Annotated in this window: 49 protein-coding genes, 2 tRNA genes and 1 pseudogene (2 of these 52 running past the window's edge); 18 read left to right on the top strand and 34 right to left on the bottom strand. The window is 71.3% G+C overall.

Features of this window, described 5'->3' with window-relative positions; genetic code table 11:
- The 6 genes in view from DDW44_RS15290 to DDW44_RS15270 are tightly spaced (at most 56 nt apart) and all read right to left on the bottom strand, a layout consistent with a single transcriptional unit that may run on beyond the window.
- A protein-coding gene (locus DDW44_RS15290; protein ID WP_108906781.1) for a class E sortase crosses the window boundary here: on the bottom strand, window positions 1-18 show its beginning. Its footprint begins 663 nt before the window's first position; only the first 18 of its 681 coding nucleotides appear in the window; it begins with the start codon at window positions 16-18; its stop codon lies off the left edge, out of view.
- A gap of 55 nt (window positions 19-73) precedes the next feature.
- Entirely contained in the window at window positions 74-1264 is a 1191-nt protein-coding gene (locus DDW44_RS15285) for a class E sortase (RefSeq protein WP_108906780.1), read from the bottom strand.
- Window positions 1261-1899, bottom strand: coding sequence for an aminodeoxychorismate/anthranilate synthase component II (locus DDW44_RS15280; RefSeq protein WP_018890708.1), 639 nt, complete (start codon window positions 1897-1899; stop codon window positions 1261-1263). Before DDW44_RS15280 ends, DDW44_RS15285 begins: the two co-directional genes overlap by 4 nt.
- Complete coding sequence (locus tag DDW44_RS32080) at window positions 1896-2057, bottom strand: hypothetical protein (protein WP_017948206.1); 162 nt, start codon at window positions 2055-2057, stop codon at window positions 1896-1898. The genes DDW44_RS15280 and DDW44_RS32080 overlap by 4 nt, the downstream gene beginning before the upstream one ends.
- Window positions 2058-2113: 56 nt before the next feature.
- Window positions 2114-2839: a class E sortase gene (locus DDW44_RS15275; protein ID WP_108906779.1), complete on the bottom strand. Its 726-nt coding sequence runs from the start codon at window positions 2837-2839 to the stop codon at window positions 2114-2116.
- Between the two features lie 18 nt (window positions 2840-2857).
- The gene (locus tag DDW44_RS15270; protein ID WP_026165338.1) at window positions 2858-3625 is read right to left on the bottom strand and encodes a DUF881 domain-containing protein; all 768 of its coding nucleotides are present in this window, start codon (window positions 3623-3625) and stop codon (window positions 2858-2860) included.
- A 139-nt stretch (window positions 3626-3764) separates the two neighbouring features.
- On the opposite strand from DDW44_RS15270, the gene crgA reads away from it, so the two are divergent.
- Window positions 3765-4022, top strand: a complete 258-nt coding sequence (gene crgA / locus DDW44_RS15265; protein WP_017948209.1) for a cell division protein CrgA — start codon at window positions 3765-3767, stop codon at window positions 4020-4022.
- 295 nt (window positions 4023-4317) lie between these two features.
- Here crgA and DDW44_RS15260 read toward each other — a convergent pair whose 3' ends face one another.
- Both DDW44_RS15260 and DDW44_RS15255 read right to left on the bottom strand, forming a co-directional pair.
- Window positions 4318-5217 (bottom strand): rhomboid family intramembrane serine protease, encoded by a 900-nt coding sequence (locus DDW44_RS15260; protein ID WP_108906778.1) that lies wholly within the window; start codon window positions 5215-5217, stop codon window positions 4318-4320.
- Window positions 5218-5346: 129 nt separating this feature from the next.
- Window positions 5347-5880: a peptidylprolyl isomerase gene (locus DDW44_RS15255; protein ID WP_018890705.1), complete on the bottom strand. Its 534-nt coding sequence runs from the start codon at window positions 5878-5880 to the stop codon at window positions 5347-5349.
- Window positions 5881-6097: 217 nt separating this feature from the next.
- Here DDW44_RS15255 and DDW44_RS15250 point away from each other — a divergent pair, with 217 nt between their 5' ends.
- Entirely contained in the window at window positions 6098-6790 is a 693-nt protein-coding gene (locus DDW44_RS15250; protein ID WP_108906777.1) for a DUF5324 family protein, read from the top strand.
- Between the two features lie 372 nt (window positions 6791-7162).
- On the opposite strand, the gene DDW44_RS15245 is transcribed toward DDW44_RS15250, so the two are convergent.
- Complete coding sequence (locus tag DDW44_RS15245; protein WP_108906776.1) at window positions 7163-7624, bottom strand: DUF6344 domain-containing protein; 462 nt, start codon at window positions 7622-7624, stop codon at window positions 7163-7165.
- Window positions 7625-8075: 451 nt separating this feature from the next.
- Here DDW44_RS15245 and DDW44_RS15240 point away from each other — a divergent pair, with 451 nt between their 5' ends.
- A complete protein-coding gene (locus tag DDW44_RS15240; RefSeq protein ID WP_244224044.1) occupies window positions 8076-9065 on the top strand; it encodes an NAD(P)/FAD-dependent oxidoreductase in 990 nt (329 codons plus the stop codon).
- Window positions 9066-9108: 43 nt separating this feature from the next.
- Here DDW44_RS15240 and DDW44_RS15235 read toward each other — a convergent pair whose 3' ends face one another.
- From DDW44_RS15235 to DDW44_RS15215, 5 genes are all read right to left on the bottom strand, one after another.
- Window positions 9109-9711 carry a helix-turn-helix domain-containing protein gene (locus DDW44_RS15235; protein ID WP_027734047.1) on the bottom strand — a complete coding sequence of 201 codons (603 nt, stop codon included), beginning with the start codon at window positions 9709-9711 and terminating at the stop codon, window positions 9109-9111.
- A 169-nt stretch (window positions 9712-9880) separates the two neighbouring features.
- Complete coding sequence (locus DDW44_RS15230) at window positions 9881-11023, bottom strand: acyl-CoA dehydrogenase family protein (protein WP_018890701.1); 1143 nt, start codon at window positions 11021-11023, stop codon at window positions 9881-9883.
- A 4-nt stretch (window positions 11024-11027) separates the two neighbouring features.
- Complete coding sequence (locus DDW44_RS15225) at window positions 11028-11777, bottom strand: thioesterase II family protein (protein WP_244224043.1); 750 nt, start codon at window positions 11775-11777, stop codon at window positions 11028-11030.
- Between the two features lie 2 nt (window positions 11778-11779).
- Complete coding sequence (locus DDW44_RS15220) at window positions 11780-13426, bottom strand: GMC family oxidoreductase (RefSeq protein ID WP_108906773.1); 1647 nt, start codon at window positions 13424-13426, stop codon at window positions 11780-11782.
- Window positions 13423-16701: a non-ribosomal peptide synthetase gene (locus DDW44_RS15215; RefSeq protein WP_276323274.1), complete on the bottom strand. Its 3279-nt coding sequence runs from the start codon at window positions 16699-16701 to the stop codon at window positions 13423-13425. The genes DDW44_RS15220 and DDW44_RS15215 overlap by 4 nt, the downstream gene beginning before the upstream one ends.
- Window positions 16702-16937: 236 nt before the next feature.
- Between DDW44_RS15215 and DDW44_RS15210 the strand changes: the two genes are divergently transcribed.
- Window positions 16938-17522 (top strand): flavoprotein, encoded by a 585-nt coding sequence (locus tag DDW44_RS15210; RefSeq protein ID WP_026281788.1) that lies wholly within the window; start codon window positions 16938-16940, stop codon window positions 17520-17522.
- Between the two features lie 63 nt (window positions 17523-17585).
- Here the strand turns inward: DDW44_RS15210 and DDW44_RS15205 are convergent, their stop codons facing one another.
- From DDW44_RS15205 to DDW44_RS15170, 8 genes are all read right to left on the bottom strand, one after another.
- Entirely contained in the window at window positions 17586-17993 is a 408-nt protein-coding gene (locus DDW44_RS15205) for a RidA family protein (protein ID WP_018890696.1), read from the bottom strand.
- A 90-nt stretch (window positions 17994-18083) separates the two neighbouring features.
- Window positions 18084-19541: an NAD(P)/FAD-dependent oxidoreductase gene (locus DDW44_RS15200; protein ID WP_027734051.1), complete on the bottom strand. Its 1458-nt coding sequence runs from the start codon at window positions 19539-19541 to the stop codon at window positions 18084-18086.
- Between the two features lie 70 nt (window positions 19542-19611).
- Window positions 19612-20361, bottom strand: coding sequence for a methyltransferase domain-containing protein (locus DDW44_RS15195; protein ID WP_018890694.1), 750 nt, complete (start codon window positions 20359-20361; stop codon window positions 19612-19614).
- 104 nt (window positions 20362-20465) lie between these two features.
- A complete protein-coding gene (locus DDW44_RS15190) occupies window positions 20466-21692 on the bottom strand; it encodes a Cmx/CmrA family chloramphenicol efflux MFS transporter (RefSeq protein WP_027734052.1) in 1227 nt (408 codons plus the stop codon).
- A gap of 299 nt (window positions 21693-21991) precedes the next feature.
- The gene (locus tag DDW44_RS15185) at window positions 21992-22456 is read right to left on the bottom strand and encodes a group II truncated hemoglobin (RefSeq protein WP_018890692.1); all 465 of its coding nucleotides are present in this window, start codon (window positions 22454-22456) and stop codon (window positions 21992-21994) included.
- A gap of 46 nt (window positions 22457-22502) precedes the next feature.
- The gene (locus DDW44_RS15180) at window positions 22503-23330 is read right to left on the bottom strand and encodes an AfsR/SARP family transcriptional regulator (RefSeq protein WP_108906771.1); all 828 of its coding nucleotides are present in this window, start codon (window positions 23328-23330) and stop codon (window positions 22503-22505) included.
- A gap of 402 nt (window positions 23331-23732) precedes the next feature.
- Entirely contained in the window at window positions 23733-24656 is a 924-nt protein-coding gene (locus DDW44_RS15175) for a class I SAM-dependent methyltransferase (protein ID WP_108906770.1), read from the bottom strand.
- Between the two features lie 264 nt (window positions 24657-24920).
- Window positions 24921-25667, bottom strand: a complete 747-nt coding sequence (locus DDW44_RS15170; protein ID WP_018890689.1) for a thioesterase II family protein — start codon at window positions 25665-25667, stop codon at window positions 24921-24923.
- A gap of 615 nt (window positions 25668-26282) precedes the next feature.
- Here DDW44_RS15170 and DDW44_RS15165 point away from each other — a divergent pair.
- The 3 genes and pseudogenes from DDW44_RS15165 (at window position 26283) to DDW44_RS15155 (ending at window position 32353) form a co-directional block, all read left to right on the top strand.
- Window positions 26283-29138, top strand: a complete 2856-nt coding sequence (locus DDW44_RS15165) for a BREX system ATP-binding domain-containing protein (protein WP_108908845.1) — start codon at window positions 26283-26285, stop codon at window positions 29136-29138.
- A 239-nt stretch (window positions 29139-29377) separates the two neighbouring features.
- Window positions 29378-29899: pseudogene (locus DDW44_RS15160) on the top strand (DEAD/DEAH box helicase); the annotation flags it as partial.
- A 78-nt stretch (window positions 29900-29977) separates the two neighbouring features.
- Complete coding sequence (locus DDW44_RS15155) at window positions 29978-32353, top strand: 2OG-Fe(II) oxygenase (RefSeq protein ID WP_244224042.1); 2376 nt, start codon at window positions 29978-29980, stop codon at window positions 32351-32353.
- Between the two features lie 244 nt (window positions 32354-32597).
- On the opposite strand, the gene DDW44_RS15150 is transcribed toward DDW44_RS15155, so the two are convergent.
- Window positions 32598-32670 (bottom strand) — tRNA-Ala (locus DDW44_RS15150).
- A gap of 141 nt (window positions 32671-32811) precedes the next feature.
- On the opposite strand from DDW44_RS15150, the gene DDW44_RS15145 reads away from it, so the two are divergent.
- Window positions 32812-33360 (top strand): helix-turn-helix domain-containing protein, encoded by a 549-nt coding sequence (locus tag DDW44_RS15145; RefSeq protein WP_018890686.1) that lies wholly within the window; start codon window positions 32812-32814, stop codon window positions 33358-33360.
- Window positions 33361-33462: 102 nt separating this feature from the next.
- A complete protein-coding gene (locus DDW44_RS15140; protein ID WP_108906768.1) occupies window positions 33463-35103 on the top strand; it encodes a protein kinase domain-containing protein in 1641 nt (546 codons plus the stop codon).
- 132 nt (window positions 35104-35235) lie between these two features.
- On the opposite strand, the gene DDW44_RS15135 is transcribed toward DDW44_RS15140, so the two are convergent.
- The 11 genes from DDW44_RS15135 to dnaA all read right to left on the bottom strand — a co-directional run bounded on the left by DDW44_RS15135 (window position 35236) and on the right by dnaA (window position 50746).
- Entirely contained in the window at window positions 35236-36657 is a 1422-nt protein-coding gene (locus DDW44_RS15135; RefSeq protein ID WP_240800393.1) for a hypothetical protein, read from the bottom strand.
- Between the two features lie 402 nt (window positions 36658-37059).
- Complete coding sequence (locus tag DDW44_RS32790; protein WP_003958712.1) at window positions 37060-37194, bottom strand: DLW-39 family protein; 135 nt, start codon at window positions 37192-37194, stop codon at window positions 37060-37062.
- Window positions 37195-37475: 281 nt separating this feature from the next.
- Window positions 37476-37552, bottom strand: a tRNA-Ile gene (locus tag DDW44_RS15125).
- 83 nt (window positions 37553-37635) lie between these two features.
- Entirely contained in the window at window positions 37636-38211 is a 576-nt protein-coding gene (locus DDW44_RS15120) for a DUF3566 domain-containing protein (RefSeq protein WP_026165040.1), read from the bottom strand.
- 126 nt (window positions 38212-38337) lie between these two features.
- Complete coding sequence (gene gyrA, locus DDW44_RS15115; protein WP_108906766.1) at window positions 38338-40983, bottom strand: DNA gyrase subunit A; 2646 nt, start codon at window positions 40981-40983, stop codon at window positions 38338-38340.
- A 41-nt stretch (window positions 40984-41024) separates the two neighbouring features.
- Window positions 41025-43100: a DNA topoisomerase (ATP-hydrolyzing) subunit B gene (gene gyrB / locus DDW44_RS15110; protein WP_018890683.1), complete on the bottom strand. Its 2076-nt coding sequence runs from the start codon at window positions 43098-43100 to the stop codon at window positions 41025-41027.
- 739 nt (window positions 43101-43839) lie between these two features.
- Entirely contained in the window at window positions 43840-44430 is a 591-nt protein-coding gene (locus DDW44_RS15105) for a DciA family protein (RefSeq protein WP_018890682.1), read from the bottom strand.
- Window positions 44427-45551 carry a DNA replication/repair protein RecF gene (recF, locus tag DDW44_RS15100; protein WP_108906765.1) on the bottom strand — a complete coding sequence of 375 codons (1125 nt, stop codon included), beginning with the start codon at window positions 45549-45551 and terminating at the stop codon, window positions 44427-44429. Before recF ends, DDW44_RS15105 begins: the two co-directional genes overlap by 4 nt.
- A gap of 70 nt (window positions 45552-45621) precedes the next feature.
- Window positions 45622-46500 (bottom strand): phosphogluconate dehydrogenase (NAD(+)-dependent, decarboxylating), encoded by an 879-nt coding sequence (gene gnd, locus DDW44_RS15095; protein WP_017946342.1) that lies wholly within the window; start codon window positions 46498-46500, stop codon window positions 45622-45624.
- 135 nt (window positions 46501-46635) lie between these two features.
- The gene (dnaN, locus tag DDW44_RS15090; RefSeq protein ID WP_017946341.1) at window positions 46636-47766 is read right to left on the bottom strand and encodes a DNA polymerase III subunit beta; all 1131 of its coding nucleotides are present in this window, start codon (window positions 47764-47766) and stop codon (window positions 46636-46638) included.
- A 1204-nt stretch (window positions 47767-48970) separates the two neighbouring features.
- Window positions 48971-50746 carry a chromosomal replication initiator protein DnaA gene (gene dnaA / locus DDW44_RS15080; RefSeq protein WP_108906764.1) on the bottom strand — a complete coding sequence of 592 codons (1776 nt, stop codon included), beginning with the start codon at window positions 50744-50746 and terminating at the stop codon, window positions 48971-48973.
- Between the two features lie 382 nt (window positions 50747-51128).
- On the opposite strand from dnaA, the gene rpmH reads away from it, so the two are divergent.
- From rpmH to DDW44_RS15030, 9 genes are all read left to right on the top strand, one after another.
- On the top strand, window positions 51129-51266 hold the full coding sequence (gene rpmH, locus DDW44_RS15070; RefSeq protein ID WP_003956500.1) for a 50S ribosomal protein L34: 138 nt from the start codon (window positions 51129-51131) through the stop codon (window positions 51264-51266).
- A 20-nt stretch (window positions 51267-51286) separates the two neighbouring features.
- On the top strand, window positions 51287-51658 hold the full coding sequence (gene rnpA / locus DDW44_RS15065; RefSeq protein WP_108908844.1) for a ribonuclease P protein component: 372 nt from the start codon (window positions 51287-51289) through the stop codon (window positions 51656-51658).
- A complete protein-coding gene (gene yidD, locus DDW44_RS15060; RefSeq protein ID WP_017946339.1) occupies window positions 51655-51981 on the top strand; it encodes a membrane protein insertion efficiency factor YidD in 327 nt (108 codons plus the stop codon). The genes rnpA and yidD overlap by 4 nt, the downstream gene beginning before the upstream one ends.
- 3 nt (window positions 51982-51984) lie before the next feature.
- Window positions 51985-53223, top strand: coding sequence for a membrane protein insertase YidC (gene yidC / locus DDW44_RS15055; RefSeq protein WP_018890678.1), 1239 nt, complete (start codon window positions 51985-51987; stop codon window positions 53221-53223).
- A gap of 14 nt (window positions 53224-53237) precedes the next feature.
- The gene (locus DDW44_RS15050) at window positions 53238-53750 is read left to right on the top strand and encodes a Jag family protein (protein WP_018890677.1); all 513 of its coding nucleotides are present in this window, start codon (window positions 53238-53240) and stop codon (window positions 53748-53750) included.
- Window positions 53751-53853: 103 nt separating this feature from the next.
- Complete coding sequence (rsmG, locus tag DDW44_RS15045; RefSeq protein WP_017946336.1) at window positions 53854-54570, top strand: 16S rRNA (guanine(527)-N(7))-methyltransferase RsmG; 717 nt, start codon at window positions 53854-53856, stop codon at window positions 54568-54570.
- 260 nt (window positions 54571-54830) lie between these two features.
- Window positions 54831-55907: a ParA family protein gene (locus DDW44_RS15040; RefSeq protein WP_108906763.1), complete on the top strand. Its 1077-nt coding sequence runs from the start codon at window positions 54831-54833 to the stop codon at window positions 55905-55907.
- Window positions 55904-56980 (top strand): ParB/RepB/Spo0J family partition protein, encoded by a 1077-nt coding sequence (locus DDW44_RS15035; protein ID WP_208647964.1) that lies wholly within the window; start codon window positions 55904-55906, stop codon window positions 56978-56980. Before DDW44_RS15040 ends, DDW44_RS15035 begins: the two co-directional genes overlap by 4 nt.
- A 298-nt stretch (window positions 56981-57278) precedes the next feature.
- Window positions 57279-57671 carry the 5' portion of a GNAT family N-acetyltransferase gene (locus tag DDW44_RS15030; protein ID WP_017946333.1) on the top strand. It continues 225 nt past the right edge of the window, so only the first 393 of its 618 coding nucleotides appear in the window; it begins with the start codon at window positions 57279-57281; the stop codon falls past the right edge of the window.

Raw genomic sequence — 57671 nt, 5'->3', positions numbered from 1 at the left:
GCTGCGCGCACGTGCCACTGCACCTGTCCCTGTTTCGGTCCCTGGTTTCCGTCGTCCGGACCGCGCCCGTCCGTCAGCCGACGAGCGCGTCCGGCTTGCCCTTGCTGCGCGGACGTTCGTCCACCATCTTGCCCCACACGATCATGCGGTACGTACTCGTGAACTCGGGTGTGCACGTGGTCAGCGTGATGTACCGGCCGGGCCCGGTGAAGCCGGAGCCGGCCGGCACGGGGGCGATCACCCCGATGTTCGACGGCGCGGTCTGCGGCAGGATGCTCCGCATCTCGTACGTGTAGTACGTGTCCTGGGTCTCGACGACGATCGGGTCGCCCTGCGTGAGCCGGTTGATGTACCGGAACGGTTCGCCGTGGGTGTTGCGGTGCCCGGCGACCGCGAAGTTGCCCTGCCGGTCCTCGGGCATCGCCGTCTTGAGCCTGCCCTCGGCGTAGTGGCCGACCATCCCGCGGTCCAGCACCCGGTGCTTGTCGATGCCCTCGGCGATCGGCACGACGACGTCGAGCTTGGGGATGTGCATGATGGCGAACCCCTGGCCCGGCTCGAACGCGCCGGGGGCCCGGCCCTTCGCCCACTCGTCCTGGATCTTGCTCGCCGCGGCGTTGGCCTGCTGGCCGGCCAGGATGTTGGTCCACCACAGCTGGTACGTGACGAACAGCAGCATCAGCACGCCGATGGTGATGAACAGCTCACCGAACGCGCGGCTGGCGATCACGGCCGGGCTGTCCTTGGCCGCCCGGGCAGCCCGTCGCGCCTCCACGCGGGAGAGCGGAGCGCCCGTCTCCGAGGGCCTCGGCGTCGGGGGCGGGGCGCTCGGTGCCCGGCGCCTGCGGCCCCGTCCCCGCGCCTTGGCCGCCTTGCGGCGCTCGGCGCGGCCCCCGGTGGGCAGCCCTGGTTCCGACGGGCCGGTGCCGGGCGTCCGTGGTCCCGCACCCGGGTCGTCATCGGGCGGGAAGAACTCCCCGGAAGGGAAGAACGGCGAGGGCACGGCCGCGGTGGGATGGTCCGCTCCCCGGTCCGGTCGAGCCGGGTACCCGGAGTCCGCCACGGTCCCGGTCGGGTGGCGGGCCCGGTCCTGGGACCGCTCCCCCGCCTCGGGGTACGCCTGCTGTCCGTACCAGTCCTCCTGGTACGCCGCTGCGGGGTACTGGCCGTCGCCGGGCCACTCCTGCGGCGCGGACTGCTGGGGCTCGCGCTGTCCGGGAACCTCCGGAGCGCGGTACCACGGCGGTCCCCCCTCGCCGCTCACGCCAGGGCCTTGCCCACCACCGGCGCGAGCCCCGCCGATCGGCCCACCGCGCCCGTGTCGCCGCATTCGGCCAGCCAGTTGGCCAGCATCAGATGGCCGTGCTCCGTGAGCACGGACTCGGGGTGGAACTGCACACCCTCCACCGGCTGCCGCCGATGGCGCAGGCCCATGATGATGCCGTCCTGCGTACGGGCCGTGACCTCGAGCTCGTCCGGCACGGTCGCCGGCTCCGCCGCCAGCGAGTGGTAGCGGGTGGCCGTGAAGGGAGAGGGCAGCCCGGCGAACACGCCCTTCCCCTCGTGCCGTACGAGCGAGGTCTTGCCGTGGAGCAGCTCGGGCGCCCGGTCGACCACCCCTCCGTAGGCCACGGCCATCGCCTGCATGCCGAGGCAGACTCCGAAGACGGGCACGCCGGTGGCGGCGCAGTGACGGACCATGTCGATGCACACCCCGGCCTGTTCGGGCGCGCCCGGTCCCGGCGACAGCAGCACCCCGTCGAAGCCGTCCTGGGCATGGGCCGTGGACACCTGGTCGTTGCGCACGACCTCGCACTGCGCGCCCAGCTGGTACAGGTACTGGACGAGGTTGAAGACGAAGCTGTCGTAGTTGTCGACGACGAGAATCCGCGCGCTCACTGGCCGTCCACCGTCACATCGTTGAACGGAAGCAGGGGCTCCGCCCAGGGGAACACGTACTGGAAGAGCCCGTACACGACCGCGAGGACCAGCACGAGCGAGATGACCGCCCGCACCCACGCGTTGCCCGGCAGATGCCGCCAGATCCAGCCGTACATGCCGTCCCTTTCCCTTCGGTACGTGACCAGATTAAAGGGCGCGGGGGACCTGTGGGTCAGCTGTGGAAAGCTTCCGGTTCGCCGCGGGTCACCGGCTGAGTGGCGTCGAGGTGCGCCCACACGACCAGCCGGTGGCTGCTGCCCCACTCCGGATCGCAGGTGGTGAGGGTCAGATAGCGGCCCGGCCCGTCGAACCCTGACTTCACCGGTACCGGGGCGACGACCCCCACGTCGCCGGGCACGGTCCGGTACGGCTTGTTCCGTATCCGGTAGGTGAACCATCTCGTCCCGTCGTTGAGGACGACGGCGTCCCCGGGGCGCAGCCGCGGGAAGTCCTTGAACGGATCCCCGTGGGTGCGGCGGTGTCCGGCCACCGAGAAGTTCCCCGTCGCGCCGAGCCGGGCGCTGCCCGCGTAGTGCCCGAGCCCCTTCCTCAGCGTCGCCGCCCCGGTGCCCTCCAGCACCGGCCAGGCCCAGCCCGTGCCGAAGCGCGGGACGTACATGACCGCGAAGGGCCTGCCGCTCGCATACGGCTTCGCCGTCCGCGGAGCCGGGTCCGGTGGGGGCGCGGGCGGGGCTCCGGGACCGGTCTGCTCCGGTCCGGGCGAGGTCGCCACCGGCTGCCGGGCCCACTCCTCCTGGAGGCGGACGATCTCGCCGTCCGTCGCGCCCTCGGCCGTCACGCCGGTCCAGAACAGCACGTACGCCACGAACAGGACGATCACGGCGCCGATGGTGATGCAGATCTCACTGAGTGTCCGGACGATCAGTCGCACCGACACGGGCCGGCCTCCCGGGGACTACTGGGCGGGCTTGGCGTAGTGGAGATCCACTGTGCCCGAGTAGCCCGGGAGAGTCACCGCCTCGCGCTCGTCGACTTTCCAGCCCAGCCCGTACGCCTTCACGTACAGCTGGTAGTTCTGGATCGCGGGGGAGGCGGTCAGCGCCTGCCTGAGCCGGTCCGGGTCGCCGACGGCCGTCACCTTGTACGGCGGCGAGTAGACCCGTCCCTGCAGGATCAGCGTGTTGCCCACGCAGCGGACGGCACTGGTGGAGATCAGCCGCTGGTCCATGACCTGGATGCCCCGGGCGCCGCCCTGCCAGAGGGCGTTGACCACGGCCTGCAGATCCTGCTGGTGGATGACGAGGTCGTTGGCCTGGGGTTCCGGGTAGCCGGGTGCCGCCTGGGCGTTCGGAGGGGCATCATTGAGAGTGACGGAGACCGCCCGGCCGCCGAGCTTCTCGGTTCCCGCGGCCACCTCCAGCGCCCTGAGCTTCTCGTCCTCGGCCTCGGTGGAGCCGTCGTCGCGTCTGGCGAGTGCGTCGACGTCCCTGCGGAGCGCCGAGGTGGACCGGTCGAGTTCGGCGTTCTCGTGGCTGCGCTGCTCGATCAGGTCGGAGAGCTTCAGCAGCGAGTCGTCGGTCCGGAGGTTGGTGCCCTTGGCCGTGTTGAAACTGGTGACGAAGATCATTCCGGCGAGCGCGAACACGGCAGCGCTCAGCAGGCGGACCGGTCGCCACCACGGGCGACGGACCGGCCCACCGGGGGAGTCGGCGGAATTGCTCAACGTACCCTTACCCTTCAGGCGCCGCGGAAGGACTACGCTAACGGACGCCCGGGGGAGGAACAGGTCCCCCCATCCCCCCGCCGGCGCCAGCCACAGTTCCCCTGCGCGGTCACGCAGCGCATCGACAGGAGAGTCCCTCGTGCCGAAGTCACGTATCCGCAAGAAGGCCGACTTCACGCCTCCGCCGTCCTCGAAGCAGGCGACCAGCATCAAGCTGACCAACCGCAGCTGGGTGGCTCCCGTGATGCTGGCGCTGTTCCTGATCGGACTGGCGTGGATCGTCGTCTTCTACGTCACCGACGGAACGCTTCCCGTGAAGTCGCTCGGGAACTGGAACATCGTGGTCGGCTTCGGCTTCATCGCCGGCGGCTTCGCCGTCTCCACCCAGTGGAAGTAGCGGCGGCCGGCGGCGGAGCCGGCGGACCGGTCGCTGTCAAGCTCTGCCCCTAAGTTATCCACAGCGTCGTCCACAGATGAGGAAAAGGTCTGACGATCTGTGGATAACTCTCCGGCTGTTGACGCCGATGTGACCACGGGGGGCCGTTCCAGCGACGATCGCACATTCGGCACTCCCCCTGCCCCTTCTGAGAAAACCCAGGTCTACCCAGGTCAGGGACAGGGGGCACAGCTGTTCCCCACAGGCTGCACACCATCCGCCACGTGCTGTGGACAACTTTGGGGAAAGCTCACGCTCAGGTGAGCAGCGACTGGGTCCTCAGGACGATGGCCGCCACGGAGACGAGCAGGACGACGGCACAGACCCCGGCCTGCACCAGGGTCCGCCTCCCGCGAGGGGCGTGCACCATTCCGAACGCGATCACCGTGCCGCCCACCAGGCCGCCGACGTGGGCCTCCCAGGAGATGCCGGGCATGGTGAAGGTGAAGAGGAGATTCAGCGCCAGCAGCGCGATCACCGGACGCAGGTCGTACTCGAGCCGCCGCAGCAGCACCGCCGTGGCGCCGAGCAGCCCCCAGATCGCCCCGGAGGCACCGAGCGCACCCTGGTTCGGCTCCGCCAGGAGGTAGACCAGCGCGCTGCCCGCGAGTCCGGACAGCAGATACAGCGCCAGATAGCGCACCCGGCCGAGTGCCGCCTCGAGCGGGCCGCCGAGCCACCACAGCCCCAGCATGTTGAACGCGATGTGCCAGACCTGCTGGTGCAGGAACACCGAGGTCAGCAGGCGGTACCACTCGCCGTCGGCGACTCCCACGACCTCCCGGATCCGGGGGTCGAACGCGAGCCCGATCAGATTGAGCCGGTCCGCGAGGGTCTGGTCGGCGAGCACCGCGAGGAACACCGCGGCGTTGACGCCCAGCAGGATCTTGGTGACGAGCCTCGGATCACCTGAGGTGAGTTCGGCTCCCGCGATCGTGCGGGGACGGCTCGCGGACGGGGCGTGCCCGGTCCCCGACCCCGTACGCACACACTCCGGGCACTGGAAACCGACGGACGCGCTGACCATGCACTCGGGACAGATCGGCCGCTCGCAGCGGGTGCAGCTGATGCCGGTCTCCCGGCCCGGATGCCGGTAGCAGCCCGGCAGCCCGTGCGCCGCCTGGGGCCGGTCCGGGCTTCCTGGCGCCTGATCCATGAGGTCCCCTCGTCTCCGCGCGTACTCCCGCGCAATGCTTCGCCCCGCTCGTCTTACGGACGAGCGGGGCGCAAAGGTTCCCGTACGGAACCCGGACTCCGCGGACGATCTCCCGCGGCCCCCGCGGGATCAGCCCTGACGGGTCTCGATCACGACGGACTCGATCACCACGTCGTTCAGCGGGCGGTCGGTGCGCGGGTTCGTCGGAGCCCCCGCGATGGCGTCCACGACCTTCCTGCCGGCCTCGTCCGTGACCTCGCCGAAGATCGTGTGCTTGCGGGTCAGCCAGGCGGTGGGGGCCACGGTGATGAAGAACTGCGAGCCGTTGGTGCCCGGTCCCGCGTTCGCCATGGCCAGCAGGTACGGCCGGTCGAAGGCCAGGTCCGGGTGGAACTCGTCGGCGAACTCGTAGCCCGGGCCGCCGGTGCCGTTGCCCAGCGGGTCGCCGCCCTGGATCATGAATCCGCTGATCACCCGGTGGAAGACGGTGCCGTCGTACAGCTTGTCCGTGGACTTCTTCCCGGTCGCCGGGTTGGTCCACTCCCGCCCACCCGTGGCGAGCTCGACGAAGTTCTTGACCGTCTTCGGCGCGTGGTTCGGCAGAAGCCGGATGTCGATGTCGCCGCGGTTGGTCTTCAGGGTGGCGTGGAGCTGCTCGGCCACGATCTGCCTTCCGTAAGTCTTCTCTGGTCTTCTCTGAGGTCCTCAGATCCTCCCACGGCAGGAGCGTGGAGGTGGAAAATGACCCGGATGCCCGCCCCGCATGCCGAGGCGGCCTCAGGCAGGCATGATTTCGAAACGGGCGGAAAGGCGGATGGTGCCTTCGCTGGGGCGACAAACGCCCCGGACGCCCGCGAACGCCACCGAGGAGGAGGATCCCGTGACCCGCATGGACAGCGTGCGCGCCGCGACGGACACGGCCAAGGAGAGCGTGCTGCACGCCGCGGAAGTGGTGGCGCCATACGCCGGCACGGCCAAGGACCAGGCCGCGATCTACGCCCACCAGGCTCGTGTCGCCCTCGAGCCCAAGGTGAAGAAGGCCGCACGCCAGGCGCGTCAGCAGGCCCGAGTCCAGTACAAGTCCCATGTCGCACCGCATGTTCCGCCGCAGGTGGACGACGCGGCGCACCGGGCCGCCGCCATGACCCGGAGTGCCGCACGCCAGGCGGCGGACTACACGGCTCCGCGCCTCGAGCACGCCGTAGCGGTGGCCCAGCCCGTGGGGCAGGAGGCCGTCGCCCGGTCGGCAGCCGCCCTTGCCGCGCTGCGCGGTTCGGTCACGGCCGAGGACATCAGGAAGCTCGCGAAGAAGAATGAGCGGCGTGCGAAGTGCGGTCGCGCCGCGAAGGGGGCGCTGGTCGTCGGCGCCGTCGCCGCGGGGCTGTTCGCCGTGTGGAAGTGGTGGGACAGGCAGGCCAACCCGGACTGGCTGGTGGAGCCTCCCGCCGCGACCGAGGTCCCGGACCGGCCACTGTCGTCGGTCGACGGGAACGATCGATCGGAGCTCGACCCGGACGTTCAGGCCAAGCAGGCGGAGAGCGATTCGGAGTCGGACCGCGAGGACCGTCGCTGACGCCAAGGGATGACCGTCACCGGCGTTCTGCGGGGAGGGCTGTCACACCGGCCGTCGCGCGGGGCCTGCGGGTGACGGCCTGGCCGGGGCTGCCGCCTGCGTGACGCCTTGCCGGGCTGCCGCCTGCGGCTTCGGACGGCCGTCGGCAGCCGGCCGCCTCGTTCCCGTCGGCCGCCTCGTTCCCGTCGGCTGCACCGGTTCCGGCCTCACCGGCCGTCCTCGGCTTCGTAGGGCCGGGGCGGAAGGCTGTGCCGCCACCGGGACGGTCCAGGTGACGCACGCATCGCCGACGACGCGTGGCACCGGACAGCGGGCGCCGGACGCGTGACACCGGACAGCGGGCGCCGGGTGGGCCGAGAGCCTCCCGGCGCCTCATGCTGCCGCCGGAACGCGCTCCTCGTCCTCGACGTACGACGGCTCCCGCTGCGCTTCGGCCATGTCGTCGAGGGTGGGCACCTTGCGGACCGCGGGTGAGGCGCCGTGGGCCTCGGCACGGATCCGCTGCTTGATCGTCGGTGGCAGGGCGCGGTCGCGAGGAGTCCGCTGGCGTACCACCTGGTGCCAGAAGCCGTGCATGGCCAGGCTCCCGTACGTCCCCGCGGCGGTCGTGGGCGCCGAGCCCGCCCCGGCGGGCGGCTCGTGCGCACCCGCTCTGTTCCCCGCGCTCCGCGCGCCGGGGACGGTGGGCTTGCGCTCGGCGGGACTCTCCGGCTGACGCGGGCCGGCCGACTGCTCGGCGGCCTTGGCGGAAGAGGTGAACCCGAGGGAGCCGAGCAGGGTGACGATCAGGGAGACGAAGGCGGTCCACAAAGAGGTGACCTTGACGGCGGCCATGGCTCCTCGCTTTCGGATTGGGCGTTTTACATACGTTCTTCATGATGTGGACGCATCCCGAAAATCGTGGGACCTCGGCGCCGGGTCGGCGGATCTTCCGATGAACACCACCCGTGCGGCCTACGCCCCCTGAGCCGCCGTCATACCGGACGGGATGCCTCGCCCCCCTTCCCGCCTGCGGAGACGACCGCAACTCCGGGGCGGGCGGCGCCTAACCCGGCGGCACGCATCCCGCAACCCGACACGGACACCGCCCGCTGCTCCGGACGTGCCGCACATGCGCCGGACGGGCGCCGGACGGCTCCAGACGTGCACCGGAAGTGCGCGACGGGCGCGGGAGCGGATCCGGCGCGGCCGCCCCGCTCCCGTACCGGGCGCCGTCCCGGGAACGGCAACAAAGATTGCCCTGGGCGGCGGCGGAACCGCACCCTCGTCGGTGGAGGTGATCGCCATGACCGGCGCCCAGAACGACATCAGCAAGCGAACCTCGTACGACGTCATCGTGATAGGCGGAGGGGCGGGCGGGCTGAACGCCGCACTCGTGCTCGCCCGGGCCCGTCGCGCCGTAGCCGTCGTCGACTCCGGGAAGCCCCGCAACGCCCCCTCGGCCCACATGCACGGCTTCCTCTCCCGTGACGGCATGCCCCCGCTCACCGTGCTCGAGGCCGGCCGCGCGGAGGTCGAGCGCTACGGCGCGGTCCGGATCGACGGCGCGGTGGAGCAGGTCGACGCCGGGGAGGCCGGTGGGTACGTGGTCCGCCTGGAGGGCGGCGCGACCCTGGACGCCCGGCACGTCGTGCTCGCCACCGGGTTGCGGGACGAACTGCCCGAGATCCCGGGCGTGCGCGCGATGTGGGGCGGGGACGTGCACTTCTGCCCGTACTGCCACGGCTACGAGGTCCGCGACCAGCCGATCGTCGTGCTCGGCGTGCACCCGGCCTCCCCCGGGCAGGCGCTGCTGCTGCGCCAGTGGTCGCCGCACATCGTGTACGTCCCGCACAGCCGCCCGCTCGCCGACGAGGAGCGTGAGCGCATGGACGCCCGCGGCGTCGAGGTGGCAGAGGGACCGGTGGCCGCGCTGCTGAGCAAGGACGGCCGGCTGCACGCGGTGGAGCTGGCCGACGGGCGTACGATGCGGTGCGCCGGAGTGTTCCTCTTCCCGGGGATGACGCCGAACGACGGAGTCTTCGACGGCCTCGGCTGCGCCAGGGACGACCAGGGCCGGTTGGTCACCGACCGGGCCGGCCGCACCAGCCGCCCGGGCCTGTGGGCCGTCGGCAACGTGGTGGACTCCCGCGCCCAGGCCGTCACCGCGGCCGGCATGGGCGCCGCGGCCGCGTTCGCCCTCAACCACGACCTGGTGGACGAGGAGACCGAGCGGGACCTGGCCGCGTACCGCGCCGCCGCCGACGCCTCCGGGGCGCCCGTACCCGCGTCCTGAACGGACGGGCGCCGCCGTCCCCTCGCCGCCCGCCCGCCCCGGCTTAGGTGCCGGAGGCGGGCGTTCGGCGTGCCGGGCGGGCGCGCAGGTGCATCCGCTCGCCCTGGCGGCCGAAGATGCTGAGGACCTCGACCGGGCCCTTCCCCGTGCTGCCGAACCAGTGCGGCAGCCGCGTCTCGAACTCGGCGACCTCTCCGGGGCCGAGGACCAGGTCGTGGTCGGCCAGCACGAGCCGGAGCCGCCCGGAGAGCACGTACAACCACTCGTAACCCTCGTGGGTGCACAGCTCAGGGGTGTCGCGGGTGGCGGGCAGGACCATCTTGTAGCTCTGCAGCGGCCCGGGCTGGCGGGTCAGCGGCAGCACGACGTTGCCGTTCACCGTGTGCGGCTTCACGCGGACCCGCGGATCGCCCACCTCCGGCGCACCGACCAGTTCGTCGAGGGGGACCTGGTGGGCCTGGGCGATGGGCAGCAGCAGTTCGAGGCTGGGGCGGCGCTGTCCCGCTTCGAGACGCGAGAGCGTGCTCTTGGAAATTCCGGTCGCCTCCGCGAGTGCGGCGAGGGTGACACCCCGAGCGGTGCGCACCCGCCTGAGCCGGGGACCGACGGCGGCCAGGGCCTGGGCGATCGTCGACGGCTGCTCCACAGGGCCATTAGAACGGCATATCCCTGAACTCGCAACCACTGGTGCTGTTTTCGGCCCGCGCGCCGCCAACCAGTCGCGCCCCGCCCGGGTCCGCGCGGCCCCGGGCGGGGCGCGGGGCCTTCGCGGCGCGGGCTGCTCGCGGCGCGGGGCGCTGCGGGGCGCCCCGGGGTCAGAGACCCAGCGACCGGCCGATCAGCTCCTTCATCACCTCCGTCGTCCCGCCGTAGATCGTCTGCACCCGGCTGTTGACCCACTCCCGGGAGATCGCGCTCTCCTTCAGATAGCCGTAGCCACCGTGGATCTGGAGGCAGCGGTGGGCGATGCCGACCTGGAGCTCCGTCGTCCACCACTTCACCTTGGCCGCGTCCGCCACCGAGAGCCGCCCCGCGTTGAACTCGGCGACGCAGTGATCGAGGAACACCTGGGCGATGGTCAGCTCGGTGTCCATCGTGGCGAGCTGGAAGCGGTTGTGCTGAAAGCTTCCGACGGTCCGGCCGAATACCTCACGGGTCCTGGCGTATTCCAGGGTGTCCGCCAGCATCCGCTCCGCAGCGCCCACCGCCACGGTGGCGATGCTGAGCCGCTCGCGGGGAAGTCCGGCCATGATGTACGCCAGACCGGCGTTCTCCTTCCCGATCAGCCGGTCGGCGGGAACCCGGCAGTCGTCGAAGAACAGTTCACAGGTGTCGCTGGCGTGCCAGCCCAGCTTCTCCATGCGCCGCCCGCGGGTGAAGCCGGGCGCGCCTCGCTCCACCACCAGCAGGCTGATGCCCTGGGCTCCGCGCTCGGGGGCGGTCTTGGCCGCGACGACGACGACATCGGCGTTCTCACCGTTAGTGATGAACGTCTTCTGGCCGTTGAGGACGTAGGAATCGCCGTCGCGGACCGCCGTGGTGCGGATGTCGGCGACATCGGAGCCGGCGTCGGGCTCGCTCATCGCGATGGCCGCGACGAGCTCGCCCGAACAGAGCCCGGGCAGCCACCGCTTGCGCTGCTCCTCGGTGGTCCGCTCCGCCAGGTAGGTGGCGATGACGTCGTTGTGGGCGACGAAACCGGGAGCCGTCGCCCGGGCCCACATGATCTCCTGCGAGAACACCGCCGGATAGCGGTAGTCGGGCTCCCCGCCCCCGCCGTACGCGGGGTCCACTCCGATGCCGAGGAGCCCGGCCTGCCCGGCCTTGCGCCACACCTCGCGGTCGACGATGCCGTCCCGCTCCCATCGGGCGTGGTGCGGCAGCACCTCGCGCCGGAGGAACTCCCGGCAGGTCGTCCGGAACTGCTCGTGCTCCGCCTCGTACCTGCTGCGTGCCACGCGGTCACCCCTTCCCGGGGTCGATGTCGTCGGCGATCGTGGTCAGGGTCTCCTCGGGGCGCTGGACGGCCGCGAAGTGGCCGCCGTCGATGCCGACCCGGCGGACCGGGGCCGTGCTGTGCGCGGCCCACCGCCAGACCTTCGCCGGCGGAGCGTGCACGTCCTGCCGGGCGGCGATCAGGGTGAGCGGGAAGTCCGCCCGCAGCCCGCGTGCCTCCTGGGCGAACTCGGCCCGGACCGCGTCGTCCTCGCGCAGCATGCGCAGCACGATGCGGCTCATTGCCGGGTCCGCGAGGACCGCGGCCGGGGTCCCCCCGTCGGCGGCGGTCCGCGCGAGGAGTTCCTCGTCGGGCACGGACTCCAGCAGCGGCCCGGGTCGCTGGAGCCCGGGTGGGACCGCGCCGGACAGCACGGCCCGCTCCGGGGCCGCACCGGTCTGGCGCGTCACCTCGATGGCCACGGCGAGGCTCATGGTCGCGCCGAAGCTGTGCCCGAAGGTCGCCCAGCACGGGCCGGGCGTCCGGTCGCGTTCCGCCAGCAGGTCGGCCACCACCTGGTCGGCCATGCACCGTACGAGGGAGCGGAAGCCGGGCGCCTTCCGCTCCTGGCGGCGGGTCCCTCGGCCGGGGGCGTCCACACCCCGGACCAGCAGGTGCGGCCCGCCGAGCCGCTGCCAGCTCCGGTAGACCTGCGAGGTCGCCCCGGCGTGCGGGAAGCAGTAGAGCCGCACCGGGGTCCCTGGTTCGGGCCGCACGCTCACTCCTTCGTGCTCCGGGCCAGCTTCTCGGCCAGCATCAGGGTGGTCAGGTTGGTGGGTGCGCTGGGGATGACCGGGAAGAGCGAGGCGTCGGCGATGCGCAGGTTCTCCGTGCCGTGCACCCGGCCTTCCTGGTCGGCGACCGCCCACGGGTCGCTGCCCGGCCCCATCCGGCAGGACCCGGCGGCGTGCCAGCCGGGGTTCATGATGTGGCGGACACCGCTGCGCACCACGCCCTCGTTGGCGACCATGCGGTCGCTCCAGAACTGGGTCCTGTCGAGCCGGCTCGACAGGCCGCGGGACCTGAGGATGCTCCAGGCCCGGCGGACCCCGTGGCAGAGGCGCTCCACGTCCTCGGGGTCGGTGCCGATGCCCAGTTCGATGACGGGCTCGGCGAACGGGTCGGCGCTGTCCAGGAAGACCCGGCCGCGGGAGCGCGGGCGCATCAGCATCACCGAGATGCCGACGACCAGCGGCCAGCCGAGCCGGTCGACGAAGCCGGGGATGGTGTGGCTCTCCACGTTGTTGAGCAGGCCCATCTGGATGTCCACGTCGTCGTCGAAGCCGCTGGTGGTCCTCGCCGCCACCTGCCGCCAGGGCAGGCCAGGGGTGCACACCCCGTCCGCCGGCCTGGACCAGATGACGACCGACGGGTGGTCCACCAGGTCGCGGCCCACCCCGGGCAGGTCCACGACGGGGGTGACGCCCAGCGCCCCGAGCAGCCCGGCGTCGCCGACGCCCGAGCGCTGGAGGATGACGGGGGTGCCCACGGCGCCGGCGCTGAGCACGACATGCCGGGCCCGGATCGTGGTGAACGTGCCGTCGGTCTCGGCCTCCACCCCGACGGCCCGGTTCTTCTCGAACAGCACCCGGGTGACCCGCAGACCGGTGCGCAGACGGAGGTTGGGCAGGCCGCGAGCACCGCTGAGGAAGGCGGTGGCCGCGTCGACGCGTTCGCCGTCGACGGTGTTGCCGGGGATCGGGCCGACGCCGGCCTCGCTGCCGTCGTTGAGGTCGGGCAGGTCGGTGACGCCCTGCCGGTTGCACTCCTCCCAGAAGGCCGTGTCGAGGGGGTGCACCTGGTCGCGCGGGGTACGGCGGATCGGCAGCGGCCCGCTGTCGCCGTGCAGCCGTCCGGGATGGTCGGCGTCGTTCTCGATGTCCTTGTAGTAGGGCAGCACGCGCTCCCAGGACCAGTCCGGGTTGCCTGCGGCCTCCCAGGCGGCGAAGTCGCGGGGCAGACCGCGCAGGGCGATGGCGCCGTTGACGGCGGAGCCGCCGCCGACGACCTTGCCGAGCTGGTACGGGAACCGTTCCCGCAGGGCCCTGGCCGCAGCCCGGCCGGCGGCCTCCTCGCTCCCGGCTGCCCGGGACCGGCCCTGGACCAGCTCCTCCAGGCGGCTGCCGGTACGGAGGTTGGCGCGGTAGTCCCAGTTGTGACCGGTCAGCACGAGCCGGCCCGCGTCGGCCAGCGGGTGTGTCCGGTCGCGGGGGCGCGGCTGGTCCTCCCCGGCCTCGATGAGCAGGACGTCGCCGGAGCCCCGGGCGGCGAGCCGGGCCGCGGTCAGGGCTCCGGCCGAGCCCGCGCCCACGATCACGTACTCCCATTCGCGCGCCGGCGCGGCGGGATCGCGGCCGGCGGTCACGCCGCGGGCTCCTCGGCACCAGCGACGAGTTCGGCGAAGGACGCGATCGACGCGTTCATGAACAGGCCCTCCACCATCTCCTGCTCCAGGTCGGCGTCGGTGCCGAACTCGGTGCGCAGCAGCGCGAGCAGGCCGACGGCGTGCAGGGAGTCGCCGCCGATGTCGAAGAACCCCTCCTCCACACCGAAGTCGTCGTGGCCGAGCTGCTGCGCCCAGAGCCGGAAGAGCCGCTCCTCGACCGGGCTGCGCGGGGTGACCCGCGGGGCGGTGGTGCCGGAGTCGTCGTTCCAGGGGGTGGGGAGCGCCTTGTGGTCGATCTTGCCGTTCGGCGTCAGGGGCAGGGCGTCCAGCGTCAGGAAGCGGCTGGGCACCATGTAGCCGGGCAGCACGGCGGTGAGCGCCCCGCGCAGTTCCGCCGGATCCGGGTCGGCACCGGGCTCGGGCACCACGTAGGCGGCGATCTGCCGCTGTCCGGTGCGGACGTGGGCGGGCGCGGTGACGAGGGCGGTGCGCACCCCCGGGCGGCGCAGCAGGGCTGCCTCGATCTCGCCCAGCTCGACCCGGTAGCCGTTGATCTTCACCTGGAAGTCCTCGCGGCCCAGGATCTCGATGTCGCCGCCGGGCAGGTAGCGGCCGAGGTCGCCGGTGCGGTAGACGCGCTCCCCGGTGACCGGGTGGACGAGGAAGCGTTCGGCGGTGCGCCCGGGGTCGCCGAGGTAGCCCTGGGCCACGCCGACCCCACCGATGTGGATCTCACCGGTGACGCCCACGGGGGAAGGCTCCAGCCACTGGTTGAACACATGCATGGTCTGGTTGGCCAGCGGTTTGCCGTACGGGATGCTCGCCCAGTCGGGCCGCACGGCGCCGATCGGGTGGTGGATCGACCAGATCGAGCCCTCGGTGGCGCCGCCGAGGCTGATCACCCGCATCGCGGGGAGCTTCTCCCTGATCCGGTCGGGCAGGTCGACGGGGATCCAGTCGCCGCTGAGCAGGGCGAGCCGCAGCCGGCAGCCGCGCGGGACCGCGCCGTCGCCGAGCGAGTCGATCCACATCCGCATCGGCGCGGGCACGCTGTTCCAGATGGTGACGCCGTAGCGGCCGATGAGCTGCGACCAGTGGGCCACGTCGTTGCCGCGGGCCGGGTCGGGCACGACGACGGCGCCGCCGGCGCCCAGGACACCGAAGACGTCGTACACGGACAGGTCGAAGCCGGTCGGGGCGAGCGCCATCGTCCGGTCGTCCTCGTCGACGCCGAAGCGCCGGTTGATGTCCTGGACGGTGTTGGCGGCGCTGCGGTGAGTGATCATCACGCCTTTGGGCTCACCGGTGGAACCCGAGGTGAAGATGACGTAGGCCAGGTCGTCGTGGCCCTGCCGGCGCTCGGGGCGTTCGGTGGAGCGGTTCCGGGTGTCCTCGTCCTCGGCCGTCAGCACCGTCACGCCGTCCGGCCAGACCAGCGCGTCCCGCAGTTCCGGGTCGGTGACCACAGCGCGGACGGAGCACCGGTCCAGCAGGCTCAGGCGCCGTGCCTCGGGCAGGTCCGGGTCGACGGCCACGTACGCGGCGCCGGAGTGGAGCACGCCGAGCAGCGCGGAGACCTGGGCGGCGCCCGGCCGCATCGACACGGCGACGATCTCGTTGGGCTCGACGCCGGGGCCGTCCAGGATCCGGTGCGCGATCCGGTGCGCGTTCTCGGTGAGCGTGCGGAACGTGGTCTCGGCCCCGGGTGTGACCACGGCGACGGCGTCGGGGCGGCGCGCGGCGGCCCGGGCGACCAGTTCGTGGAGCAGCGCCGGCGGGATGTCCTCGGCCGTGGCGTTGGCCCGCTCGCGTTCCTCGCTCTGCGCGGCCGGCAGCGGCACGATCCCGCGGGTGGCGTCCCACACGGAGGCGTCGTCGACCAGCCGGTCGAGCAGGGTCGTGTACGCCGCGAGCATGTCCTCGACCGTGCCTTCGGGGAACAGGCCCTCGACCGCGTTCCAGTTGACGCAGAGCCGGCCGTCCCGTTCGAGGATCTGGTTCTCCAGCCAGACCTGCGGGGTGCGGCTGTGGTCGTGGACCAGCTCGCCGAACGCCTCCAGGGTTCCCGGGCCGTCCGCGCCGTCGCCCGCGCCGAGCGTGCTGGAGAAGACCACGGGCACCGAGGCGCGGCCGTCGTCGCTGCGGCGGGCCAGGTCGCGCAGAACCCGGATGCCGCCGTACGTGGAGTGCGCCAGGTCCTCCAGGGCCTGCCGCTGGACGCCGCGGGCGCGCTGCTCGAAGGTCTCCTCGGCCCGGCCGCCGACGGCGAGCAGGCTCGGCGTGAGGAAGTCGCCGATGACGGAGTCGAGCTGCGGGTGTATTCCGACCCGGTGGAACTGGGTGACGGTCAGGGTGAACCGCTGCCGACGCGACCAGGTCCGCACCACCTCCGCGTACGCGGCGAGCAGCACGCCCGACGGGGTGAGCCCGTGCCGCCCGGCGGCCTCCCGCAGGGCCTTCCAGCGCTCCGAGGTGAGTTCGGCCCGGTGCCGTACGAAGCGGGGGGTGCCGAGTTGCTCGGGTGCCGCGGCGAGCGGCAGTTCGGGGGCGGCCGGCAGGGTGTCCAGGCGGTCCGCCCAGTAGGCGGCGGCCTCCTGGCCCAGGGTGTCGCCGCGCAGGTCCTCCTGTGCGAGGACGTAGTCGCGGAACGACAGCTCCAGGGGCTCCGGGGTCCAGGCCGGCTCGTCGTAGAAGCGGCGCCACTCGTCGAGGAGCAGGCGCAGGCCCCGCATGTCGAGGAACAGCAGGTCCACGGCCAGGTGCAGCCGGAGCCGGTCGCCGTCCAGCAGAGTGGCCCGGATGTCGAACGGCGGCGTCCGGTCTGCGGGGAGCACCTGCTCGGTCAGTTCGGCCCGTATGCGGCCGACTTCGGCGAGCTGTTCCTCGCTGCCGCGGCCCCGGAGGTCGGTGCGGCGAATGACGTACGGGTCCACCTCGTCCGCGGCGAGTGCCCGCTGGGTCTGGTCGGGGCAGGCCACCGTGCGCAGCGCGTCATGCCGCTCGACGACCTTCCGCAGGGCTTCGGTCAGGCGGTCCACGTCGAGACCGGGACAGTCGAACTCCAGGTAGTACTGGCTGGAGACGCCGCCGAGTTCCAGGCCCTTGTGGCGGCCGATCAGATAGGCCTGCTGGATGTCGGTGAGGGGGTACGGCTCGTGACGCCGTTCCGGTTGCGGCTTGAGGTCGGGCAGCCGGGTCTCGTCCAGGCGGGGGTGACCGGCCCCGCCCCGCAGCTCCGCGTAAAGATCCTCCATCGAGGTCCGCCCCTTTTCCATCAGTTGCCCTCGCGGGATTTCGAATTCCTGTACGGAATCGGAGGCTAGAGGGGGCCCCGGACGGTCTCCATACGGTCCGACCGTAGGAACGACCGTAGAATTTGAACCGTACTCGACGCCGTACTCGACCACCGCTGGACCGGCGGTCGACTGCCCTGCCGCACCACGGACCCCACCATTGACCGGCGGCGGGAGCACGGCGACATCATCGGGGCATGGGAATTCCGAACTCCCGGGACACGGCCGGGAAACGCATACTCGTCGGGGGCACCGGTTCCATTGCGGTGACCCGACTTCCGTCGTATATCGAGGCGATGCGCCGGCAGATCGGCGGCAGCACGTTCACCGTTCTTCTCACGCACACCGCGGCGTCCTTCCTCCCGCCGGAGAGCGCGGCGCTCTTCGCCGAGCGGGTGGTGTGCGGGGAGTCCCCGGCCGACTGGCCGGCGGACAAGCCGTCCCGGCTCGCGGGTGAGCACGACGTCCTCGCGGTCCTGCCGGCCACCGCCCACACGCTCGCCGGCGCGGCGGGCGGCGCCGCACCCAACCGTCTGCTGACGGTGGCCCTGTCGATGGACTGCCCTGTCGTCTACTTCCCGGTGATGGGCGCCAGGATGTGGCACAAGCCGGCCGTACAGCGGAACATCGCCCGGATCCGCGAGGACGGCGGGCTGGTCAACGAGCCGGAGTGGCACGACGGTTTCGACCCGGCCACGGGCACCGTCAGCCACCATCCCGCGCTGCCCTCGCCCGAGGCGGTGGCCGGGGTGATCGAGGACCTCCTGGCCAAGCAGCGCTGATCCGGCCGGTATGGGTGTGCGGCCCCGCCCGTCCGGCGGGGCCGCACACCCATACCGGCCGGATCAGGAGGCGATGGCGGTCGCCTCGATCTCGATGAGGAAGTCGGGTTCGGCGAGCGCCGCCACGCCGACGAGTGTGGTGGGGCGGATGACGTCCGCGCCCAGCCTCGCGGCGGCACGCTCGGCACCCGCGGTGATGGCCTCCCACTTGTCGAGCGACCAGTCCACGACGTACATCGTCAGGCGCAGCACGTCGTCGAAGGTGGCACCGGCCGCCTCCAGACCCGTCGCGATGTTCAGGTAGATCTGCTCGGTCTGGGCGGCGAGATCACCCGTGCCGACGGGCTCGCCGTCGGCGGTACGCGGGGTCTGGCCGCTCAGGAAGACCACCCGGCTGCCGGTGCCTACGGCCAGCTGCCGCCAGCCGTAGGGCTTGGGGAGGCCGGGCGGGTCGATCCCCTCGACTGCCATGGCACTGTCCTTTCTCGAAGCGCCGTGCGGGCGGCCGGGACGGGGCCCGCACGCGCGGCTGGTGTGTGGTGCGCGGAGGGAGAGCGGGCGTCAGCCGTTCTCGCGGCAGGTCGCGTAGTACTTGCGCAGCAGGCTGACGAGCTCGGGGTCGAAACGCGAGGCGAAGAGCAGCTCGGCCGGAGGGGTGAACTCCGGGTCCAGCTCGTTCGCCCAGGCGAGGGTCGCCGGACGCAGGTCCATCTCGATCCACTGGTGCCACTCGACGGGGATCGTCCAGTCCTGCTCGTAGCCGATGCCCATCTGGTGGTCGATGAGGACGTCGACGATCTCCTCGCGGGTGCCCGTCCTGAGCGGCGGCCGCAGAGGGGCGAAGCGGTCCAGGTCGGCGACCGGCTGCTCGCCCAGGATCCGGGCGGCGAAGTCCTGGGCCAGGAGCGGGGAGAGGTGCAGGCCGTCGCGGTAGGTGCCGGTCATGATCCACAGGCCCCGCATGCCGCCACGGCCGAGCAGAGGGAAGCCGTCCATGGACACCGGGCGGTTGCCCACCTGGACCTTGGCGACGTCGCTGTTCCACAGGTTGCGGCGGACCTGGCGGTGGGCGCACTGGAGGAGGAAGACCAGGTCGCGCATCTCGGCGGTGTCGCGCGGCTCCACGGAGATGACGTTGGTGGCGCCGAGGTAGACGTGTCCGCCGCCGCGCGGGACGACGTGGAGGCCGCAGGCGAAGGAGCGGTTCGGAGTCCGGATGACGCTGCCCGGGGTGGTGCCGTCGGCGGTCCTGACCAGCGAGGAGACGCCGTAGCCGCTGACCAGGCGGGGAACGCGGGAGCCGATGGGCAGGCTGTCCAGGAGCTCCTGGCTGCGGGCGCCGGCGGCGAGCGTCACATGGTCGGCGCTGATCGTCCGCCCGGAGTCGGTGACGACACCGGTGACCCGCTCCCCCTGGTGGACGACAAGGGTGGCGAACTCGGGGACGAGGGTGACCCCGGCCCGTAAGGCCGCCTGCTCCAGCCGCTCCAGGAGCGCGGCGGCGTCGACGGCGTGCTCACCGGGTATGTGGAATGCCTTCAGCGGGCGGGATATCGGCTCGGCGTCCACCCAGTCGAGATCGGCGGGGTCGACGTCCGCGAAGGGCTCGTCGTAGCGGGTGAGTTCGGCCCGGATGGCGTTGTAGTTGGCATCGTCGATCTCGGCCGTTCCGATGGCGTTGAGGATGACGGTGGTGCCGTCGGCGGTCTTGACGGGGGCACCCTCGGTCCCCGCCTCCAGCTCGGCCAGCCACCGCGGCCACAGCTTCGTCGCCTGGATTCCGAGTTCGAGTTTGGCCCGGCCGTGCTCGGTGGCCAGCAGCGAGGTGGTGACCTCACCGAAGCTGCCGAGCATGGCTCCGGCCGCCGCCGATCCGGCCCAGGGGCGGTTCGGCCGGCCGAGCACGGCCACCCGCTGTCCCCGCTGCGCCAGGACCCAGGCGAGCGAGAGTCCGAGGACTCCGTTGCCGGCTATGACGACCTCGAAGCCGGTGCCGTCCGCTTCTCCGTTGGTGCTCATGGCATTCCCATCTTCCGGGGCGGTCGCGTCGCCCTGCCGTGGATTCGGATTCGTCTGAGCTGGTGCTGGATCAGCGGCACAGGAACTCGTACATGGTGAAGTCCATGTCGACGGTTCCGCGCTCGTTGGTGTGGGCGGCGACCACGGAGGACGCCGGGAAGTCGGCCGCGGGCAGTTCGACGGACTCGCTGCGGTAGCGGCGGCCTTCGAACCCGGTCTCGGCGGCGGCCCGCAGCAGCTTGTCCGGGTTGCCCATGGCCTCGCTGGTGCCGAGGTAGACCCTGGCGTCCGGGGCCAGGTGCGGCACCACGTCACGGAAGAACCTGCGCACCGTCCCGTAGCCCGGGTCGAAGACCGCGCGCTCTATCTGACCTGCGTAGGGGCGGCTCTCGGGTGCCTCGATGAACGGGGTGTTCCAGAAGACGAGGTCGAACGGCTCGGCGGGCTCCAGGGGGTCGAACAGGTCACCGCTCAGTGCCGTGACCCGGTCGGACACCCCGTGCCGGGCGGCGTTGCGGCGGGTGTTCTCCGCCGCCGCCGGGTTGATGTCCAGGGCGACCACACGCCGGGCGCCGCGCTGCGCCGCGAGCACCGCGGCGACGCCGGCACCGCAGCCCATCTCCAGGAAGCGACTGCCCTTCTCGTACGGCACCCAGGAGGCGAAGAGCTCCGGGCCGGGGTCGGTGTAGGGCGGGAACACGTCGGGGAGCAGTTCCCATTCCTGGTCGAGCAGGGTGAAGGTCGTTCGCGCCGGACGGTCCGGGCTCCGGATCTGCGACACCACCCAACTGCCGAGTTCGTAACCGAGTGCGTTGTCCATGGTTTCCTCCCTGCGGGGAGCCGTGGCGGAGTCCGGGGGAGCTCCGCCACGGCCCCGGTCGGCTGGTCGATCGGGAGCGCGGACCTGGAAGCGGAAGGGCGAGGTCAGCTCTCGCCCGTCTGCGGGCCGCGCGCTCGACTGCGGGCCGTCGTCCGGTCGATCAGGACGACGGGCACGGTGAGTACGGCCAGGGCGGCGCCCAGCCAGGGGATGGAGATCAGTCCGGCGCCGGCGCCGAGGGCAACGCCCGCCAGGACGGGAACGATGCTGATGCCGAGCTGGAACATGGAGACGGCGGTGGCTCCGGCGAGTGTGGGCGCGTCGGCCGCGACCGTGAACACCCGCCCGTAGATGGCCGGGTTGAGCACGAACCCGGCCACGCCCAGGAGCAGGACCAGGACGACGACGGCGATGGTGTGGTCGGCGAGCACGGCGAGCAGTACCGACGCGGTGAGGATGCCCACGGCTCCGATGAGGAGGGCGTGGTGCGGACGCCCGTCGGCGATCCGGCCGCCGATCGACAGACCGGCGAAGGCTCCGATGCCGAACAGGACGAGGATCGGGGGCACCCACACCGAGTCGACGCCGGTGATGTCGGTGAGGAAGGCCGCGAGGTAGTTGTACGAGATCATGTACGCGGCGGTGCTCAGCAGCGTCGCGGCGTACACGACCCACAGCTGCGGCTTGCGCATGGTGCGCAGCTCGCGGCGCACGCTGGGTTCCTGGGCGGCCCTGGTCGCGGGGACGGCGACGGCCGTCGCGACCGCGCCGAGGACGGTGAGGGCGGCCACCGCCCAGAACCCGCCCCGCCAGCCGGTGAAGTGGCTGAGGAACGCTCCGGCCGGTCCGCCTGCGACCATGGCGACGCTGAGTCCGCTGACCACCACACCGGAGGCCCGCGCGGTGCGGTCGGGGGTGACGAGTCCGATCGCGGTGACCGCGGCGACCGCCCAGAAGCCGGCGTAGGCCAGACCGCACAGGAACCGGGTGACGGTCAGCACCGTGAAGCTGTCCGTGATGAGGCCGATCGCCACGCAGACCGCGAACACGGCCTGCGAGAGCACCAGCGTGGTCCGCCGCGGCCAGCGCAGCGTCAGGACCGCGAGCGGCGGTCCGCCGATGACCACGCCGATCGCGAACGCGGAGATCAGCGCTCCGGCGGAGGAGAGCGAGATGTTCAGGTCGTCCGCGATGTCGGGGAGGACTCCGGCGAGCAGGAACTCGGCGCTGCCCATCGCGAACAGGCTGAACGCGAGCAGGTAGACGGCGAACGGCAGCCGGCCCCCGGTCCTGCGGGGGACCTCCTCATGGGCTTCGGTCTGGGCGCTCATCGGCTGCCGCCGAACGGTCGGGGGCTGGTCGGACGCATGGGGCGAACTCCTTGTCCTGGGGACGGGGACAGGCGGATCAGGGCGGGTGCGCTCCGGTCCGCCGGGCGGGCGAGGCACGGCGCCGGCGTGCTCCGGGGGCGGCCGCCCGCAGCGGGCCGCCCCGGTGATCCGCCTGGCAGCGGCGGTCACTACTGGTCCCCATGCTGGAACCGAGCGTGGCGGACGGACAACGTTTGTTGCCGATACCGGGACGGGCGGGCGGGACCGGGCGGAACCGGTGCCCGGAGCCGGTCGCAGGATCAGTCCTCACCCGGCGGGGCCTCGCCCCAGCCCCACTTCTTGATGGTGGTGCGTGACGAGGGCGGGACGTCGGGCTGGGAGTTGGCCATCGCCCGGCGCGAACCGAACTCGATGTAGCCGACGAACGCCGAGCGGAACTCCGCGTCCTCGGGGAGGCCCACCACGTCCATCGCCTCCAGCATCAGTTCGACCCAGCGGGCCCGCTGCTCGGGCCTGATGGAGCGGCCGAGGTGCCGGGAGACCATGTGCGGGTAGCCGCCGTGGTGCTCGGTGTAGCGCTCGGGGCCGCCGAGCACCTCGCCCAGGAAGGTCGCGACGTGCTGCGGATGGTCGTCGTCCATGTGCCGGAAGAGCGGGGCGAGGAGCTCGTCCTTGCGGACCCGCCGGTAGAACTCCTCCGTGAGCCGTTCCAGCGCCTCGGCGCCGCCGGCCCACTCGTACAGGGTGGGCGTCCGGTCCGTCACTGTGTCACCTCTTCCGTGAGAGCGTGGTGTCCGTGGTGCGGCGGGCTCAGGCCGCGTACAGATCGAAGGTCGGCGTGGGCGGGCCGCCCTGGGCGGCGCTGTCCAGCCGCGGGTCGACCGCGAGCATCGCCTGGTGCAGTCGCTGGAGTCGCGGGGCGGGCTCCAGGCCCAGCTCCTCGACCAGCCGTCGGCGCAGCCTGCGGTAGAGGTCGAGGGCCGCGGACTGCCGTCCGGAGCGGTAGAACGCCACCATGGCCTGGGCGTGCAGCCGCTCGTGCGCGGGATGCCGTTCCGTCAGTTCCACCAGTTCGGCGAGGAGTTCCGTGTGCCTGCCGAGAATCAGCTCGGCATCGACGCATCGCTCGGTGGCGAGCAGCCGGCTCTCCTCCAGGGCGGCCGCGTGGATCCGCAGGCCCGGTCCGGTCCGTACGTCCACGAGCACCGGCCCCCGCCACAGCGCCAGGGCCCGGCGCAGCAGCCGCGACGCGAGTTCGCTGTCGCCGTCCGCGAAGGCGGCGTGGCCGGCCCGGGCAGCCCGCTGGAAGGCGAAGGCGTCCACGTCCTGCTCCGCGAGGCGCAGCAGATAGCCGCCGTGTCCGGTGGCCAGGAGCCGCCGGGCCCGGGCCGGGCCGTCCGGACCGCCGAGGGCGGCGGCCAGGGCCCGGCGCAGCCGCAGGACGTAGGTCTGGAAGGTGGGCTGCGCGCTGCGCGGCGGCGCCGGACCCCACAGCTCCTCCCGCAGGGTGGACACCGGGACGAGCTGGCCCGGGTGGAGCGCGAGAAGCGCGAGGATCTGCCGTGTCTTGCCCGCCGTGCAGACGACCGGGACACCGTCCGCCTCGGCCGTCAGCGGGCCCAGAATCCGAATTTCCACACATCCTCCGTCGCTCGCTCATGGCTCGTCCGGTTTCCCGTCCTCGCCGGTGGCCTTTCCGGAAAGGAACGTAGGAGTGCGGGGGCGGGGCCCTCAATACGGTGGGACCGTAGGGCTGACCGAAGAATCTGCGGCCGTCGGCCTTCCTACGGTTATCGGGACGTGAACGGACGGCTTCCCCGGCACGAACGCCGAGGGCCTTCCGCATTGTGGGGAAGAACGCCCGGAGAAGGTCACGCGAGGGAATGCGGAACGGGCGGCGCCCAGCGGCGCCGAGGGAATCCCGGCCGGTGCGGGCTCTCCCCGACGCGTCGACCGGGCGCGGGCGCCGGTGCCCGCGCCGCCGCGGCGCCCGCCGGGGCTCGCGCAACAGCCCTCGGGCGCCGCGACCGCACGGGAGGGTCAGGCGCGGTGCCGGCACAGGCGGGCCGTGTGCACGGTGACCGCCGCGAGGTAGAACGCGTCGGGGCGCCACAGGATGCCCGTGCAGGCGTCGCCGTCCAGGAGCTGCTCCACGGTCAGCCGGTCGACCAGGTCGAGTCGTGCTCCTACCTCTTCGAGCAGTCGGCGCAGCCGGGTGTGCAGATGGCGCCGCACGGACAGGTCCAGCGGGGCGGGGAAGTCGATCAGGAAGGTGCGGCTGCCGGTGGGCACGAGCCCGGCGGAGGCCAGCAGCCGCGGCCAGTCCTCGACCACGGACACGGCGTCCGGCAGCAGGGCGCGCGCGGCGGTGAACCGCTCTTCGAGGGCCGCGTCCAGACGGGCCTGCAGACCGGGCTTGCCGATACCGATGTCGCGGGGCAGGAAACGCGTCGGCAGCCCCCGCTCGGCGACGGCGAGCAGCCCGCCGGGCCGCAGCGCGGACGCCAGGCTCCGCAGCGCCGACTGCTGGTCGCCGAGATGACGGCAGACGTTGCCGGTCCAGATCAGTTCGGCCGGTCCGAGCCGGCGGAACTGTTCGGGTCGTTCGGCTCGCCGCGCGGTGATCCGCCCGCTCAGCCCGTTCTCCTCCGCACGGGTCACGACCCCGGCCAGGAGGGCGGCGGACCGGTCCACGGCGACGACCTGCGCCTGGGGGAACGCACGGGCCAGGACGCAGGAGGCCGCTCCGGACCCGCTGCCCACGTCGAGGATCCGGCGGACCGCCGCCGTGCCCCGGTCCCCGGGTTCGAGCAGGCCCCGCAGCCAGTGCGCCGCGTCCGTCACGAACCCGGAGTGGTGTTCCGCCTCTTCCTCCAGGAAGCCGGAGTGCGGTTCCGTCTCTTCCTCCGGCTCGGTGCCGAAAGCCTCGCCGTCGCGGCCCGGAGCGCGGTGTGTGGGTGTCATGGGTCACCTCCGGCGGCCAGGATGTGGACGCCGCGGGCAAAGGGCAATTCCTGTTGCCGGTTCCGGGACGGTTCGGCGCCCGACACGGCCCGGAACCGGCCGGCGCGGACCGGCGCCCGACCGTCCGTGCACGGCAGGGCCCGTAACCCGGCCGGCGCGGCGACCCCCCGATCCCGTCCGTGCACGACACGGCCCGGAACGGGCCGGCGCGGCGACCGCCCCGGAAACCCGTCCAGGAGCGATGCGCCCCGGACCGGACCGCGCTCAGTACCCGGCGGCCGCCGCCGTCAGGCGGCCCGCGGCAGCCGGGCGGATCAGGTCCCGCGCGAAGGTGTCCAGGAGTGCCTGCCGGGCGGTGAGCGGGACGTAGTGGCCGCCGGGGAACGTCTCCACCCGCAGGGCGCGCCGGGTGCACCCGCGCCAGCCGGACAGGTCCCCCCTCGTGACGCTGCGGTCCCGGACACCGCTCATCGCGGTGATGGGGCAGTGCACGACGTGGCGCGGGTCGCGCCGGTAGGACTCCATGACGGTGAGGTCCGCCCGCAGTGCGGCCAGCGCCCGGGCGGCGCGCCGCGGGTCCCGGTCGACCGGGGGCATCCGGCCGCGCTCGCGGAGCACGCCCGTCATTGCCGGGTCCGGCAGCCGGGCGACCCCGTGCCCCGGCACGGTCCGGTGCGGCACCCCGGAGCCCGACACGTACAGGCGCTCGGCGACCGTGTCGTGCTCCCATTCGAGCCGGGCGGCCGTCTCGTAGGCGAGGAGGGCGCCGAAGCCGTGCCCGTAGAGCGCGAACGGACGGTCGCACATGCGGGCCACATACGCCATGATCTCGCCGATCAGCGGCTCCAGACTGTGCAGCGGGCGGGTGCGCGGGTGACGGCCGCGGCCGGGCAGCTCCACGGGGGTGACGACCACCGAAGGGCCGATGGCCTCGGCCCAGGGCCGGTACACGGCGGCCGAGGCGCCCTCGAACGGGAGGCAGAACAGCCGCACCGAGGTGTCGCAGTTCATCGGTTCCGCCAGAGGGCTGTCCGGCTGCGGAGGCCGGGGCCGGGCACGTCCTGCCGCGCCCGCTCGCACACCCGCGGCAGGAGACCGGTCGGGGACGGCACGAACCGCCCGGCGCGGCCGCCGCCGGGCGGGGCGGGGGGCTGCCCCCGCCCCGGCGGCAGGACCGGGCGGACGACCCGTATCGGGCGAAGCTCCTCACTGGCCACGGTCACGCGGGCACCGACCCCTCCATCAGATTTCCGCCATTGGGCTCCGGGTGAATTCCTCGGGCACCGGGGGAGCCTTTCCACCGGCCCCACCGGTCACCATCACCGCGACGCGGTGCAGAACGTACCCGTGCGGTACCCACGCACATCAATACGGTGGGACCGAAGCACTGGCCGAAGGACCACGTTCGAATTCCAATGGGCGGAACAGCCGTACAGAATCGACAGGGTGCCGTGCTAGCGTCGAAACGCATCAGAGGTGTACGCCGTTCACCCATGATCGGGGGGCGAAGCGGGGGCCCGGTTCCTTCCTCCGCCGCGTCTGCGCGCCCTTCCGCCAGGGCTGCGACGGATAGGTCATGACCGGTACATACCCTTGACGGCGCTGGTCGGCGGGAGGTTCAGGGCGGTGCCCCAGGAACTGTTCGGCAGAAGCGAAGAATCTCAGATCATCACCGAGATGCTGGAATCCGCGAGAGCGGGCGCGGGCGCGGTCGCCCTCATGGAAGGCATCATCGGCACGGGCAAGACCTCACTTCTCCGCTGGGCCGAGGCGACCGCCGTCGAGCAGGGGATGCTCGTGCTCTCCGCCACCGCCTCCCCCACCGAACAGCGCTTCTCCATGGGGGTGGTGCACCAGCTTCTCGGCACCCTGCCCGAGACGGCGCAGTGCTGGGAGCGCGCCTTCGCCACCCGCTCGGGGGCCGGCGCCGGACCGGCGGAGTCCGACTACCCGCTGCTCGCGGAACTGTGCGCGGGCGTGGGCCGGGCCGCACGGCGCACCCCGGTCCTGCTGACGGTCGACTCCATCCAGCACGCCGACCGCGAGTCGCTGCTGTGGCTGGGCTTCCTCAGCCGCCGGCTCGACCACCTCCCCGTCGCGGTGCTCGCCACCAAGCGCTGCGGCGAGCCGGCCAGCGACCCGCAGCTGCTGGTGGAGCTCATGGAGGGCGTGCGGCCGGACCGTCACGTCTATCTCCGCGACCTGAGCCCGAGCGCCGCCTCCGACCTCGCCGACGCCCTGTGCGACCACGACCACGACCACGAGTCCGTGGACGCGCTGGTCGCCTGCACGGGCGGCAACCCCTACCTGCTGACCGAGCACATACGCACCGGACCGGCCAGGCAGGGGGCGCCGCCCCGCGGCGCCGGGCACGCCCCCGGCGTCCTCGCCGGCCCGACACCCGCGGACGCGCCGGACGAGCGGATGCGCCTGAAGTCGGTCAAGGAACGCATCCTGTGCATGCTCCGGCGCCTCGACCCGCATGGCCTGGAGGTCGCCCGCGCGGCCAGCATCCTGGGCTCGCAGCTGGACCCCGACATCCTCGCCGGCCTGTGCGGCATACCGGTGGAGGACGCCTGCCGCAGCCTGACCCGGCTCACCGAGTCGGGACTGCTGGGCCCGCACGACATGACGTTCCGGCACCCCCTGCTCGCCGAGCTGCTGTACGAGGACATCCCCTGCGCGGAGCGCGGCGAACTCCACCGCTTCGCCGCCCGCTTCCTCTGGCACCGCGACGCTCCGTGCGAGGACGTCGCCGCCCACCTGCTGCGCGCCCACCGGCTCGACAAGCCCTGGATGGCGCGGCTGCTGCTCGACGTCGCGCAGGGCATGGTCGGCCGGGACCCCGCGGGGGCCCGGCGGCTGATCGAGAAGGCCATGCTGCACGGTCTGCCCGACGAACTGGGCACCCGCGCCGAGAGCTTGCGGATACAGGCGCTCGTCTCCCTCGACCTGCCGGCCGCCGCGCACGCGCTCACCGCGCTCACCGCCGTTCCGCTCGGACCCGAGGAGCGGCTCCAGGAGACCCTGCGGCTCTCCGACATCCTGCTGCGGCTGGACGAACCCACCGCCGCCCGCACCGTGCTGGAGGGCGCCCGGGGGGCGAGCGGCGCCCCGGACGCCTTCGCGGCCGCCCGGCTGCGCGAGCGGATCACCCATGTCCGGATCCACGAGGGCACCTACCGCCCGGGGGACGGTGACGAGGGCGAGGACCGGCTCGAGCGGGTGCTGCTGCTGCGCACCGCAGCGGGGGAATCGGCACGGTCGGTCCGCCGGATCGCCGACCGGGTCCTCGCCGCGCCCCGTGCCCCGTACGGCTCCCCCGCCTGGTACCACGCGGTGCTCGCACTGCTCTGGTCGGGCGAGGCGGACGAGGCCCAGCGGTACCTGGACACCGAGGTGCGACTGGCCGGCGCCGAGGGCACCGTGCCCCGGATCGCCGAGGCCCTGGCCGTACGGGGTCTGGTGCAGCTGCACCGCGGGCTGCTCAGGCCCGCCGAGCAGGACGCCCGTCAGGCCCTCGACCTGCTGACCCGGATCGAGGCCTCGGCGCACCACGTGGGGTCGCTGGTCCGCAGCGTCCTCATCGACGTGGCCCTGGAGAAGGACGACACCGCCGCAGCCGGAGCCCTGCTCGACGGGGCACCGCCGCTCTCCGGCGAACAGCACGTCACCTGGTGGCGGCTGCACCTCCTGCACAGCGCCGGGCAGGCCCTGGGCCGGCTCGGCCAGGCCCGGCGGGGTCTCGCCCTGATCACCCGCTGCGAGGAGGAGCTGGCCCGCCGGGGCGTCGTCAACCCGGCGGTGCTGCCGTGTGGTTCCACCCGCTCCACCCTGCTGCTGGCCCAGCACAGCACGGCCGCGGCCCGGCGGGCCGCCCGGGAGGAGACCGCGCTCGCCCGCCGCTGGGACGCCCCCTTCGCCCTCGGCCGGGCCCTGATCGCGCAGAGCGCCGCGAGCTCGGGGCGGGAGGCACAGCAACTCGCCGACCAGGCCCTGGAGATCCTCGAACCGGCCCCCACCCCGCTCCTCTTCGCCCACGCGCTCTACCAGGCGGGCCGGGCCCATCAGCGCGTCGGCAAGGCGCGGCGCACCCGCGAGCTGCTGCGCCGGGCGAACGAGGTGGCCGTCTCGCTCGGCGCCGACTGCCTGGCGGAGGCCGTACAGCGGGAGCTGCGGTACGCCGGCGGCCGGCCCGATCCGCGCAAGGACTCCACAGAGTCGCTGCTCACGCCGACCGAACGCCAGGTCTCCGAGCTCGCCGCTCGGGGCATGAGCAACCGTGACATCGCCGATCTGTTCAAGGTGAGCCTGCGGAACGTCGAGTCCCATCTCACCAACTCCTACCGGAAGTTGCGCATCCGGGGGCGTCACGAACTGGCCAGGTTCTTCTCGGCGGAGGAGGAGTCCGCCGCGGCACCGGTGCTGCTCTACCAGCCCCGGCCCGAGCTCACCCCGTCGCCCCGGCTGAGGACCGGCTGACGGGTTCGCGGGAGGGGAGGCGGGAACCGGCGACCCGGGAACCGGCAACCCCCGCGGGATCGGGGATCCAACCCGCCTCCGACGGCGCGGCCACCCCACCGACGGGCACGCAAAGAAATACCCTCTGCACCGCGCTTCCGCAGGTCTCGCATGCCCGCTCCCGAGCCGTGGGCACCCCTGTGGACAACCCTTCCTGGGTGACGGCCACCGACTACGATGACTGCTGAGGTACGGGCCGGTGGTGGGGCGGCATCGGCCCCTTCGGCCCCGGCGCGGCGCCCGTCGCGCGCCACCTGGTGGACCAGGGGTTCCTGGACCAGGACGGCGGGATGCTGTTCATCGGACCGGAGGCGGAGCGCCGCTACGGACACCGCCACTTCATGAACCTGACGGCGGTGTTCACCGCCCCGCCCGAGTTCACCGTCTGCAACGGCCGCTCGGAGATCGGCCGTACCGACCCGGACCTGCTCACCGAGGAGATCACCGGCCCGCGCATGCTGCTGCTCGCCGGGCGGAGCTGGCTCGTGACGTACATCGACTGGCGCCGCAGGCGCTGCTTCGTGGAACCGGCGGACGAAGGGGGACGCGCCCGCTGGTGCCTTCCTGACGTGGACGGACGGGCGGTACGCGGTCTCAAGTTCAGCGAGGCGCTCCCCCTCCGCCTGGCCGAGGCCACGCTCGCCGAGCGCACGGCGGATGCGGCCGGCGCGCACGCGGTGCTGACCGAGCCGGTCCGCTGGACCTTCCTTCACCACGAGTAGAGCGTCCCGGGGCCTCAGGGTTCGCGGACAGACCACGAGGGGAACGCACCCACCATGGGACACGGAGCACGGAGGCGTTTGGCGGAGCTGCTGGATCAGGAGGAGCAAAGAGGGGACTTCAGCACCCGGTTCGAGCTGTCCGCCCACGCCCTGCGCATTCAAGTCGACGGGGTCGGAGAGCTGCCCCTGCCGGTGCGCGCCCCGGTCGCCAAGAAGCTGATCGCGCAGGCCAGGCAGGCCCGTTTCGGCCGCGGTGAGCAGACGCTGTCCGACACCCGCGTGCGCGACACCTGGGAGATCACCCCGGACCGGGTCACACTCGGCGGCCCCGACTGGGACCGCACCCTGAGCGGAGTCCTGGACGGCGTCCGCCACGCCCTCGGCCTGCCGCCCACCACCGCGCTGCGGGCCGAACCGCACGCGCTCCTCGTCTACGGCAAGGGGCAGTTCTTCCTCCCGCACCAGGACTCCGAGAAGGACGACTCCATGGTGGGCACCCTGGTCGTCTCGCTGCCCTCCCACCACTCCGGCGGCGAACTCGTCGTCGAACACGCGGGTCGCAGCGTCACCCACCGGGCGTCCCGGGAGCAGCTCACGTTCGTCGCCTTCTACGCGGACTGCCGCCACGAGGTCAGACCCGTCACCGCCGGGTACCGCGTCACCCTCACCATGAACCTGCTGGCCGAACGAGTCCGGCCGGCCGACGGGAACGACGGCGGCCCCGTCGCCGACCTGGCCCACCGCCTGACCGAGCACTTCGCCCAGCCCGCCGAGCAGCGATACGGCTACGGCCGCCCGGAGACCACACCTCCCAACCGGCTCGTCTACCTCCTCGACCACGAGTACTCCCGGCGCGGCCTGGACTGGGACCGTCTCAAGGGTGCCGACGCCACCCGCGCCGCCCGGCTCCGCCAGGCCGCCGGGCAGGCCGGTTGCGAGGCGGTGCTGGCACTGGCCGAAGTGAAGGAGACCTGGGACGCCGTTCCGCCCTACGACCGCTACGACTACTACGGCGAGACCGAGCACTTCGACGAGTGCGAGGACGACGAGTGCGAGGGCGAGTGCCGCCTCGACCCCGACGGTGAACCCGGCGCCGAGCGCCGCCGCACCGGTGACTTCTCCGACTACGAACTGGGCGACCTGATCGACGACGAGATCACCCTCGGCTGGTGGACCCGCCCGGACGCCACCGGCGGCGAACAGATCTCCCTGCCCGTCCCGTACGCCGAGGTGTGCGCCACCACCGAGAACAAGGACCTGACGCCCTACCAGTCCGAGTACGAGGGCTACATGGGCAACTACGGCAACACCCTGGACCGCTGGTACCGGCGAGCCGCAGTGGTGCTCTGGCCACGGCAACGCTCGTTCGCAGCCCGCGCCGAGGCAGGCTCCGAGCAAGCCCTGCGCGAACTCCAGGGCCACCTCGACGCCGGCGAACTCCACCGGGCGCGCACACTCGCCCAGTCGCTTGCCCCCTTCTGGAAGCACCAAGGGTCGGGCGAGGCGGCCGCGCCGCTCTTCGCCGCCGCTCTGCGCGTCGCGGTGGGACTGCGGGACGCGGACACCGCCGCGATGCTGCTGGCCCCATTCGGGGTGGAGACCCTGGCCGAGGAGCACGCCCCCGACCTCGCGGCAGCGGCCGCACAGTACGGCTGGAGGTGGGCGCGCAACACCGTCAGCACCTGGTTCGGCCCCGTCGGCGCCCGCACCGGGGCCGACCGCACGGCGTGGCTCGCATCGCTGCCCGGCCTCTGCGCCGCACTACGGACCTCCGACGGTGACGGAGACGCGGTGGCGGCCCCGCTGGCCGAGGGCGCCTGGCAAGCCACCCGACAGCAGCTCACCGGCTGGCTCGACGTGGGCCGCGAGGCGGAGCGCCGCGCGGGCATGGAACGGCTGGGCGCTCCCTTGGCCCACGTTCTGCAGGCCGCCGACGGCGGCACCGCCGACACGATCGCCACCGCACTGCGTGGCCTGCCGGACACCGTTCTGGAGTGCCTGCTCCCGGTCCTGCGCACCGCGGCTCGCCGACCGGCGACCGCACGCAACGGCACGCACGCGGCCCGCGCCTTCCAAGCACTCGCCGACCACTGCGAGACCGTACTCACCACGAGTGTTGCCCGCCCTGTGCGAGCGGCGGACGACTGGTCACTCGCCCCCGCCGGCGCCTGTCGCTCCGGCTGCGACCTCTGCCCCGACCTGGATGCCTTCCTCAACTCCCGCACCCGCCGAGTCATGGAGTGGCCGCTCGCCCAGGCCAGGCGCCGGCATGTCCACAGCCGCATCGATCTGGCCGGCCTGCCCGTGTCCCACACCACCCGCCGGCAGGGGCGCCCCTACACTCTGGTCCTCACCAAGACGGACGCGGTCTTCACCCGCGAGCAGGCGACCCGTGACCGCGCCGAGGCCGACCTGGTGTGGCTGCGGAAGAACTGGCCCCGGACACCCCGATGAGCAGTGGAACGCAGCTTCCAGCTTGATATCGCTCTGCACCACGAGTGCTGCCAGGCAGGGAAGCCACCATGGGCGGGCGCCGGGTCCAGGGGATTCCCCGGGGAGAAGAAACCGCCTCGAACTCCGTAAACAGGGGACCGCGAGCCCCTTCGTCGGCACCCCTGTGCTGACATGTCAGCACGGGAAATCGGGACAAAAACACCTCTCTGACTGCATTTCCGCAAGTCAGAGGGGTGCATATGAGTGGAGCCTAGGGGAGTCGAACCCCTGACATCTGCCATGCAAAGACAGCGCTCTACCAACTGAGCTAAGGCCCCGGAACGGAGACCAGAGTACCGGGTCACCCCCGGGATCTTCCAAAAGGATGAGGACTCCCGGTATCCGACCACTCTCCGTAGGATGCTCGTCGGGTTCGCAGCAGCGAAGCGACGCCAGGGGAAGCGATGGGGAGACGCGACATGGACGCAGCACAGCAGGACACGACCGCGAGAGCCAGGGAGCTCCAGCGCAACTGGTACGGGGAGCCGCTGGGGGCGCTCTTCCGCCGGCTCATCGACGATCTGGGCCTGAACCAGGCCCGTCTTGCCGCGGTGCTGGGGCTGTCGGCTCCGATGCTGTCCCAGCTGATGAGCGGCCAGCGGGCCAAGATCGGCAATCCGGCGGTCGTCCAGCGTGTCCAGGCCCTGCAGGAGCTGGCCGGTCAGGTCGCCGACGGCAGCGTCAGCGCGGCCGAGGCAACGGACCGCATGGACGAGATCAAGAAGTCCCAGGGGGGATCCGTGCTCACCGGAACCGGGCAGTCCACGACCAGCTCCGGGGCGCCGACGGTGCGCCGGGTGGTGCGGGAGATCCAGTCGCTGCTCCGCTCGGTGGCGGCGGCCGGGGACATCATCGACGCGGCGGACTCGCTCGCCCCCACGCATCCGGAACTGGCAGAGTTCCTCCGGGTGTACGGCGCCGGGCGCACCGCGGAGGCGGTCGCCCACTACGAGTCGCACCAGAGCTGACTGAGCAGGGGCGCGGGCGGCCGGGGCGGGCGGCCGGGACAGGGAAGGCGCACCGGACGATGCAGGACGCCGGAACAGGGAACCGGGAGCGGGCACAGCGCGATGGGTGAGGTCTTCGCTGGTCGGTACGAGCTGATCGACCCGATCGGACGGGGTGGGGCCGGCGCCGTATGGCGCGCCTGGGACCACCGGCGGCGGCGCTATGTGGCCGCCAAGGTGCTGCAGCAGAGCGACGCCCACTCGCTGCTGCGCTTCGTCCGCGAGCAGGCGCTGCGTATCGATCACCCTCATGTGCTCGCCCCGGCCAGCTGGGCCGCGGACGACGACAAGGTGCTGTTCACCATGGACCTGGTGAGCGGCGGGTCGCTGGCGCACCTCATCGGCGACTACGGCCCGCTGCCACCGCGGTTCGTCTGCACCCTGCTGGACCAACTGCTGTCGGGACTCGCCGCGGTGCACGCGGAGGGGGTCGTGCACCGCGACATCAAGCCCGCGAACATCCTGCTGGAGTCCACCGGCACCGGGCGGCCGCATCTGCGGCTGTCCGACTTCGGCATCTCCATGCGGAAGGGCGAGCCTCGGCTCACCGAGACGAACTACGTGGTGGGGACGCCCGGCTACTTCGCGCCCGAGCAGATGCTCGGCGCGGAACCGGACTTCCCCACCGACCTGTTCGCCGTCGGACTCGTGGCCCTCTATCTGCTCGAGGGCCGGAAGCCGGACTCCCGGGCCCTGATCGAGCACTTCGCGGCGCACGGCACACCGGGCGCTCCGGAGGGCGTTCCGGAGCCGCTGTGGCAGGTCCTGGCGGGTCTGCTCCAGCCCGATCCGCAGGCCCGCTTCCGTACCGCGACCGGTGCGCGCAAGGCGCTCGCCGCGGCCGTCGAGCTGCTGCCCGAAGCCGCCGTCGACGACGAGCCGGTCGAGGTCTTCGACCAGCTGGGAGCGCTGCCCTCCGGCTTCGGCCCCAAGGGCCCCGAGGGCCCCGAGGGCCCCGAGAGCCCCGACGGCGCCACGGGACGCGGACCGGACGGACCGCGGACCACCGGCGCCCAGCCGGCCGTCGGCCACACCGGCCACACCAGGCACACCGGTGAGGCGCAGCAGGCGGCACACGGAGGCACGAGCGGCACGTACGGCACGTACGGCACCGACCGCCCGGACGGCACGGACGGCACGGACTCGTGGTCACGCCCACCCCGACCCGAATCCCGGCAAACCGGGTATGCCACCCATACCGAGCATGCCGGGCATATCGCGCCGACCGGACGGGCCGAGCAGGCCGGGCATGCGCTCCCGGAAGGGCCTCACACCCACGGCGCGCAGGAAGCGCCCCTGCCCTCGCCCTCGGAGACCGGCTCCTTCCGGCTGCCCCCGCCGCCCCCGCCACCGGCGCCGCACCAGACCGGGGACCGGCCGCCCGCACCCGCGCAGCCGGGCGCCCACGCCGAGTCCCCACATGAACACCGAGGCGCGGATCGGCCCGCTGCGCGGGATCTCGCCCAGGCGCCGACGGCCGCGGTTCCGTACCAACGGCCCTCGACTCGTCAGTACACCGGCCACAGCCCCCGGATCCCGGGCCCGGCGCATCCGATGCCGTACCCGCCGGCCCACGCCCCGTCGTCCACGCCCCCGCCCATGGCACGCAGACGCCCGGGTCCGCCCCCGAAGGTGGCGGTCCCGGTGCTGGTCGTCGCACTGATCTGTTTCGCGGTCGGGATCTGGGCCCTCGCCCAGGCGTGAGCGCCGGCCGGCAACGCTTCCGGCGGGCCGACTCACCGTGCGGAGCGGGCCGTACTCCGTCCGCGCCGCGCCGCGCCTCCGGCCGGTCCCGGTGCCCCGTAACCCTCCCCTGCCCGGCCCCGCCGTCCCGGCCTACCCGGGGCCGTCGCCGTACGGAGACCCCGCCGGACCAAAGGACTGCGGCGCACCGGGACCGGCCGGAGGCCCAGGGGCGTGCGCCGGAGTGCCCCCCGGCAGCCGGGGGGCGCCGTGCCCCGGCCCGATGCCCCCGGACGGCACACCCTGCGGTGCCCCTGCGGCGGCCCGCCGCGCCAGCAGCGTCCAGGCGCCCAGCCCCACGACCAGCAACGCCCCGGTGCCCACGCCGGCCACGCCGACGAGCCGCATCATGCCGCTCCGTTCGGCCTTCTCGCCCTCGGAGACGCCCAGGTCGCCGACCGGTCCCGCGTACGGCGGCGCGGCTTTGGCGTCTCCCTCGACGTTGACCCGCAGCGTCACGCCGAACTTCTCCTTGCCGAACTTCTCCGCCAGCTGGGGATTCAGGCTGACGGCGAGGTAGTGGTCACCGCCGAGCCGCATGCCCTGGACCTTGTCGCTGATGGCGAAACGGTTCTCGTAGGCGACCTCCGGCAACGGGTCCAGCGCGGCCTGCTTCTGCCTGCCGTCGTACGACCCCGTCCCGCCGTCCTCGACCAGGGCCCGCACGGGGTTGTAGAGCCGCATGGTCAGGGCCTCGCCGACGAAGGTGAAGTTCTCGGTGCTCGTACTCCCCAGCGAGGCGGTCCCGAAGATCCGCTGCCCCCAGTCGACCTCGACCCGGTAGAAGTACGTCCGCCCCGGCTCCATCCGGCTGCTCCACTCGCCCTCGGAGATCTCGGCAGCGTCGTTGAAGCCGGTTCCGCCCACGACCTCCTTCGTCCCGCCTCCGGGCAGGCCGGGTGAGGCGGAGGGCCACTCCGTAGGGGCCGCGGTCGGCCCCGGCCGACTCAGCCCGGGCTCGGTGACATGGCGGATCTCCAGCTCCCAGGCCCCTGACGGGGAGGCGTCCGCAGCCGCGGAGTCCGCCGCTGCGGTGCGCTCCACGAGCACGTTGTACGCGCCGGCCTCCTGGCAGGTCGAGCGGCCGCTCCCGATCGTGCGGTGCGCGGCGGCGGCCAGCGGCCTCGCGAACCTGCCCGGGCCCACCTTCTCGTTCGCGCTGCTGCACCTGGTGCCCTGGCCGTCCTGGAGGGTGACCTCGATGCCCTCGCTGTACGCGAGTCCGGCACCCGTCCGGGGAACGGCCACGACCGAGACGTACGCGTTCCGCACCGCGTCCAGATCGACGCGGAAGTTGAGCTTCCCGCCCGGCCCGATGGACGAGCGGTAGGTCGTGCCGGCCTCCAGCGCCTCGGCGTCGGCACTGCTCTCCGCGCCCTCGATCGGCCGCGCGCCGGCGCCGAACACATAGGGGTCCGGCTCATCGGCCGCCTGGGCCGGGGCGGTGTTCAGGGCCGCCGCGCACACCGCCGCCACCACGGCCGGCGCCACCCGTGCCCCGCTGCGCTGCCTCATCTCCGCGCTTCCCCCAAGTCGTCGTCGCCGTCCTGACGCCGTCCTGACGCCGTCCCGCCTTCGGCCCGCCGTCGCCTCCGGACACGGCGGTGGTCCGGTACGGCCCATGCGGCACTCACGGATCCGGGTCGCGGATCGGACGCCGGTCCGCCCGCCCTCCAGGGCGGTCGTGGTGCCGGTCCATCCTGCCCCGCCGCCCCGGCCCCTGTCCTCACACGGCTCCGAAGCAGCACCGTCCTCGCACGTGACCCGCGGAGCGCACCACCCGCATTCACTCACGCAATCGATCTGTTCGCGTAAGCGAACCCATCGAGGGTCAGGCGTCGGCCTCGGCAAGGTGAACGGCATGGAGCCCCGGCCGCTCGGCGGCCGGGGCTCCGTCACTCTCAGACTGTTTGCGGCTCACACACCCGAACCTGCGGGCACGGAGTCGGTCGCCTCCGTCCACAGATCCTGCTCGGCGCGATCCGCCTGGATCTGGCGGTACACGAGGAGCCCGCCGATGGCGGCCAGTGCGACCAGGAGAAGCTTCTTCACCGCGCGACCTCGTCTTTCCTTGACGTAGGGGACTTCTGGCGCCCGACTATACACACCGATCGATACCGTTCGGTGACCTGCATACGCCCCGGCCGGAGACCTGCGAGTGGTCAATTCCCCTCCCACCACCAGGGATCGGCCCCACTCGGGCACCCAACGGGTCCCGCCCGGGACGCACCTTCCAGGCGCGGCCACGACGCCGCCGGCTCCGAGGACCCCACGATGGTGCGGACCGGGAACGCCGAAGACCCCCAACCATGATCGACTGGGGGTCTTCGTGCTGGTGGGGCTAACAGGATTTGAACCTGTGGCCTCATCCTTATCAGGGATGCGCTCTAACCAACTGAGCTATAGCCCCGCCGCGCTGCGCGCTGACCCCTGAAGGTTAGCGCACGTGGGGGGCAGTCCCAAAATCGGTTCTCCGCCCCCCGGGACCTCGGGTTATTCGTCCTCGGCCAGCGTGAGCTCGACTCCGCCCACGAACCCGGCGGAGAGGTTGTAGATGAAGGCGCCCAGCGTCGCCAGCGCCGTGGCCAGCACCACGTCGATGACCGCGATCACCGACGTGAAGAGAAGCACCCGCGGGAGCGACAGGAACGACTGGAGGTCGAAGCCGTTGCTCTCGTTGGAGCCCGTGGCCTCGCTGATCGTCCCGCCGACGGTCGAGAAGACGCCCATGGCGTCCATGACCATCCACAGCACCGCCGCCGCGACGATCGTGCAGATGCCCAGGGCGATCGAGAGCAGGAAGCTGACCTTCATCACCGACCACGGGTCGGCCTTGGCCACCCGAAGTCGGGCCTTGCGGGTCCGGGGCTGTGTGGTCGCCCCGGTGCGGGGCCGGCGGACGGCCGCGCCGGCGGCCGTCTGCTGACCAGGACGCTGCTGGCCGCCCTGCGTCCCCCCAGGAGGGGAGGGGTACGCCTGGGGCGGGTGGTACGGCTGGGTTCCCTGCTGCACCGGTTGCTCCCCACCATAGGTTTCGTGCGGGGGCTGCGACCCCCGGCTGTCGGTCACGGTCGTCCCCCCGCCGTCGGCGGGTGCGCCCCCCGCCCGGGAGTGCGAGGCGGAGCCACTGGCACCGTTCGCTCCAGAAGCATCGCCGGCATCGGCCGATCCGGCGCCGGTGGCTCCACTCACGCTCTACTCCTCGTCGTGCTCTCCGGCCGAGGGCTCCGTGCCCTGGCCGTTCCCGGCAGCCTCGGGGGTCCCGGCCTCGGTGCCCTCTTCGGCTTCCCCGGTCCCTTCGACCTCTTCGGCCTCACGGCCGGCCTCCGCGTTGCGCGCGATGCCCACGACGGCATCCCGCTTGCCGAGGTTGATCAGCTGGACGCCCATGGTGTCACGGCCCGTCTCCCTGACTTCATTGACTCGCGTACGAATCACACCACCGGACAAGGTGATGGCGAGGATCTCGTCGGTCTCCTCGACCACCAGCGCGCCGACCAGGGAGCCGCGGTCCTCCACGATCTTGGCGGCCTTGATGCCGAGGCCGCCACGGCCCTGGACGCGGTACTCGTCGACGGCGGTCCGCTTGGCGTACCCGCCGTCCGTGGCAGTGAACACGAAGGTACCGGGCCGCACCACATTCATCGAGAGGAGTTCGTCGCCCTCGCGGAAACTCATGCCCTTGACGCCCGACGTGGCACGGCCCATCGGGCGCAGCGCCTCGTCCGTCGCGGTGAACCGGATCGACTGGGCCTTCCTGCTGATCAGCAGCAGGTCGTCCTCGGCCGACACCAGCTCGGCGCCGATCAGCTCGTCGTCGCCGCCGCCCTCCGTCTCGCGGAGGTTGATCGCGATGACACCGCCGGAGCGCGGGGAGTCGTAGTCCTTCAGCGGCGTCTTCTTCACCAGGCCCGCCTTGGTGGCGAGGACCAGGTAGGGCGCGGCCTCGTAGTCCCGAATCGCCAGGATCTCGGCGATCTGCTCGTCCGGCTGGAAGGCCAGCAGGTTGGCGACGTGCTGGCCGCGGGCGTCGCGCCCGGCGTCCGGCAGCTCGTACGCCTTGGCCCGGTAGACCCGTCCCTTGTTGGTGAAGAACAGCAGCCAGTGGTGCGTGGTGGAGACGAAGAAGTGGTCGACGATGTCGTCCTCCTTCAGCTTCGTGCCCCGCACGCCCTTGCCGCCGCGCTTCTGCGAGCGGTAGTCGTCGGTCTTGGTGCGCTTCACATAGCCGCCGCGGGTGATCGTGACGACGATGTCCTCCTCGGCGATCAGGTCCTCGATGGACATGTCGCCGTCGAAGGGGACGAGCTGGGAGCGCCGGTCGTCGCCGAACTTCTCGACGAGGGCGGCCAGCTCCTCGCTGACGATGCCGCGCTGCTTCTCGGGGGAGGCGAGGATGCGGTTGTACTCGTTGATCTTCGCCTGCAGCTCGTCGTGCTCCTGCACGATCTTCTGGCGCTCCAGGGCGGCCAGCCGCCGCAGCTGCATCTCGAGGATCGCGTTGGCCTGGATCTCGTCGATCTCCAGGAGGCCCATCAGGCCCCCGCGCGCGACCTCGACCGTGTCACTGCGCCGGATCAGCGCGATGACCTCGTCGATGGCGTCGAGCGCCTTGAGCAGACCGCGCAGGATGTGGGCGCGTTCCTCGGCCTTGCGCAGCCGGAACTTCGTCCGGCGGACGATGACCTCGATCTGGTGCGTCACCCAGTGGCGGATGAAGGCGTCCAGCGACAGCGTGCGCGGCACCCCGTCGACCAGCGCCAGCATGTTGGCGCCGAAGTTGGTCTGCAGGTCGGTGTGCTTGTACAGGTTGTTGAGGACGACCTTGGCGACGGCGTCGCGCTTGAGCACGATGACCAGGCGCTGGCCCGTGCGGGACGAGGTCTCGTCGCGGACGTCGGCGATCCCGCCGATCTTGCCGTCCTTCACCAGGTCGGCGATCTTCTGCGCCAGGTTGTCCGGGTTGACCTGGTACGGAAGCTCCGTGACCACCAGGCACTGCCGGTTCTGGATCTCCTCGACCTCGACGACCGCCCGCATGGTGATGGAGCCGCGGCCGGTGCGGTACGCCTCCTCGATGCCCTTGCGGCCCACGACCAGCGCCCCGGTCGGGAAGTCCGGGCCCTTGATCCGCTCGATCAGCGCGTCCAGGAGTTCCTCGTGGGTGGCCTCCGGATGCTCCAGCGCCCACTGGGCGCCGGCCGCGACCTCGCGCAGATTGTGCGGCGGGATGTTGGTGGCCATCCCGACGGCGATACCGGCGCTGCCGTTGACCAGGAGGTTCGGGAACCGCGACGGCAGGACCGTCGGCTCCTGGTTGCGGCCGTCGTAGTTGTCCTGGAAGTCGACGGTCTCCTCGTCGATGTCCCGGAGCATCTCCATGGACAGCGGCGCCATCTTGCACTCGGTGTAGCGCATGGCGGCGGCCGGGTCGTTGCCCGGGGAGCCGAAGTTCCCGTTCGAGTCCACCAGCGGCATCCGCATCGACCACGGCTGCGCGAGGCGGACCAGCGCGTCGTAGATCGAGGAGTCGCCGTGCGGGTGGTACGTACCCATGACGTCACCGACGACTCGGGCGCACTTGTAGAAGCCCTTCTCGGGCCGGTAGCCGCCGTCGTACATCGCGTACAGCACACGGCGGTGGACGGGCTTGAGGCCGTCCCGTACGTCGGGCAGCGCGCGCGACACGATGACGGACATCGCGTAGTCGAGGTAGGAGCGCTGCATCTCCGTCTCGAGCCCGACGGGCTCGATCCGCAGCTGCGGGCCGTCCTCTTCGATTCCGGTGGTGACGGGAGCGGGAGCGTCCCCGCCGGGGACGGGGGTGGTCTCGTCGGCCATTGCTGGTCTTCAGTCCTTTCGAGCGGTCAGCTGAGACCGACTCAGATGTCGAGGAAGCGGACGTCCTTGGCGTTGCGCTGGATGAAGGAGCGCCGTGCCTCGACGTCCTCGCCCATCAGCACCGAGAACAGGTCGTCCGCCTGCGCGGCGTCGTCCAGCGTGACCTGGCCGAGGACGCGGTGCTCGACGTCCATCGTGGTGACGCGCAGCTCCTCGGCGTTCATCTCGCCGAGACCCTTGAAGCGCTGGATCGAGTCTTCCTTGATCCGCTTGCCCTGCTGCTTGCCGAGCTCGACGAGGGCGTCCCGCTCGCGGTCGGAGTACGCGTACTCGAAGTCGTCGCGGCCCCACTTGATCTTGTAGAGCGGCGGACGGGAGAGGAACACATGGCCCGCCTCGACCAGCGGCCGCATGAAGCGGAAGAGGAAGGTCAGCAGCAGGGTGTTGATGTGCTGGCCGTCCACGTCGGCGTCCGCCATCAGGATGATCTTGTGATAGCGGAGCTTCTCGATGTCGAAGTCCTCGTGGATACCGGTGCCGAAGGCGGAGATCAGCGCCTGGACCTCGGTGTTCTGGAGGATCTTGTCGACCCGCGCCTTCTCGACGTTCAGGATCTTGCCCCGGATCGGCAGGATCGCCTGGTACATCGGGTTGCGGCCGGACTTGGCCGAGCCGCCGGCGGAGTCTCCCTCGACGATGAAGATCTCGCACTTGGTCGGGTCGTTCGACTGGCAGTCGGACAGCTTGCCCGGCAGCGAGGCGCTCTCCAGCAGGCCCTTGCGGCGCGTGAGGTCGCGGGCCTTGCGGGCGGCGACACGGGCCGTGGCGGCCTGGATGCCCTTGCGGACGATGTCCGCGGCCTCGTTGGGGTTGCGGTCGAACCAGTCGGTGAGGTGCTCGTTGACCACCTTCTGGACGAAGGTCTTCGCCTCCGTGTTGCCCAGCTTGGTCTTGGTCTGGCCCTCGAACTGGGGCTCGCCGAGCTTGACCGAGATGATCGCGGTCAGACCCTCGCGGATGTCCTCACCGGTGAGGTTGTCGTCCTTCTCGCGCAGCAGCTTCCGGTCCCGCGCATAGCGGTTGACCAGGCCCGTGAGCGCGGCGCGGAAGCCCTCCTCGTGGGTACCGCCCTCGTGGGTGTGGATCGTGTTGGCGAAGGAGTAGACGCCCTCGCTGTACTGCGAGTTCCACTGCATCGCCACCTCGACCGAGAGCAGCCGCTCCTTGTCCTCGGCCTCGATGTCGATGACCGTGGGGTGGATCAGTTCGCCCTTGCGGGAGTTCAGGTACGTCACGAAGTCGACGATGCCGCCCTCGTAGTGGTACTCGACCGTGCGCGCCTTCGGCTCGTCCGCCGCCTCCGCGTCCGGGTCGTCCGCGCCGACGGTCGCCTTCGCCGACTCCCGCTCGTCCGTCAGCGTCAGGGTCAGGCCCTTGTTGAGGAAGGCCATCTCCTGGAAGCGGCGCGAGAGCGTCTCGAAGGAGTACTCGGTCGTCTCGAAGATGTCCGGGTCGGCCCAGAACGTGACCGTGGTACCCGAGTCCTCGACCGGCTCGTGCTTCGCCAGCGGGGCGGTGGGCACCCCCATCTTGTAGTCCTGCGTCCAGCGGTAGCCGTCGCGCTTGATCTCCACCGAGACCTTGGTGGAGAGCGCGTTGACGACGCTCACGCCGACGCCGTGCAGACCGCCCGACACGGCGTAGCCGCCGCCCCCGAACTTGCCGCCGGCGTGCAGGACCGTGAGGACGACCTCGACGGCCGGCTTCTTCTCCACCGGGTGGATGTCGACGGGGATGCCGCGGCCGTTGTCCACGACCCTGACCCCGCCGTCGGCGAGGATCGTCACGTCGATCGTGTCCGCGTGCCCGGCCAGGGCCTCGTCGACGGAGTTGTCGACGACCTCCTGGACGAGGTGATGAAGACCACGCTCACCGGTCGACCCGATGTACATGCCGGGGCGCTTGCGGACCGCGTCCAGACCCTCGAGGACGGTGATCGCGCTGGCGTCGTACGACGAGGGCCCCAGGCCCTGGCCGGTCCCGTCGGCAGCAGTGGAAGGAATGTTCTCGTTGGGGTTGCCGGAATCGGCCACGAAGCGCCCTTTCTGGCACAGCACACACCGTTCTCCGGGCAAGCGGGACCGGTTGCGTCGTTCGGCTGTAATCGACGTGTCCCGCGCAGTGGCGGGAATCTCTACCAGTCTACCGGTACCGCCGACATGAATGGGGGTTTGCGGGTCCCTGAGTCCGCATGTGCCGCCCTCAACGGGCGGTCGCCGACTCCCCATATTCGGGAAGGGCCTCCAAGAGGCTCACACCGGCTTTGAGCGCTTCGGCCTGTCAACCCCCGGCTACGGTGAGGGACACCCCGTGCGCCCCACCGGTCCCACCGGGGGCGGCAGTGCGCCGTCGCGTGGCGAGGACGTCGGGCGCGGAGAGGTAGCGGTCACGCCTCGACGCCCTCTGACCTGCGGTGATGATCGTCATCGGCCGGCTCGGGCGTCGCCGTCGGCGGACTGGGGGGCCGGTGGGGCGTGGTCCGCCGTCGCGGATCCTCCGCCCGGCCCCGGGGAAACGGGACGCCGCTCGCCGGGCACCGGCACCGGGACGGCCGGTCAGAGGCCGGGCACCGCATCCGGAGCCGTGGCGGGCGGCCGTCGGAGGTCCGGCCGCGGCGAGCCGGAAACGGACCCGCGCATGTGACGCAGACCACCCGCGGGAGCGGTGCGGGACGGTGGTATCCGTGCGGCCGCTGTGGTCCTCGTGGGCCGTTGTGGTTTGGGCGGCCGCTGTGGTCCGGGCGGCCGCTGTGGCCACCCGGGTGCCCGGTGGGGAGGTCCCGGCCGTCGCGGGGCGTCAGCCGTAGGTGTCGCCGGGACCCGTGCTGCCCGGCGCGCGCAGCGGTCCGAAGCGGCGGGCCGGGCCGCCGGGGCCCAGGACCCTGATCACCCGGACCGTGCCCTGGCCGAGGTCCTCGTTCAGCCGGGCCACGAGCCGCGGAGCGAGCAGGCGCAGCTGGGTCGCCCACACCGTCGAGTCGCACTGGACGGTGAGTACCCGCTCGTCCGGGTCCTCGTCGTAGCGGAGCGGGACGCAGTGCTTCGCCAGGTCCTCGCCCACGATCTGCGGCCAGCGGCCCATCACTCCGCCCACCGCCGCGGGAGTCTCCCAGCCCCGCTCGGTGATCAGCCGGTTGATCGCCGCGCCCAGCGGCAGCGGGTCCCGGCCGTCCGCGCGGGCCCCCGACCGCAGGCCGCCACCCCGCCTGGCCTGGCGCTTCTCCAGCGCGGCCGCGCCTCGGGCCCGGGCCTGCTCCTTCGCCGCGCGCAGCGCCACGCGCGCGAGATCGACGCCCGAGGGCCCGGGCAGCGGCTCCGTCGGCACCGACGGCACCGATGCTGACGGCGTACCCGTCCCGGACACCCGCGAAGTCCCGTTCTCGCTCATGCGCGCTCCACCGCCCCGTCCGCGACCCGGTACCGCGCGCCCGCCAGCGCCGCCGGAACGTCCTCGTCCACCGCCGCCGTCACCAGCACCTGCTCGCCGGGGGCCACCAGCTCCGCCAGCCTCTCCCGCCGCCGGGCGTCCAGCTCGGCGAACACGTCGTCGAGCACCAGCACCGGCTCGTTGCCCTCCGCCCGCAGCAGGTCGTACGAGGCCAGCCGCAGCGCGAGGGCGTAGGACCAGGACTCGCCGTGGCTGGCATAGCCCTTCGCCGGCATCCCGCCCAGCTTCAGCAGCAGCTCGTCGCGGTGCGGCCCGACCAGCGTGACCCCGCGCTCGATCTCCTGCCGGCGCGTCTCGCCCAGCACGGCCACGAGCTGCTCGAACAGTTCCTCGCGCGACTGCGCCGCACCGCCGCCCCCCGACCCGCGGTACTCGAGCGCGACCGGCCCGCCGCCCGGAGCGAGCTGCTCGTACGCCTTGTCGGTCAGCGGCTGCAGCGTGGCGATCAGATCCAGCCGCCGTGCCAGCAGCTCCGCCCCTGCCCGGGCGAGGTGCTGGTCCCACACGTCCAGGGTCGACAGGTCCATGGCGCGGCCGCCGTGCCGCCGCGCCATCGCGGCCGACTTCAGCAGGGTGTTGCGCTGCCTGAGTACCCGCTCGTAGTCGGACCGCACCCCGGCCATCCGGGGTGAGCGTGCCGTGACCAGGTCGTCCAGGAAGCGCCGGCGCTCGCCGGGATCGCCCTTCACCAGGGCCAGGTCCTCCGGCGCGAACAGCACGGTCCTGACGATCCCCAGCACGTCACGGGGCCGGACCTGCGAGGACCTGTTGATGCGCGCCCGGTTCGACATTCCCGGGTTGAGCTCCAGCTCGATCAGCTGGGATCGCTCGCCCTGGGTGACCGCGGCCCTGATGACCGCCCGGTCCGCTCCGGTCCGCACCAGCGGTGCGTCCGAGGAGACCCGGTGGCTGCCGAGCGTCGCGAGATAGCCGACGGCTTCCACCAGATTGGTCTTGCCCTGCCCGTTGGCGCCCGTGAAGGCGGTGACGCCCGGCTCGAGCGGGACCTCGACCCGGGCGTACGAGCGGAAGTCGGCCAGCGACAGATGCGTGACGTGCATGGCGGCGCCGACCTCCCTACGGTCTGCCGCCGGCTGCTCCGCCGGCCGACCGTTCTCCGCAGTGTGTGGATTACCGGTTGCTCTCGACCGCGTGCCCGCCGAACTGGTTCCGCAGGGCGGCGATCATCTTCATCTGCGGGGAGTCGTCCTGACGGGACGCGAACCGCGCGAACAGGGACGCGGTGATCGCCGGCAGCGGCACCGCGTTGTCGATCGCGGCCTCCACGGTCCACCGGCCCTCGCCGGAGTCCTGTGCATAGCCGCGGATCTTCTCCAGGTGCTCGTCGTCGTCCAGCGCGTTGACCGCGAGGTCGAGCAGCCAGGAGCGGATGACCGTGCCCTCCTGCCAGGATCGGAAGACCTCGCGCACATCGGTGACGGAGTCGACCTTCTCCAGCAGCTCCCAGCCCTCGGCGTAGGCCTGCATCATGGCGTACTCGATGCCGTTGTGGACCATCTTCGCGAAGTGGCCGGCGCCGACCTTGCCCGCGTGCACCGCGCCGTACTCGCCCTCGGGCTTCAGCGCGTCGAAGACCGGCTGGACCTTGGCGACGTCCTCCTTCGAGCCGCCGTACATCAGCGCGTAGCCGTTCTCCAGGCCCCAGACCCCGCCCGAGACACCGCAGTCGACGAATCCGATGCCCTTGATGCCCAGCTCGACGGCGTGCTTCTCGTCGTCCGTCCACCGGGAGTTGCCGCCGTCGACGACGACGTCCCCGGGTGACAGGAGCCCGGCCAGCTCGTCGATGGTCGCCTGGGTCGCGGCGCCGGCGGGGACCATCACCCACACCACCCGCGGGCCTGCGAGCCCCTCCACGAGCGCCTCGAGGCTGGGGACGTCGGAGAGGTCCGGGTTGCGGTCGTAACCGATGACGGTGTGACCTGCGCGGCGTATGCGCTCGCGCATGTTGCCGCCCATCTTGCCGAGGCCGACGAGACCGAGCTCCATCAGAAAGAATCCTTACGGTGTGGTGTTTCGTACCCGCGTCCGAGCCTACGCCGGGACATGGGCACACACCTGTGGGGTCGGGCGCTCATCGGTACAGGCCGACTGGGCCGAACCGGCCGCGTACCGGAGCGGGGCTCAGCCGCTGAGGCGCACCGGCATGATCAGGTACTTGTAGGCCTCGTCCGCCTCCGCGTCCACGGCCGGCTTGCCGCTGAGCAGCGCCGGCTTGGTGGAGGTGGTGAAGGAGAGCTGCGCGACCGGGGCGTCGATGGCGCTGAGTCCGTCCAGCAGGAACGTGGGGTTGAAGGCGATCGAGATGTCGTCGCCCTCCAGCTGTGCGTCCACACGCTCCACAGCCTGTGCGTCGTCGCTGGACCCCGCCTCCAGGATCAGCACTCCCTGCTCGAAGCTGAGCCTGACCGGAGTGTTCCGCTCGGCGACCAGGGCGACGCGCTTGACGGCCTCGACGAACGGGGCCGTCTCGATCACGGCCACCGAGTTGAACTCGGTGGGGAAGAGCGTGCGGTACTTCGGCAGGTCCCCCTCGAGCAGACGGGTGGTCGTCCGCCGGCCCGCGCCCTCGAAACCGATCAGGCCCTCGCCGGCACCCGAGCCGGACAGCGCCAGGGTGACGGTGTCACCGCTGGTCAGGGCCTTCGCGGTGTCGAGCAGGGTCTTGGCGGGCACCAGGGCGACCGCGGAGGCGTCCGGGGACTCCGGCTTCCACAGGAACTCACGGACCGCGAAACGGTAGCGGTCGGTGGAGGCCAGGGTGACGGTGTCGCCCTCGATCTCGATCCGCACGCCGGTGAGCACCGGCAGCGTGTCGTCACGGCCTGCGGCGATGGCGACCTGGGCCGCGGCGGAGGCGAAGACCTCACCGGGGACGGTGCCGGTCGCGGTGGGCATCTGGGGCAGCGCCGGGTACTCCTCCACGGGGAGGGTGTGGAGCGTGAAGCGGGAGGAGCCGCAGACCACGGTCGCCCGTACACCGTCTGTGGAGATCTCCACCGGGCGGTTGGGGAGGGCGCGGCAGATGTCGGCGAGCAGACGGCCGGAGACGAGGACGGTGCCGTCCTCCTCGACCTCCGCCTCGACCGAGACCTTCGCGGAGACCTCGTAGTCGAAGCTGGAGAAGCTCAGCGCGCCGTCCTCGGCCTTCAGGAGAAGGCCCGCGAGAACGGGCGCCGGCGGACGTGCCGGGAGGCTCCGGGCCACCCACGCCACCGCCTCCGCGAGTACATCGCGTTCCACCCGGATCTTCACCGGAACCGCCTCCTGCTGTTGCTCGCTCGCCCTGCCGGCCTTCGTCGGCACACGGCCACCCCGACCGGTGGTGGGGTCCGATGCCGGAGAACAGTCTGACGCACGGCGCCGACACTCGGTGCGGCTCGGGGTCAAGTCGAGACAAGAGGCAGCCGGGTCACCGGTGCCGGGTTGTGCACAGGCCCCTCTTCGAAGCGAGTTCCCCGGTATCTCTGAGTGGGAGTAGTAGTAGGGCCTGTGGAAACCGTGGAAAACGTCGTCTGTGCAGGTCAGCCGCCAAATTTTGTCCACGGGCCCTGTGGGCGGAGCCGGTGGACAACCCGGGCTTCCTGTGGACGCCGGAAAGTTCTGCACACCCGGTGCACAGGTCACGGGGGCTTCTCCCCAGTGCCGTCCCCAGCTTTACCCACGTTGCCCACAGGCCAACCCGGCACCTTGGTGTGACGCCTTTCACTCGCTCCAGTGAGCTCCCGCGTTTCGTTGCCGAACAGTGGACAGCGGTGTGGAGAAGCTGTGGGCAACGCGGCCGAGCCTGTGGGCAGGGTGGGGACAACGCCGGTCCCGCCCTGGGGAGTGCGCGTGTGTCCACAGCCTGTGGAGTGCGGTTGGCCACAAATCCACACCCGGCTGACCAGCGATGATCACACCAACGCCGCCTCCGCTGTGGATGCGATCTGGACAACTCGCAGGTCCCCAGGCTGTGGACGGAAGATCCGTCCCACATCTGTGGAGAACGGCCTCGCCGCGGCGTCCATTCGAACAGCACACCTGCGCCTGGTGTACCTGCGCCCCGGGCGGCGGCGCACCGGCCGCGGGCAGTACGGAGCCGCCGGAGTGACCGGAGCGGCCGGGACGGATAAAACGCACGGAGCGGATGGAGTGGACGGAGACGGAGCCGGCCGGATACGGCGAGGGGCGCCCCGGGAGGGCAGCCGGGGCGTGTCAGGGGGTGCCCTTCCCGGAGGCGACCGCAGGATCGACCGTGTGCCGATCGGGGCAGTCCGGATGTGCGGCCGGTGCCGCCGGGCGGCGAGCAGGCTGTGCCGGGTGCACGGTGACTGGTGGCGGGTGCGGGTGCCGGGGCTGTTCCGGCCGCAGTCGGGCTCACCGCGGAACGGGCCGGCCCGGCCTCCGCTGTGGCGGCACGCACCCTCTGGGGCGTGCTAGCCCGGCCTGCGGGCGGAGCCGCGTGGCCCGTCCGGGGTCAGCCGTTCTTGATTCGGTTGGTGAGCTCGGTGACCTGGTTGTAGATGGAGCGCCGCTCTGCCATCAGCGCGCGGATCTTGCGGTCCGCGTGCATCACGGTGGTGTGGTCGCGCCCGCCGAACTGCGCGCCGATCTTCGGCAGCGACAGATCCGTGAGCTCCCGGCACAGGTACATGGCGATCTGGCGCGCGGTCACGAGGACGCGGCTGCGCGAGGACCCGCAGAGGTCCTCCACCGTCAGCCCGAAGTAGTCGGCGGTGGCCGCCATGATGGCGCTCGCGGTGATCTCCGGGGCGGCGTCCTCCCCGCCCGGGATGAGGTCCTTCAGCACGATCTCGGTGAGTCCGAGGTCCACCGGCTGCCGGTTGAGGCTCGCGAAGGCGGTGACCCTGATCAGCGCGCCCTCCAGCTCGCGGATGTTCCGCGAGATCCGGGACGCGATGAACTCCAGCACCTCCGGCGGCGCGTTGAGCTGCTCCTGCACCGCCTTCTTGCGCAGGATCGCGATGCGCGTCTCCAGTTCCGGCGGCTGCACATCGGTGGTGAGGCCCCACTCGAAGCGGTTCCGCAGCCGGTCCTCCAGGGTCATCAGCTGCTTCGGCGGCCGGTCGGAGGACAGCACGATCTGCTTGTTCGCATTGTGGAGCGTGTTGAAGGTGTGGAAGAACTCCTCCTGCGTCGACTCCTTGCTCGCGAGGAACTGGATGTCGTCGACCAGCAGGATGTCCACATCGCGATAGCGCTTGCGGAAGGCGTCGCCCTTGCCGTCGCGGATGGAGTTGATGAACTCGTTGGTGAACTCCTCCGAGCTCACGTACCGCACCCGGGTGCCGGGGTAGAGGCTGCGCGCGTAGTGCCCGATGGCATGCAGCAGATGGGTCTTGCCGAGTCCCGACTCCCCGTAGATGAAGAGGGGGTTGTACGCCTTCGCCGGGGCCTCGGCCACCGCGACGGCGGCGGCGTGGGCGAACCGGTTGGACGCGCCGATGACGAAGGTGTCGAAGAGGTACTTGGGGTTCAGCCGGGCGTGCGGCTCACCGGGGCCCGGGGCCGGTGCGGGCTGCGCGCCGAGGGGCCCGGGGGCGCCGCCGGCCCCGGGTGCGCCCGGAAGCGGTCCGCCGTGCCGCGGGGTCCCGGTCTCCGGGAGGTCCGGCCGGTCGGGGCGCTGGTGGTCGTACTGTCCGCGGTCGGGCAGGGGCGAGCGGTAGTCGTGCTGCGGCTGCCGGGGGCGGGCCGTGGCGTAGGGGTCGCGCTCCTGGAAGCCGCCCAGCCGCGTCTGCTGCCAGGACAGGTCCTCCTGGGTGCGCGGCCAGGCACCGGGCTCCGGGCGCTGCTGCTGGTACTCGGGGTAGGCGGGGCGGATGCGCGGCAGCCCGTCGTCCTCTCCGGGCCGATGGCCGTACCCGTCGTAGGCGTCACTGTGGCGCGGCTCGTCGTGCTGCGGACCCTGGTAGCGGGGAGGCTGCTGTACGGGCGGTCCCGCCGCGGTGACGGGCTCGGCCGAGGACTCGTCGACGGTGATCGCGATCCGGATCGGGCGGCCGCACTCTCGGCTCAGGGTGTCACTGATCAGCGGGGCCAGCCGGCCCTCGAGAACGCGCTTGCCCCATTCGTTGGGGACGGCCAGCAGAGCGGTGTCGGCCACCAGCGCCAGCGGCTGGCAGCGCTCGATCCACTGCTTGTCCTTGGGCTCGATGCCCTGCTGGCCCTCTCCGAGAAGCTGTTCCAGCACGCGTGGCCACACTGCGGCAAGATCGGCAGGTACGTCAGCCACAAGGCACGCTCTCTCACAGGTCCCACGAATGTGTGGTTCTCGGGACGGGTCGGTCAGGCCCGGCAGGCGGGTGGGAAAGGAATTCGAGTTCAGTCACGGTAGTCAGGGCGACCGGTGCGGTTCAAGTTGTTGTCCACAGCCTGTGTACAGTCGGCGCCGCAGTGACCCTGGTTTGACCGGATGGCGTAGCCGCGCGTACCGTAACCAGGTCGAGTTGTCGATGGCTGCTGCCGCCTGCCTCCGATGGGCAAAGATCACGATCAGTGGATCACGATCGGTGATCGTGAAGCGGTGCACTCGGGCGTATTGCGAGCTACTCGTGGGCGCACGGTGACAGCCAGGCGATGCCCCGCCACCCACACATCATTTCTGGAGCCCCCGAGTGAGCAAGCGCACCTTCCAGCCGAACAACCGTCGTCGCGCGAAGACCCACGGCTTCCGGCTGCGGATGCGCACCCGTGCCGGCCGCGCGATTCTCGCGTCCCGCCGCAGCAAGGGTCGCGCCCGTCTGTCCGCCTGATCTGCAGCACAGGTCATGACGTGCTGCCTACCGACAATCGGCTGAGGCGGCGCGAGGACTTCGCGACCGCGGTACGCCGGGGACGCCGGGCCGGACGCCCGCTTCTCGTCGTCCATCTTCGCAGCGGTTCAACGGACCCGCACGCGTCTGGGGAGAGCGCTCCCCCGACACGTGCGGGTTTCGTCGTGAGCAAGGCGGTGGGTGGTGCGGTGGTGCGGAACCGGGTGAAGCGGAGACTTCGCCACCTGATGCGCGAACGCCTGTCCGAGCTTCCCCCCGGTAGCCTGGTGGTCGTACGGGCGCTGCCCGGAGCGGGTGACGCCGATCATGCACAGCTGGCCCGAGACCTGGACGCCGCTCTCCAGCGGTTGCAGGGAAGGGGCGCGCGATGAAGTACCCGCTGCTGGCTCTGATCAAGCTGTACCAGTGGACGATCAGCCCGCTGCTGGGACCCGTCTGCCGGTACTACCCGTCGTGCTCCCACTACGGGTACACCGCGATCGACCGGCATGGCGCTGTGAAGGGCACGGCGCTGACTGCCTGGCGCATCCTGCGGTGCAATCCGTGGTCGCCCGGCGGTGTGGACCATGTCCCTCCCCGTAAACGACCTCGTTGGCACGAGCTGCTGCGCGACCACCTGCGCGGCGGCAAGGGCGGGCACCCCCCTGAGACCAGCCCGGCCGCAGAGACCTCGCCCAATGCTCAAGGAGCCTGATTAGTGGACACGATTGCCAGTCTCTTCAGCTTTATCACCACACCCGTCTCCTGGATCATCGTCCAGTTCCACAAGCTGTACGGGGCGCTCTTCGGCCCGGACACGGGCTGGGCATGGGGACTGTCCATCGTGTCCCTCGTGGTGGTCATCCGTATCTGTCTGATCCCGCTCTTCGTGAAGCAGATCAAGTCGATGCGGAACATGCAGGCGCTCCAGCCCAAGATGAAGGCGATCCAGGAGCGCTACAAGAACGACCGCCAGCGTCAGTCCGAAGAGATGATGAAGCTGTACAAGGACACGGGTACCAACCCGCTGTCCTCGTGCCTTCCGATCCTGGCGCAGTCGCCGTTCTTCTTCGCGCTGTACCACGTGCTGAGCAAGATCGCCTCGGGTGACACCATCGGTGTCCTCAATCAGCAGCTGGTGGACAGTGCACGTGAGGCCCGCATCTTCGGAGCCCCGATCGCAGCCACGTTCATGGACGCCGACAAGGCCGAGGCGCTGGGCGCGTCCGTGACCGATGTCCGCGTCGTCACCGCGGTCATGATCATCCTGATGTCGGCGTCGCAGTTCTTCACGCAGCGCCAGCTGATGCAGAAGAACGTCGACCTCACGGTCAAGACGCCGTACATGCAGCAGCAGAAGATGCTGATGTACATCTTCCCGCTCATCTTCGCCGTGACCGGCATCCACTTCCCCGTCGGTGTTCTCGTCTACTGGCTGACCACCAACGTGTGGACCATGGGTCAGCAGATGTACGTGATCAACCAGAACCCGACCCCGGGCTCCAAGGCCCAGGACAACTACCTGCAGCGCCTGCTGAAGAGCGTCACGGCCCACGGTGAGGTTCGCGGACGCCGCAGGCGCATGGTCGTCCAGGCCATCGTCGCCAAGGGCGCCGACCGCAACGAGAACGAGCGGCGGTTCGTCGCGGGGCTGGCCAAGGCGGGCTTCGCCGCTCAGGCGGACGGCTCCGTGGTCAAGGGCGACACGGTCACGGTGGACGCCGAGGGTGCTGCCGCGGGGCGCCGCCAGCAGCCCAAGCGCCAGAGCAAGGCCCAGCGCCAGTCGGGCGGCGCTCACCAGACCGGTGCGGCCAAGCCTTCGCTGGAGAAGCAGGCCGAGCCCACGGACAGTGTTCCCAAGCCGGCGGGGAACACATCCCCCGGTTCTCCCCGTCAAGCCAAGTCCGGACAGCGCAAGGGCTCGCAGCGGCCCAAGCACCCCTCGTCCAAGAAGTAAGAAGGAGTCCATCCGTGACGGAAGGCACCACCTCCGCCGCCGCCGAGGGTGGCGACACCCTGACCCGCCTGGAGCAGGAGGGGGAGATCGCCGCTGACTACCTCGAGGGCCTGCTCGACATCGCCGATCTCGACGGCGACATCGACATGGACGTCGAGGCGGACCGGGCCTCGGTATCGATCATCAGTGACACGGGCAGCCGTGACCTGCAGAAGCTCGTGGGCCGTGAGGGCGAGGTGCTGGAGGCGCTCCAGGAGCTGACCCGGCTGGCCGTCCACCGGGAGACCGGGGACCGCAGCCGCCTGATGCTGGACATCGCGGGCTACCGAGCCAACAAGCGGGCCGAGCTCGCGGAGCTCGGGGCCAAGGCGGCGGCCGAGGTCAAGAGCACGGGCGGGCCCGTGAAGCTGAAGCCCATGACCCCGTTCGAGCGGAAGGTCGTTCACGACGCGGTCGCGGCCGCCGGTCTGCGCAGCGAGTCCGAGGGCGAGGAGCCGCAGCGCTTCGTCGTCGTTCTCCCTGCCTGATCTCACAGCATCTGTCGGCCCCGTCTGTTCGCAGGCGGGGCCGAATTTTGTCAGCCTGGTAACTCGGCACCACAGCGCGGTGCGGTATGGAAGGACGGTTCCGGTGACGGAGGCAGCAGAGCTTCCCCAGGCGCCAGAAGAGGCGCGGACGGTGTTCGGTGAGTTCTTCCCCGAGGCGGTCAGGTACGCGGAGCTGCTCGCGGATGCGGGAGTCAAGCGCGGTCTGATCGGCCCTCGTGAGGTGCCGCGGTTGTGGGAGCGGCATCTGTTGAACTGTGCGGTGCTCTCCGAGGTCGTCCCGGAGCAGGTCACGGTGTGCGATGTGGGTTCCGGCGCCGGACTGCCGGGGATTCCACTGGCTCTTGTCCGGCCCGATCTCAAGATCACCCTGCTGGAGCCGCTTCTGCGTCGGACGAACTTTCTCCAGGAAGTCGTGGAGCTGCTGGGTCTGGACCATGTCACGGTGGTGCGCGGCCGGGCCGAGGAGATGCTCGGCACGCTGCCTGCCGTGCATGTGGTCACCGCGCGGGCCGTGGCACCCCTGGACCGGCTTGCCGGATGGGGAGTGCCACTGCTTCGCCCCTATGGGGAGATGCTCGCTCTCAAGGGCGACACCGCCCAGGAGGAGCTCGACGGGGCCCGGGCGGCTCTGAGCAAGCTCGGTGTGGTGGAGACCTCGGTGCTCCAGGTCGGACAGGGAATCGTCGACCCCTTGTCCACCGTGGTGCGCGTGGAGGTCGGGGAGAGCCCCGGCGGGGTGCGATTCGCTGCCAAGAGGGCCAAGGCTGCCCGGGCCGGTCGCGCCCGCCGTCGTCGCTAGACTGCTCCATCGCCGGTGTCCGATTTCGGACCGGCGTCCCCGGTACGTACGCATTTCGGAGTGTCGTAACGGCGTGGCCTTGCGTTGTGTGCATCGTGTTTCACGTGAAACGTCGCTCACTGCTGCAGGGAATCATCAGCCGTGGCCGTGCGGCTGCCGCGCCGCGGGACCGCAAGCCCCTCGCGAGGGTTACGGAGTTGTCCACAGAGGTGGAATTCTCCACAGAACCACCGACCTCGCTGGTTCGGGACCCCGAAACCATGGCAGGCTCTCTTCATCGCGAGCCTGAAGTCGAGGAGAGTGAATCCTTGCGGTCCGACGCCAACATCGCGGGGCCGATGACCGATCCGGTCCCTGGTCCCCGTACCGAGTCCGCGGGGGAGGATGTTTCACGTGAAACACCGCCGCCGATGGACGACACCCCCATTGGACGTGCTGCCCAACTGGCGGTGGAGGCTCTGGGCCGTGCCGGTGAGGGTCTTCCCCGACCTGAGAAGACGCGTGTCATCGTCGTCGCCAACCAGAAGGGCGGGGTGGGCAAGACGACGACAACCGTCAACCTTGCTGCCTCGCTGGCCCTGCATGGGGCGCGCGTCCTGGTGGTCGATCTTGATCCACAGGGGAATGCGTCCACGGCCCTCGGTATCGACCATCATGCCGAAGTGCCCTCGATCTACGACGTCCTTGTGGAGAGCAAGCCGCTCTCCGATGTGGTCCAGCCGGTCCCGGACGTCGAAGGGCTCTTCTGCGCCCCGGCCACCATCGATCTCGCCGGCGCGGAGATCGAGCTGGTGTCTCTGGTGGCACGGGAGAGCAGACTGCAGCGAGCGATCCAGGCGTATGAGCAGCCGCTGGACTACATCCTGATCGACTGTCCGCCGTCGCTCGGTCTGCTGACGGTCAATGCGCTTGTGGCGGGTGCCGAGGTGCTCATTCCCATCCAGTGCGAGTACTACGCGCTGGAGGGACTGGGGCAGCTCCTGCGGAACGTCGACCTGGTACGCGGACACCTCAACCCCGCGCTCCATGTCTCGACGATCCTGCTCACCATGTACGACGGTCGCACCCGGCTCGCGTCCCAGGTTGCGGAGGAGGTGCGCAGCCACTTCGGGGACGAGGTACTGCGAACGAGCATTCCGCGGTCCGTCCGAATCTCCGAGGCGCCCAGCTATGGGCAGACCGTCCTCACCTACGACCCGGGTTCCAGCGGCTCACTGTCGTATCTTGAGGCTGCCCGTGAGATCGCGCTGCGCGGTGTGGGGATTCACTATGAGGCCCATCCCGCACATGCGCTCAGCCAGAACAGCCAGCAGAGTGTTTCGGAGGGGATCCAGTGAGCGAGCGACGTAGAGGTCTGGGGCGTGGGCTCGGTGCACTGATCCCGGCAGCTCCGCAGGAGAAGTCGGGCCCTTCCGACGCCTCATCCGGATCCCCGGTTCTGACCACGGAGCGCGGTGTGGCCGCCGCGAAGGTTGCGACGCTTCCCGCTGGGCCCCGCACGCCCGAGCAGCGTGTGGCAGAACCGGAGCCGGAGATTGTTGCTGAGCCGACGTCGCCGGCCGGTGCGCACTTCGCCGAGGTGCCGCTGGATGCCATCACCCCCAACCCCCGGCAACCGCGTGAGGTTTTCGACGAGGACGCGCTGGCGGAGTTGGTGACCTCCATCAGGGAGGTGGGGCTTCTCCAGCCGGTCGTCGTGCGGCAACTGGGCCCGGAGCGGTACGAGCTCATCATGGGGGAGCGCCGTTGGCGAGCCTGCCGGGAGGCGGGCCTTGAGCGCATCCCCGCGATCGTGCGTGCCACCGACGACGAGAAGCTTCTTCTGGACGCGCTCCTGGAGAACCTTCACCGGGCCCAGCTGAATCCACTGGAAGAGGCAGCTGCCTACGACCAGTTGCTCAAGGACTTCAACTGCACCCACGACCAACTGGCCGACCGGATCGGACGCTCACGGCCTCAGGTGTCCAACACGCTGCGTCTGCTCCGTCTCTCTCCTCCGGTGCAGCGCCGGGTGGCGGCCGGTGTGCTGTCCGCCGGTCACGCCAGAGCTCTGCTCTCGGTGGAGGATTCCGAGGAGCAGGACAGGCTGGCTCACCGCATCGTGGCGGAGGGCCTCTCGGTGCGAGCGGTGGAAGAGATCGTGACCCTGCTGGCGTCACGTCCGACGAGCGCACCGAAGTCCAAGGGGCCTCGAGCCGGCACTCGGCTGTCCCCCGCGCTCACGGATCTTGCATCCCGGCTCTCCGACCGCTTCGAGACCCGGGTAAAGGTCGACCTCGGCCAGAAGAAGGGCAAGATCGTCGTCGAGTTCGCCTCGATAGAGGATCTCGACCGCATCCTCGGCACGCTCGCCCCGGGTGAGGGGCGGGTCATGGAGAAGGAATCCTCCGAGGAGGACGAGCAGGTCTGAGACCTCGCTTCACTCGTTCAGGGCGGATCGTGTCCCGCGGTCGGACACGATCCGCCCTTTGCCGTCTCACAGTAGGCGTGTCCCCGCTGGGTGGATACGATGCGTTCTGGTACGGCGCATCCACCTTGACCCATCTCAGAGGAAGGCGAGCCATGCGATCGGTGAGCCGCGGCCACCTACTGACAGCCGGACTGGGCATTGGCGCGGTCGGCGGATTCATCGGCAGCCTGCTCCGCGAGCGGAGCGCGCTGTCCGCAGCTCTTGGCGCGGCAGTCGAAGGAAGTGAGGAACAGCCGTCATGGGACGTCGGCTCGTACCGCTCACGCTGGACAACCTTTCAGACCTCCCCAAGCGCTGCCGGGCCTGTGTCTTCTGGGAGCTTGATCCAGTCAGCGGAGAAGCAGCAGTAAGGGCGGGCAAGCCAGAGCTTGAGAAGGAGGCCTGGATCTCGGCCGTCCTGCTCGAGTGGGGATCGTGCGGCCGCGTCGTCTACGTCGACGATGTTCCCGTCGGCTTTGTGCTCTACGCGCCGCCCGCGTATGTACCCCGCTCGACCGCCTTCCCCACCAGCCCGGTGTCCCCCGATGCCGTACAGCTGATGACTGCCTGGATCACCCCCGGATACCAGGGGCAGGGGCTGGGGCGAGTCATGGTGCAGACCGTCGCCAAGGATTTGCTGCGTCGAGGGTTC

Origin of the sequence: Streptomyces tirandamycinicus (assembly GCF_003097515.1) — a bacterium.
GTDB classification, from domain to species: Bacteria; Actinomycetota; Actinomycetes; order Streptomycetales; family Streptomycetaceae; genus Streptomyces; species Streptomyces tirandamycinicus.
This window is presented reverse-complemented; position numbering and strand designations above follow the sequence as displayed.

Excerpts from the sequence above, each read along its gene's own strand:
- DDW44_RS32080 (WP_017948206.1), bottom strand. The coding sequence starts at position 2,057 with ATGTACGGCTGGATCTGGCGGCATCTGCCGGGCAACGCGTGGGTGCGG.
- DDW44_RS15260 (WP_108906778.1), bottom strand. The coding sequence starts at position 5,217 with ATGGATCAGGCGCCAGGAAGCCCGGACCGGCCCCAGGCGGCGCACGGG.
- DDW44_RS15245 (WP_108906776.1), bottom strand. The coding sequence starts at position 7,624 with ATGGCCGCCGTCAAGGTCACCTCTTTGTGGACCGCCTTCGTCTCCCTG.
- DDW44_RS15240 (WP_244224044.1), top strand. The coding sequence starts at position 8,076 with ATGACCGGCGCCCAGAACGACATCAGCAAGCGAACCTCGTACGACGTC.
- DDW44_RS15215 (WP_276323274.1), bottom strand. The coding sequence starts at position 16,701 with ATGGAGGATCTTTACGCGGAGCTGCGGGGCGGGGCCGGTCACCCCCGC.
- DDW44_RS15210 (WP_026281788.1), top strand. The coding sequence starts at position 16,938 with ATGGGAATTCCGAACTCCCGGGACACGGCCGGGAAACGCATACTCGTC.
- DDW44_RS15205 (WP_018890696.1), bottom strand. The coding sequence starts at position 17,993 with ATGGCAGTCGAGGGGATCGACCCGCCCGGCCTCCCCAAGCCCTACGGC.
- DDW44_RS15200 (WP_027734051.1), bottom strand. The coding sequence starts at position 19,541 with ATGAGCACCAACGGAGAAGCGGACGGCACCGGCTTCGAGGTCGTCATA.
- DDW44_RS15195 (WP_018890694.1), bottom strand. The coding sequence starts at position 20,361 with ATGGACAACGCACTCGGTTACGAACTCGGCAGTTGGGTGGTGTCGCAG.
- DDW44_RS15190 (WP_027734052.1), bottom strand. The coding sequence starts at position 21,692 with ATGAGCGCCCAGACCGAAGCCCATGAGGAGGTCCCCCGCAGGACCGGG.
- DDW44_RS15175 (WP_108906770.1), bottom strand. The coding sequence starts at position 24,656 with ATGACACCCACACACCGCGCTCCGGGCCGCGACGGCGAGGCTTTCGGC.
- DDW44_RS15170 (WP_018890689.1), bottom strand. The coding sequence starts at position 25,667 with ATGAACTGCGACACCTCGGTGCGGCTGTTCTGCCTCCCGTTCGAGGGC.
- DDW44_RS15145 (WP_018890686.1), top strand. The coding sequence starts at position 32,812 with ATGGACGCAGCACAGCAGGACACGACCGCGAGAGCCAGGGAGCTCCAG.
- DDW44_RS15140 (WP_108906768.1), top strand. The coding sequence starts at position 33,463 with ATGGGTGAGGTCTTCGCTGGTCGGTACGAGCTGATCGACCCGATCGGA.
- DDW44_RS15135 (WP_240800393.1), bottom strand. The coding sequence starts at position 36,657 with ATGAGGCAGCGCAGCGGGGCACGGGTGGCGCCGGCCGTGGTGGCGGCG.
- gyrA (WP_108906766.1), bottom strand. The coding sequence starts at position 40,983 with ATGGCCGACGAGACCACCCCCGTCCCCGGCGGGGACGCTCCCGCTCCC.
- DDW44_RS15105 (WP_018890682.1), bottom strand. The coding sequence starts at position 44,430 with ATGAGCGAGAACGGGACTTCGCGGGTGTCCGGGACGGGTACGCCGTCA.
- recF (WP_108906765.1), bottom strand. The coding sequence starts at position 45,551 with ATGCACGTCACGCATCTGTCGCTGGCCGACTTCCGCTCGTACGCCCGG.
- gnd (WP_017946342.1), bottom strand. The coding sequence starts at position 46,500 with ATGGAGCTCGGTCTCGTCGGCCTCGGCAAGATGGGCGGCAACATGCGC.
- yidD (WP_017946339.1), top strand. The coding sequence starts at position 51,655 with ATGAAGTACCCGCTGCTGGCTCTGATCAAGCTGTACCAGTGGACGATC.
- DDW44_RS15040 (WP_108906763.1), top strand. The coding sequence starts at position 54,831 with ATGGCAGGCTCTCTTCATCGCGAGCCTGAAGTCGAGGAGAGTGAATCC.